Raw genomic sequence first — 57,671 nt, 5'->3', positions numbered from 1 at the left:
CCCCGTCGTGGTCGTCGCCGTCAACGGCGACACGGACGAGGTCACCGCACGGGCGCTGCCTTCGGCGATGGCCCGCGCAGGAGCGCTGCTGATCGTCTGCGGCGACCCGCAGCGGATCAACACCGTTCTCGGCGCCGGCGTCTGACCGTTCCGGCTCGCAGCAGCCCGTCGGCCCCCGAGGCCGTCGGGCTCGCCTGCGTTCCGGCACGGCCACGGCCCTGCTTCCGCGCACGGCTCCTGGGTCTTCTACGGCTCTCACCTTCTCGAGCGGCCGTATTCCGCGAACGGCCGGTGCCTTGGCCGTCTTGCGTTCCCGTGCGGCGTGAGGTGATCAGCGGGCCGCCGTGTGCCGGTGGGCCTCCGGTGCGCCGCCGCCGGTGCTCCGCGGCGCCGGCCGGCCCTGTGCGACGACCGCGGCCGTACGTGGCGCGTCCGGGCGTGGCGCCGTGGTGCGGCGCGCCGCGGCGAAGCCGGCTCCGGGATGGCGGGCCTCCGCGCGCCGCTTGTCCTTGGACGACGACCTGGGCCGGCGCCCGCCCCGGCCTTCGCCCAGTACTTGCCAGCGGTCGGGGGTCAGCGCGATGTACGCACCGCAGCGGAGACCGTGCAGCGTGCAGGCGTCGCGCAGTCCCCACATCCACGCCCCGTCGGTCTCCGTCCAACGGGGTTCCCCGTCACGGCAGTAGAGCAGCACGGCCGTCCGGACCGGGGCGCGCAACCGGAGGTCGTGCGGGATCACCCGGCGCAGATGCGCCAGCAGGGCATTACGGAACTCCCAGCCGTCAGGGGCGGCAGCGGGCTCGGTGAAGGACGCGCTGGCCGTCACCCGATCCTGCGGATCGAGCACCGCCACGATGGCCGTCGCCGCCCCCGGGCGATGACGCTCGTGCAGTCCGGCGACGACCTCACGGGGGTTGCGCAGCAGGGGGATACCGGCCGAGGCCCACTCGGCGGGCTCCAGCATCCGGCCCAGCCGGGCGGCCGGGTCGCTGGACGAGAGCGGCGAAAGGCGTGGGTGCGGGACGAAGTCGAAGGTCACGGTCCTCCCTTCGTCCACGCGTCAGCGCATCGGGCGGTGTCCTGGTGTCCGAGCACCAGGGCATGACCGAGCGTGACCGCGGAACGGCCGGAACGGGGAAGCATCTCCAATTCTTGCGGTCGTACAGGGATGCGGGCAACGAGCAATTCCCTCAGGAGACTGGAATCGCGCCATGTGTGACGAAAGTTCCCTGCTGTCGCACCCGTGCGTCGGCCCCGACCCGAGTCGTCCGGATCCCCGGGGCTACGGTTCCACCGGGCGGCCGCTGCCCATGCCCGGGCCCATCACCTACGCCTGCACGGCGAGGGCCAGCGGAAACACCCCCTCGGCTCCGGCCCGGCGCAGCAGACGGGCAGCCACCGCCAGCGTCCAGCCGGTATCGGCGTAGTCGTCCACCAGGAGCACCGGACCACCCACGGACGCAAGGCTCTGCGCCAGCTGCGGCGGTACGCCGAGTGAGCCGTGGAGCGCGCGCAGCCGCTGGGCGCTGTTGCTGCGCGGAATCCTGGTGCCGGCACCGTCCTCCTCCGAGGCGACCACGCCCAGGAACGGCATCCGGCCGACCGCCGCGATCCGCTCGGCGAGCGAGCGGATCAGCTGCGGCCTGGTACGCGAGGAGAGACAGACCACTCCCACCGGGCGGGCCGGTGCATCCGGCCCACCGGACGCCCAACCGCCGGGCCCCTTCGCCCAGTCGGCGAGGACCGTGACCACCGCGGAGGCCACCTCGTCCGGAATCGGACCGTCCGGTGCCTGCGCCGCGAGCATCGGGCGCAGGCGATTGCCCCAGCCGATGTCGGAGAGCCGGCCCAGCGCCCGGCCGGTCGCGGCCAGCTCGTCCGCCGGAATGCGCCCCTTGAGGTCGAGGCCGACGGCCGGCAGCCCCGTCGGCCACATCCGCCGCGGCTCCACCTCCACGCCCGGACGCCCCAGCTCACCGCGCGCGGCGTCCAGCGAAGCCGCCGACACCTCGGCGGTGAACCGCGCCCCGGCGCAGTTGTCGCACCGGCCGCAGGCGGCCGCCGCCTCGTCGTCCAACTGCCGCCGCAGGAACTCCATCCGGCAGCCGGTCGTGGTCGCGTACTCGCGCATGGCCTGCTGCTCGGCCTCGCGCTGCCGCGTCACCCACGCATAGCGCTCCGCGTCGTACGCCCACGGCCGGCCCGTGGAGATCCAGCCGCCCTTGACGCGCTGCACGGCGCCGTCCACGTCGAGCACCTTGAGCATGATCTCCAGGCGTGAGCGGCGCAGTTCGACCCGCGGCTCCAGGGCCGGCAGCGACACCGGCCGGTCGGCGGCGGCCAGCACGTCGAGGGTCTGGCGCACCTGTTCCTCGGGGGGAAACGCCAGTGAGGCGAAGTACTTCCAGATCGCCTCGTCCTCCCGGCCGGGCAGCAGCAGCACCTCGGCGTGCTCGACCCCACGGCCGGCCCGGCCCACCTGCTGGTAGTACGCGATCGGCGAGGACGGTGAGCCCAGATGCACCACGAAACCCAGATCGGGCTTGTCGAAGCCCATGCCCAGCGCGGAGGTGGCGACCAGCGCCTTGACACGGTTGGCCAGCAGATCGTCCTCGGCCTGCTGGCGGTCGGCGTTCTCGGTCTTGCCCGTGTACGACGTGACCGTGTGCCCGCGGTGACGCAGGAAGGCGGTGACTTCTTCGGCGGCGGCGACGGTGAGGGTGTAGATGATCCCCGAGCCCGGAAGCTCGTGCAGATGGTCCGCGAGCCACGCCAGCCGGTGTGCGGCGTCCGGCAGCGGCAGCACGCCCAGACTCAGGCTCTCCCGGTCGAGCGGACCGCGCAGTACCAGCGCCTCGGCCGTGCCCTCACCCGTCCCGAGTTGCTCGGCGACATCAGCGGTCACCCGCGCATTCGCCGTCGCGGTGGTGGCGAGCACGGGCACACCCGGGGGAAGATCGGCGAGCATCGTGCGCAGCCGCCGGTAGTCGGGGCGGAAGTCGTGGCCCCAGTCGGAGATGCAGTGTGCCTCGTCGACCACCAGCAGCCCCGTCGCCGCGGCGAGCTTGGGCAGGACCTGATCACGGAAATCGGGGTTGTTGAGCCGCTCCGGACTCACCAGCAGGACGTCCACCTCGCCCGCCGCCACCTCGGCCTGAACGGTGTCCCATTCCTCGGTGTTGGCCGAATTGATCGTGCGCGCGCGGATCCCGGCCCGGGCGGCCGCCTCCACCTGATTGCGCATCAGGGCGAGCAGCGGAGAGACGATCACGGTCGGTCCGCTGCCGCGCTCGCGCAGCAACGCGGTCGCGACGAAATAGACCGCCGACTTGCCCCAGCCCGTGCGCTGCACGACCAGCGCGCGACGACGCTCGGCGACCAGGGCCTCGATCGCCCGCCACTGGTCCTCGCGCAGCCGGGCCGTACCGCCGGGGTCGCCGACGAGCCGGGTCAGGACGGCATCGGCTGCGGCACGCAGATCTTCGTTGCTCATGCCCCCATGCAACCCGATGCCACTGACAATGCGCGAACCCCCGCCCGAGCCTGTGGATAACTCGTCACCCAGAGTTATCCACAGGGGTCGCGGCGCAGCGGCAGATCGCGAGATCTTCGAGCCATGAATCCGCAGAGCGAACCGCGCAAGCGCAGCACCGACCCCAACTCCCCGACGTCTCCGGCGACTTCCGAGACGCCGCCGACCCCTTCCGACGCACCCACCCCTCCGAACCCTCCGACCTCCTCGACTCCGACCCCTTCAACCTCCTCGACCCCGTCCACGCCATCCACCCGTCCCACCTCTGCCACCCCTCCGACGTCCTCGACACGCTCCCACCCGCCGACCTCTCCCCCTTCCTCGGTCCCGGGCCCGCGTCCCTCTCCCGAGTCCTCCCACACGCCGGTCGAACCCCGGCCCACCAACCCTGACGCCACCGAGACCTCCCACCACGCCGGCGCAACCGACTCCCCGCACCTCTCCGTACCGACACCTGCCGAGGTGCTTCCGGCGCCGGCCGCGGAGTCCCAGGTCACGCTGCGGAGCCCGGCGGAGCTGGCCGACGCGCTGCCGTATTTGATGGGTTTCTATCCGGACGACAGCGTGGTGCTGGTTGCGTTGCACGGTGAGCGCGGACGGTTCGGCGGCCGGGTCCGGCTCGGCATTCCGGCGGACCGGACCCAGTGGTCCGACGTCGCCGACCAGCTCGCCGAATGTCTGGTCTCGGCCGGTCAGGACGGGTCCCCGCGACCCACGGCGATCATCGTCTACCTCTGTCAGGAACCCGCGGCGGGCGAGAACGGCCGGGACGTCAGGGACCGGCTCCAGCCGTTCGCCCAGCGGCTGCGCACGGCCTGCGGAGCGCTCGATGTCCCCGTCCTCGAAGCCCTCTGCCTCTCCAACGGGCGCTTCTGGTCCTACTGCTGCCCCGACTTCCGGTGCTGCCCCGCGGACGGCACCCCGATGGTGATGCCGGGCACGTCAGTGATGGCCGCGGCGGCGGCCTACGCCGGAATGCAGGTGCGCGGTTCCCTCAAGGAGATGGAGGCCAGGCTGCGGCCCCGCACGGGGCGGCGAGCCGTCGAACAGGAGAAGGCCCTGGACGCGGCGGCCCGGGCACTGGTCCCCCGGATGCTCCGCCCGGACGGTGCGGCGGTCGTACGGAAGGACACCCTCGATCTGGCCGCCGCGATGATCCACCGCTTCCGCCAGGACACCCCCGTGGGCAGCAATCGGGCCCGGGATGCCTGCGACGACGCGCTGATCACCAACGCCGAGGCGGCCGGCCTCATCCTCGGACTCCAGGACCGGGTCACCCGTGACCGGGCGGCCGAGTGGATGGACGGCACGGCCGCCGCCCCCGCCCTTCGTCTGTGGCGGGCCCTCGCCCGGCGCTGCGCCGGAAGCTATGCCGAGCACGCCACGGCACCGCTCACCCTCGCCGGATGGGTCAGCTGGTCCACGGAGGACGGCCCCTCGGCGCGGGTGGCCCTCGGGTGCGCCCTCTCGCTGGACCCCGACTACACCTTCGCCCAGCTCCTGCACCGCGCGATCAACGAGGGGCTCGACCCGGAACCACTGCGCCGCTGCCTGCGCGAGCAAAACCAGGAGGCGATGAGCGCCGCAGCCTGCGCACCCGGCTCCGGTACGAAGCAATCCCCGTCCGCCAAGCGCCCGGCGCGCGGCCGGACCGCGCCCGCCGGCCGCCCTCGGGGGCCCCGCGGCGGTACCGGTCCCGGGGCGCGTACCACCGGGGGACGTGGCGGGCGGCGGAGCGGTCATGACGACCGGAGCCGGCGGTGACCGCCCGGTCGTTGTGCGGCCGGCGTGACCTGGGCGCCGGCCGGACCGTTCACCTGTATGGCGCAGGCCGTACGAAGCCCCGACGTCACCAGGGAGTGCAGAGCGTGCCAGGCATCGTCCCCACTACCCAACCGGCCCGCCGGCCGTCCCAAGAGCGGCGTTCGGTGCCGCCCCGGCCTCCGCAACCGCAGCCCGTCCACTCCTCGCTGGTCTGTGTGGCACTGCCGGCCCTCGCGGTGTCCCCCGCGTCGGGGCAGCTGACCGGCCAGGGCATGGACGGCTTCTACCGGGACGGCAGGCGGGTCCTGTCCCACTGCGAGTTGCGGGTCGCAGGCGGTGAACCGCTGGTCGTCCAGGGCCGGATGACCGCCGCCGACCGCGCCCGGTTCGTCGGCACGATCCGCAGAACCGGTGAGCGGGGCCCGGACCCGGACATCCGGATGGAGCGGCTGCGGACGGCCGACGGCACCGAGCGGATCACCTTCCTCAGCAGCGCGACCCGGCCCGTCAGGCTGCCGGTGGAGATCCATCTGCAGACCGACCTGGCAGAGCTCGGAGCCGTCGCCGTCGGCCTCCCGGGCCCCGAGCTGCGCGCCGCCGTCCACGGCTCCGGTCTCCGTTGGTCAGGGCGGGGAGCGCACGCGGTGGTGACCGCCGACCCGCCGCCCGAGGACGCCCTGGCCTCGGCCGGTCTGCTGCGCTGGGAACTCGAACTCCCGGCCGGCGGCCGCCGCACCATCGAGCTGCGTGTCGCGCTGGAGCAGACCGCCGGACCGGGCAGCGGACCCGCCGGGCACCGTCCCGCCGGGAACGCCCGCATCCCCGGCCCGCGGAGCGGCACCTTCGCGCCGCGCACCCGCGCGGACCGGCCACCCCGCCCCTGGTCGGACGCCCGGCTGGAGTGCGACGACCACCGGGCCGACGCCCTCATGGCGGCCGGCCTGGACGATCTGTACGGCCTGGCGATGCGGGATCCGGCCGCGCCCGCTGATGTCTGTCTCGCGGGCGGGTTCCCCTGGCGCTGCGGGCTGGCACCGGCCGAGGCGCTGTGGGCCGCCAGAATGCTGCTGCCCTTGGGCACCCGGCTTGCCGCGGGCACCCTGCGCGCGCTGGCCCGCAGCCAACAGGCCGCACCGGGGCCGGATTTCGGCCGAATTCCGGGAGCCCTGCGGGACGCGGGACCGCACGCCCCGCCCAGTTGCACGGGTATCGAGGCGACCCTGCTGTTCCCCGCCGTGCTCGCGGAGGCGCGCCGTTGGGGACTGCCCGAGACGGAGACCGAACGGCTGCTGCCCGCCGCGGAACGGTGTCTGAGGTGGCTGCGGATCGTCTCCGACCCGGTGGGCCGCGCCCGCAGCGGCTACATCCCCGATCCGGCCCCCGACGGGCCGTACCGCTGCGAGACCCAGGCCCACGCCCATCGGGCCGCCCTGCTGGGCGCGGATCTCCTCGACGCCTGCGGATCCGCCGACGCCGCGGTACTGCGCGAGTGGGCCGCGGAACTGCGTGCCCGGTTCCGCAGGGACTTCTGGCTGGAGGACCGGGCCGGCGGACGCCCCGCCGCGCTGCTCACCGCCGATGGCCGGCCCGTTCCGTACCTGGGTTCCGCCGCCGCCCATCTCCTCGACACCGGACTGCTCGGCGGTGGCGCGCTCGCCCCGGGTCTGCTGGACGCGGCCCAGACGGACCAGCTGGCCAGGCTGCTGAGCGGGCCGGCCATGGACTCCGGGTGGGGGCTGCGCGGACTGGGTGCCAAGGAGAGCGGCTACAACCCGTTCGGCCACCGCAGCGGCGCGGTGCGCGTCCACGAAACGGCGATCGCCGCCGCCGGACTGGCCGCGGCCGGCCACGAGCGGGCCGCCGCGGCCCTGACCCGGGGCGTCCTGGACGCCGCGGCGAGCTTCGGGAACCGCCTCCCGGAGATGTACGCGGGGGAGCAGCGCACGGCCGACGGAGCCCCCGTGCCACACCCGGCGGCCTGCCGCCCGGCAGCGGTGTCGGCCGCCGGCGCGGTGCACATACTGATCGCCCTCGCCGGCCTGCGGCCCGATGTCCCGGCCGGCACGGTGTCCGTGCGGCCGCTCGGTACGGCCCCGCTCGGCGCGATGCAGTTCACCGGGCTGAGCGTCGCCGAGCAGCCTTTCGCCGTACGGATCAGCAGACTCGGCATGGGCATGGTGGAAGCGGCTGCGGACGGCCTGCAACTGGGCTCGTGAGGTACTGCGGGCCTGTTTATCGTCAGGCGGACGACTATGATCACGCCATGCCTCCCTACGACCCGTCGGCCTTCCCGCCGTTCGCTGTCACCGTCGACCTGGTCGTGCTCACCGTGCGCCGCCACGCCCTCTGCGCGCTGGCCGTCCGCCGCGGTGAGCCGCCGTTCCAGGGCCGCTGGGCGCTGCCCGGCGGATTCGTCCGGGCCGACGAGGACCTCGAGGCAGCGGCCGCCCGGGAGCTGGCAGAGGAGACCGGTCTGCATGCCCAGACCCCGGCCGGACCTCCGCCCGTGTACGGCGCCCACCTGGAACAGCTCGCCACGTACGGCGATCCGAAGCGGGATCCCCGGATGCGGGTCGTGAGCGTTGCGCATCTGGTCCTCGCGCCGGACCTGCCGGCTCCCACAGCCGGTGGTGACGCCCATAGTGCCCGCTGGGCACCGGTCGAGACCCTGCTGGAGCCGGACGACGCCCATGCCCGCGAGGGCGAGCTGGCGGCCCCGCTCGCCTTCGACCATGCCCAGATCCTCGCCGACGGGGTGGAGCGGGCCCGCTCGAAGATCGAGTACTCCTCGCTCGCCACGGCCTTCTGCCCGCCGGAGTTCACGGTGGGGGAGCTTCGCCGGGTCTACGAGGCCGTGTGGGGGGTGGCCCTGGACCCCCGGAACTTCCACCGGAAGGTGACCGGCACCCCAGGATTCCTCGTGCCCACGGGCGGCACCACGACGCGTCAGGGCGGCCGCCCCGCGCAGCTCTTCCGGGCCGGCGGTGCGACGCTGCTCAACCCACCGATGCTGCGCCCCGAGGTCTGAGTACGGCCTGTGCCTCGTCGGCCGCGTATCCGGTGGGGACGACAACGGGCGGCTGTTCTCTCCTGTGCCCCGCACACCGCGGAAACCGACACGATTGAACAATTACGAGAAAATAGGACATATTCCGATACCTTGTCCGGGTGGGTCCACTCGTCCCGCTGATGGCCGACGTCCGGCCGCGCGCCCGTCTACGGCCCGCCTCCCGCGGTGTCGAGGTGGCTGCGGCCGTCGGGTGCCGGTGACGCCCCGACCCGCTTGGACGCCGCTGGCACCGTCCGCATCGTCGGCGTCGCCGCCGGGCGAGCGCCCCCGATGTCGCCACCCCGGGTGAAATCCTCAACTCGTCTGTCGCGTAACCCCCGTGGTGCGGAGAGCCTCGTGAGTCGAGGTGCGGAACGGGTCGTCATCCGGTGTGGTGGATGCCCGTTGATGCCGCTGTTCCGCATGTGAAATTCCCTGATTTCACGGAGTGGTTGTGAGGTGGCCGTCAAGTGGCGGTCCGGAATCGACCGCGCCATATCGGTCGTGAGAAGCGGTTCGGCTCAATCCGTAGGCACCGCGCCGTCGTTGCAAGCCATGGGCCCTGGCCTGCGGCGATGTCGCCACGGAGGGCTGCGGCTCTCCGTTCCGGTCGAGTAAGGCGCCTGTTTTGACGCCCTGTTGTTGCGCATGCTGTCCGTAACTCGCCCTGGGCAGCGCATTTCCTTCCGATAAAGCGTCAATTCAGAGATGGGGGGCGATCACCCTTTCGTGTGCTTTTCACCAAAGACCTCAAGGGTGTTCAGGGTGTCGCCGACAAAGGATGCGTGAGTACCCTTGCGCACACCATGATGACCGCGGCTCGCCCCGGCGACACCGGCCTCGCAGGCCCGGGCGAGCTTGACCGCTACCCCTACGCCAACGCCGCCAACGCCGCGAACACCGGCAACACGGCCGGCCCGGAGCGTGCCGAGCGCGTTCCGCAGGTCTGGGACGGCTCCGAGGCCGAGATCGGCCGGGTCGGCCGGCGCGCGGCCGGCAGTCGCGGCCGCGGCCTGCACGGCCAACTCGTCCAGCAGCTGGGCCAGATGATCGTCTCCGGCGATCTCGGCGCCGACCGTCCGCTCGTCCCCGAGGAGATCGGCCAGCGCTTCGAGGTCTCCCGCACCGTCGTCCGCGAGTCACTGCGCGTCCTCGAGGCCAAGGGGCTCGTGAGCGCGCGCCCCAACGTGGGCACCCGGGTGCGTCCGGTCAGCGACTGGAACCTCCTCGACCCCGACATCATCGAGTGGCGCGCCTACGGGCCGCAGCGTGACGACCAGCGCCGGGAGCTGTGCGAGCTGCGCTGGACGATCGAGCCGCTGGCCGCCCGGCTCGCCGCCGGGCACGGCCGGGAGGACATCCAGCAGCGGCTGGCCGACATGGTCGAGATCATGGGCCACTCCGCGGCCCAGGGCGACATCATGACCTTCGGTCGTGCCGACGCAGAGTTCCACTCCCTGCTGCTCCAGCTCGCCGGCAACCGCATGCTGGAGCACCTCTCCGGCATCGTCTCCTCCGCCCTGCACGTCTCCGGCGGACCCGCCGGCGGCTGCGAGCGGCCGGTCGAGACGTCCGTGGGCCAGCACATGAGGGTGGTCGACGCCATCGGCTCCGGCGACGCCACGGCGGCCGAATCCGCGATGCGCCAGCTCCTCGCCGCCCATGGCGAGGCGGTCGGCCAGGGCTCCGGGACGCCCGTGGACCACGTCGTCCCCGCGCCCCGCGAGCACTGAAGGCCCGTACCCGACCGCGTACGGAACGTAGGCGCCGCGCGGCCCCGTGCCCTGCGTACCCCTCGGGCTGGGCACGCCGTACGCGGCGGAGGCGCACACGCTCGCCGGATCCGGGGCGTCGACCGGATCCGGCGGCAGATCTCGGGAGGATTGCATGTCATATGACAGGGAATGGGTCGTTATGGGGTGTGACTCGGGCCACGCAGATTGGGCGTAACGCTCTCCCGGGAAGCGCGATGACTTAAGAGGTGATAGCCGAGGAGGGAATACGAGCGGCGTTCGTGACGCTGTTCAACTCCCCGGTTGCCCCTGCGCCGTCGGTCCATCCCCACCGGCGGTCGTCGGCTCCGATCCACACTGGACGGGGTCGGAAGCCGTTTCCATCGTTCCGAGAGGTTGTTCGTGTCGGCCAGCACATCCCGTACGCTCCCGCCGGAGATCGCCGAGTCCGAGTCTGTGATGGCGCTCATCGAGCGGGGAAAGGCAGATGGGCAGATCGCCGGCGATGACGTGCGTCGGGCCTTCGAGGCTGACCAGATTCCGCCAACCCAGTGGAAGAACGTTCTGCGCAGCCTCAACCAGATCCTCGACGAGGAGGGTGTGACGCTGATGGTCAGTGCCGCAGAGGCGCCCAAGCGCACCCGCAAGAGCGTCGCAGCGAAGAGTCCGGCGAAGCGCACCGCCACCAAGACCGTCGCGGCCAAGACCGCCACGGTCAAGAAGACCACCGCCGCCGCCACCGCCCCCGCGGGGGACCCGGCCGGTGAGTCCGAGTCCGCGCCTGCGAAGAAGGCAGCGGCGAAGAAGGCGACCGCCAAGAAGACGGTCGCGAAGAAGACCACGGCCAAGAAGGCCACCGCGAAGAAGACCGCGGCCAAGAAGGACGTCGACGAGCTGCTCGACGACGAGGTGACCGAGGAGACCCCGGCGCCCGGCAAGGGCGAGGGCCCCGAGGGCGCCGACACTCCGGAGAACGCCGGCTTCGTCCTCTCCGACGACGACGAGGACGACGCTCCCGCCCAGCAGGTCGCCGCGGCCGGCGCCACTGCCGACCCGGTCAAGGACTACCTCAAGCAGATCGGTAAGGTCCCGCTCCTCAACGCCGAGCAGGAGGTCGAGCTCGCCAAGCGCATCGAGGCGGGCCTGTTCGCCGAGGACAAGCTGGCGAACTCCGACAAGCTCGCGCCGAAGCTCAAGCGTGAGCTGGAGATCATCGCCGAGGACGGCCGCCGGGCGAAGAACCACCTCCTGGAGGCCAACCTCCGTCTGGTGGTCTCCCTGGCCAAGCGCTACACCGGCCGCGGCATGCTCTTCCTGGACCTGATCCAGGAGGGCAACCTGGGTCTGATCCGTGCGGTCGAGAAGTTCGACTACACCAAGGGCTACAAGTTCTCGACCTACGCGACGTGGTGGATCCGCCAGGCCATCACCCGCGCCATGGCCGACCAGGCCCGTACGATCCGTATCCCCGTCCACATGGTCGAGGTCATCAACAAGCTGGCCCGTGTCCAGCGCCAGATGCTCCAGGACCTGGGCCGCGAGCCCACCCCGGAGGAGCTGGCCAAGGAACTCGACATGACCCCCGAGAAGGTCATCGAGGTCCAGAAGTACGGCCGCGAGCCGATCTCGCTGCACACCCCCCTGGGTGAGGACGGCGACAGCGAGTTCGGTGACCTGATCGAGGACTCCGAGGCTGTCGTGCCCGCCGATGCAGTGAGTTTCACGCTCCTGCAGGAGCAGCTGCACTCGGTTCTGGACACACTCTCGGAGCGGGAGGCCGGCGTCGTGTCCATGCGCTTCGGTCTCACCGACGGCCAGCCGAAGACGCTGGACGAGATCGGCAAGGTCTACGGCGTCACGCGTGAGCGGATCCGTCAGATCGAGTCGAAGACGATGTCGAAGCTGCGTCACCCGTCGCGCTCCCAGGTGCTGCGGGACTACCTCGACTAGTCCAACCGCCCGGCCCGTACAGCGCCGTGAGCCCGGTCTCTCCAATGGGGGAGGGGCCGGGCTCGCCGCCGTCCGGGTGCGCGGCGCAGCCGTTTGGGTCACTCTGGGTGGGCGACCGCTGTCCCACAGTCAGGAGTCCGTATGCGTCCGACCGCAGGCGCCGTTCTCGGAGCCCTCGCACTGGTCCTCACCCTGCCCGTGCCGGCGGCCGCGGACGAGTCGGTGATCGGCGGGAAGCCCACCCAGCTGTCCCAGAGTCCCTGGGCGGTGGCGCTGGCCTCCCACGAGCGTTTCGGGGCCCAGCGCTCCGGTCAGTTCTGCGGTGGGGTGCTGGTGGGGCACTCCACGGTCGTGACGGCCGCGCACTGCCTGAGCAAGGAGGTGCTGGGCGTCCCCTGGCGGCAGGTCCGGGACCTGCGCATCGTGATCGGTCGCGACAACCTCACCGGCGGCGGCGGTCAGGAGGTCAAGCCGGCGAAGGTCTGGGTGAACCCCCGCTATGACAGCTGGACCAACGAGGGCGACATGGCCGTCCTCACGCTCCCGAAGCCGGTACCGAACCGGCCCATCCCGATAGCGGGACGGAAGGACCCGGGCTATCGGCCGGGCAGCCGGGCCACGGTCTACGGCTGGGGAGACACCACGGGCGAGGGCAGCTATGCGTCACGGCTGCGCTCGGCGCACGTCAACGTGCTGCGCGACGCGGTCTGCGCGCGGGCCTATCCGGGCACCGCGGACGGTACGTACCGGTCCCGCTCCATGCTGTGCGCGGGGGAACCGGACGGCGGGCGGGACGCCTGCCAGGGCGACAGCGGCGGACCGCTGGTCGTCCGCGGACGTCTCGTGGGGCTGGTGTCCTGGGGGACCGGCTGTGGCCAGGCGGGGAGCCCGGGGGTCTACACGCGGGCGTCGGCGCTGCTTCCGGCCGTATCGGCGCACGGTGCGGGCTGAGCCGCCGCGGGGAGCCGGCAGGGCGAGCGGGGCGCGCGCACGAGTGCGGGCGGCCCCCCGGTGGTGCCGGGTGACCGCCCGCCGCACGGCGCAAGGCCGCTGCTCGCTCGTCGTGGATGCGAAGTGTCAGCGTTCCTCATCGGACGCGGACGCCGGAGAAGCGTTCAGCCGCTCCGTCTCGTCCTGTATTTCCGCGGCGATCTTCTTGAGTTCTGGCTCGAACTTGCGACCGTGGTGGGCGCAGAAGAGCAGTTCTCCGCCGGACATCAGGACGACGCGCAGGTATGCCTGGGCGCCGCAGCGGTCGCAGCGGTCAGCGGCCGTCAGCGGGCTCGCGGGTGTCAGAACAGTAGTCACGTCGCCTCTTCTCTAGCTCGACGAGCTGTCGTACCAGGGTCAACATCCAACCAGGCCGAAAACGTTCCCGCTCGTGCCTTTTCCTCGAAAAAATTCTTCGAGGGGGCCGGGTGCTGCCGGGTGGCGGCGAATGAGCCGTATTGCTTGGTGGTCTGATTCACGTTGGGTGCTGGGTCTGTCCCCCCGGCTGGCTTGCCGGTTGTTGATGAGGACGTGCCCGGAGCCTAAATGGTTCATGCCTCGAAGGGAACGTGATGTGCACGTCACTCGGACGTCACCCCAACGAGCGATCGAACGCACGAGCGAAATTCTACTACCATGAGCATGCTTACGGGTGGCGTCACATCGGCTCTACCAGGCCTCGGTACCCTCTGACGGGCGACACCGCCACAACCGAGTCCGCGGAATGCGGACTGCCAGAAATTCAGCGAGGAGCGAACCGCGTGACCGCCGAGATGTCCGTGCCGTCCACCGCAGTGCTGACCGGGGCAGACCGGGACGGTTCTAACTACACCGCGCGGCATCTGCTCGTCCTGGAGGGCCTCGAAGCGGTCCGCAAGCGCCCCGGCATGTACATCGGCTCCACGGACAGCCGCGGTCTGATGCACTGCCTCTGGGAGATCATCGACAACTCCGTCGACGAGGCGCTCGGCGGCTACTGCGACCACATCGAGGTGGTCCTCCACGACGACGGGTCCGTGGAGGTGCGCGACAACGGCCGCGGCATCCCCGTGGACGTCGAGCCCAAGACCGGGCTGAGCGGCGTCGAGGTCGTGATGACCAAGCTGCACGCCGGCGGAAAGTTCGGCGGCGGCTCGTACGCGGCCTCCGGCGGTCTGCACGGCGTCGGCGCCTCGGTCGTCAACGCCCTCTCCGCCCGCCTCGACGTCGAGGTCGACCGCAACAGCAAGACGCACTCGATCAGCTTCCGCCGCGGCGTGCCCGGCTTCTTCACCGAATCGGGCCCGGACGCCCCGTTCGACCCGGCCAACGGCCTGCACAAGGGCAAGCGGATCCCCAAGACGAAGACCGGCACCCGGGTCCGTTACTGGGCCGACCGGCAGATCTTCCTCAAGGACGCCAAGCTCTCCCTGGAGACGCTGTACGCCCGCGCCCGCCAGACGGCCTTCCTCGTTCCGGGCCTCACCCTGGTCGTCCGCGACGAGCGCGGCCTCGACAGCGCCGGCAAGACCGAGGAGACCTTCCACTACGACGGCGGCATCAGCGAGTTCTGCGAGTACCTGGCGCAGGACAAGGCGGTGTGCGACGTCCTGCGGCTGACCGGACAGGGCACGTTCAAGGAGACCGTGCCGGTCCTGGACGACCGCGGCCACATGACACCCACCGAGGTCACCCGCGAACTGGGCGTGGACATCGCGCTGCGCTGGGGCACCGGCTACGACGCCACCCTCCGGTCGTTCGTCAACATCATCGCCACCCCCAAGGGCGGCACCCACGTCTCCGGCTTCGAGCGCGCGGTCACCAAGACGGTCAACGAGGTCCTGCGGTCGAGCAAGCTGCTCCGCGTCGCCGAGGACGACGTCGTCAAGGACGACGCCATGGAGGGCCTGACCGCGGTCGTGACCGTCCGCCTCGCCGAGCCGCAGTTCGAGGGCCAGACCAAGGAGGTGCTCGGCACCTCCGCCGCCTCCCGGATCGTCGCCCAGGTGGTGAGCCGGGAGCTGAAGGCGTTCCTGACGTCCACGAAGCGGGACGCCAAGCAGCAGGCGCGCGCCATCCTGGAGAAGGTCGTCGCCGCGGCCCGCACCCGCATCGCCGCGCGCCAGCACAAGGAGGCGCAGCGGCGGAAGACGGCGCTGGAGTCCTCCTCTCTGCCGGCGAAGCTCGCGGACTGCCGCAGCGACGACGTCGACCGCAGCGAGCTGTTCATCGTCGAGGGCGACTCCGCGCTGGGCACCGCCAAGCTGGCCCGGAATTCGGAGTTCCAGGCCCTGCTGCCGATCCGCGGCAAGATCCTCAACGTCCAGAAGTCGTCGGTCTCGGACATGCTCAAGAACGTCGAGTGCGGCGCCATCATCCAGGTCATAGGAGCCGGTTCCGGCCGCACCTTCGACATCGACGCGGCCCGCTACGGCAAGGTCATCTTCCTGGCCGACGCGGATGTCGACGGCGCCCACATCCGCATCCTGCTGCTGACCCTCTTCCAGCGGTACATGCGGCCGATGGTCGAGCAGGGCCGGGTCTTCGCCGCCGTGCCGCCGCTGCACCGCATCGAGCTGACCAACCCCAAGAAGGGGCAGGACAAGTACATCTACACCTACTCGGACAACGAGCTGCGCCAGACCCTGCTGGAGCTCCAGCGCAAGAACGTCCGCTACAAGGACAGCATCCAGCGCTACAAGGGCCTGGGTGAGATGGACGCCGACCAGCTCGCCGAGACGACCATGGACCCGCGCCACCGCACCCTGCGCCGGATCAACATCAGCGACCTGGAGGCGGCGGAGAAGACCTTCGACCTCCTGATGGGCAACGAGGTCGCCCCTCGCAAGGAGTTCATCACCAACTCCGCGGCCACTCTGGACCGTTCCCGGATCGACACCTGAGCGCTCCCTGAGCCTGGGCGGGCGTCTCTCCACCCCAGGGTGGAGCGGCGCCCGCCGCGCTTTCCACCCGCTCCCCACCCTGGCGCCGATCCGCGCGGCCGCCACTCTCCGTAGCGTCGGGGACGTCGGAAATCCCGTCTCCCGGAGGCTCAGGTCATGAGCGGCCTGCTCAACATCGTGGCGATCGTCGCGGCTGTCGTATTCGTGTTCATCAAGCAGTTCAGTGCCCAGCGGATCACGTCCGAGGGCAGGAAGTGGTGGCTGATCCCCGCCGTCCTGGCATTCCTGGCGCTGCGCGAGCCCGGCCTCCTGGACCCCGCGCACCGGACCGTCTCCGCCGCCCTGCTGGCCGTGGGGCTCCTGATAGGGCTGGCCTGCGGTGCGGGCTGGGCCTGGACGACGCGCATCTGGACGGACGCGGACGGGGTGGTGTGGACCAAGGGCAGTTGGGCGGCGGCCGGGGTCTGGCTCTGCGCCATGGTGCTGCGCGGCGGCCTGATGGCCCTCGCCGCGACCCTGGGCGTCCATCAGGGCAGCCCGGCGATCATGCTCTCGGTCGCCGTGATGCTGCTGACCCGGACCGGGGTCACCACCTGGCGGGCCCGGAGCGTCCAGCGGACGTACGGTGTCCCTGTCGCCGGCTGAGGCCCCGGCGCGTCCCGTATCGCCGTCCACCGATCGAGGACCGTACGTGCTGCCCCCTTCCTTGACGAGCTGGCCCCTGCGGGAGTCGCTGGCACGTGACGGCATGAGCGGCGCCCGGTTGTGGATCGGCCGGTCGGTGCGTGTCCTGGTCGTCGCGGGGCTGACGTGGTCCACCGTGGCCGGGCCGCACTTCCGGGGCTGGGCACTGGTGGCGGCGCTCGCGGGCGTCGCCGCCACGCTCTTGGCGTTCCGCGCCTTCTTCCGCGTGACGCGCGACCGCCTTCTCGGGCCGTCCGTCGGCCTGCTGTTCGTTCTGGAGGCCGCGGCCTTCGGCTTCTCCTTCGCCGGCGCCCGGACGCCGGCGATCGTCCTGTGGTGCGCCTGCGCCATCACCGCGATGGAGCGGCTGCCGTTGGCCGTCGGCGTGCTGTGCTCGTCGGCCGCGCTCGCCGCGTACGCCGTGATGAACACCGACGGCTGGCTGACGACCACCACGACCACCGCGGGCCTGGCCCTCGCCGGCTACGTCATCCGCCTCGACGCCGAGGCGCGCGGCAATGCCCAGCGGCTGCTGGCCCAGGAACGGGCGGCCCGCAAGGCCGAGGCGGAGTCGGCGGCACTGGCCGAACGGGGGCGGATCGCGCGGGAGATCCACGACGTCCTCGCCCACAGCCTCAGCGCCCAGTTGGTGCATCTGGAGGCGGTGCGGCAGCTGATCCAGCGCAGTCCCGACCTGGAGGCGGACCGCGCACAGCTCCTGGAGCGGGTGGTGGCGTGCCGCGGGATGGCCCGGGAAGGCCTTGACGGCACCCGTGAGGCGCTTTCCGCCCTCCGCGGGGAGCTGATCCCGGTCGAGGACTTCCTGTGCCGTCTGACGGCCGCTGAGGGCGCTCGGCTGGACGTGACGGGCGCGCCCCGCGTGCTGCCGGCCGAGGCGGGCCTCGCGGTCCGCCGGGTCGCCCAGGAGGCGCTCACGAACGTGCGCAAGCACGCCCCGGGGGCGCGGGTGAGCGTGCGGCTGGACTACGGGGCCGACGACGTGGGGCTGGAGGTGCGGGACGACGGGGGCCGCGGGCGGGCCCCGGAACTCTCCGCACTCTCCGCGAGCGGTTCCGGGTACGGTCTGCTCGGGATGCGGGAGCGCGCCGAACTCCTCGGCAGAACGCTGGAGTCCGGCCCTGATGAGGAGGGTTTCGTGGTGCGGTTGCGGGTGCCCGCATGACGGCACGTACGGTGACGCGGGTCGTGGTCGCCGATGACCAGACGGTGGTGCGCGAGGGAATCGTGATGCTGCTGGGGCTGCTGCCGGGGATTGAGGTCGTCGGTTCGGCGGCGGACGGCGAGGAGGCGGTCCAACTGGTCGCCCGGTACGCCCCGGACGTCGTCCTGATGGACCTGCGCATGCCGCGCTGCGACGGGGTCGAGGCCACCCGCCGGATCCGCGCGGAGCACCCCGGCACCCAGGTCGTGGTGCTCACCACCTATGCCGACGACGACTCGCTCTTCCCCGCCCTGCAGGCCGGCGCCCGCGGCTATTTGACCAAGGACGCGGACGGTGACGAGATCGTGCGCGCCATTGACGACGTGCTCTCCGGTGAGGCCGGCCTGTCGCCGAAGATCCAGCGCCGCCTCCTGGAGCGCTTCACCGGGCCCGCGTGCACCGAGCCGCAGCCGCCGGCGGAGCCCCCGGACGGGCTGACCGCACGCGAGGTGGAGGTGTTGCGACTGGTCGCCGAGGGGTTGTCGAACCCGGAGATCGCCCGCGCCCTGCACGTCTCCACGGCGACCGTGAAGACCCACATCAACAACCTCTTCGCCAAGGCGGGGCTGCGCGACCGGGCCCAGGCCATCCACTACGCGTACCGCAGCGGGCTCGCACAGCCGCCCGGGTAGTTCCCGGTGGTCCATCACCTGATGGGGTGAAGGGGCGGCAAGCGAGCGTCCGGGATCTTCCTTTCTGTCCACCCTTGGGCGGCACGGACAACCAACCCGTGCACCAAGGAGAGTTCGGTGAACAAGCAGGACGGCCGCTCGGCCGGTGAGCCCGGGGCCGTACGGCTCGACGACCCCTGGTACGACGCCCTCGCCCCCGGGTGGGCAGAACCGGCCGGTGCGCCGGACGCGGTGGCTTACGAAGGGGAGGCCGAGGAGCCGCTGACCGTAGGGGGCCCACGGGGCGGCAGGATTCCCCCGGACGAGATCTATCTGGCGGTGCACCGGAGTGGGGCGTTCCAGGAGGTGCGCCGCCGTTACCGGAGCTTCGTCGTCCCCGCCACCCTTGCCTTCCTGATCTGGTACCTCGCCTATGTGGTGGCGGCGATCGCCGCGCCGGGTCTCATGGCCCGCCAGCTCGTCGGTGCCTTCAACGTCGCGATGGCCGCCGGTCTCGGCCAGTTCGCCACAACGTTTCTGCTCGCCTGGGCCTACATGCGGCACGCGCGGCTCCGACGGGACCGCGCCGCACTGGAGATCCGCTGGGAAACCCAGGAACTGACCGGGGGGAACGCGCGGTGACCGGCGGCCACGAGACCCTCGGCCTGACTCTGGTCAGCGCCTTCATCGCGCTCACTCTGGCGATCACCCTCTGGGCGGGACGCCGCAGACGTGGCTCGGCGGAGGAGTTCTACGCGGGCGGGAGGCTCTTCTCCCCCATGGAAAATGGTTTCGCCCTCGCGGGTGACTACCTGTCCGCCGCGTCCTTCCTCGGCGTCACCGGGCTGATCGCCCTCTTCGGCTACGACGGTCTGCTGTATTCGGTCGGCTTCCTCGTCGCCTGGCTGCTCGTGCTCTTCCTGGTGGCCGAACTCGTACGGAACTGTGGGCGGTTCACCCTCGCCGACGTCGTCGCCGCACGGATGCGGGAACGCCCTGTCCGGGTCGCGGTCGGCGCGGCGTCCGTCACCGTGTCCGTGCTCTACCTGGTGGCGCAGATGGTCGGTGCCGGCAGTCTGGTGGCGCTGCTGCTCGGCGGCGCCGGACCGCAGGCCCGTGCCTGGCTGGTGATCGGCGTGGGCGCCCTGATGGTGGTGTACGTCGCCTTCGGCGGTATGCGGGCCACCACCTGGATCCAGGTGGTCAAAGCGGTGCTCCTCATGGGCGGTGCGACGGCCCTGACCGTCCTGGTGGTGATCCGTTTTCACGGGGACCTCGGTGCGCTGCTGAACACCGCCGCCGAACGCAGCGGCCACGGACGGGCGTTCCTCGCCCCGGGGCTCAAATACGGCGGCGGCTGGACCGCGCGGCTGGACTTCCTCAGCCTCGGACTGGCCCTCGTCCTGGGCACGGCGGGGCTGCCGCACATCCTGTCGCGGTTCTACACCGTGCCCACGGCGCGGGCCGCCCGTCGTTCCGTCGGCTGGTCCATCGGGCTGATCGGCGGCTTCTACCTGATGACCATCGTGCTCGGCTTCGGAGCCGCCGCCGTGGTGGGCAGCGATGCGGTCCGGGCCTCCAACCCGGCGGGCAACACTGCCGTTCCGCTGCTCGCCGTGGACCTGGGAGGCGGAGCGGGTTCCACCGGAGGAACCGTTCTCTTCGCCGTGGTGGCCGCGGTCGCCTTCGCCACCATCCTGGCCGTGGTCGCCGGCATCACCCTCGCCTCGTCGGCCTCCGTGGCCCACGACCTGTACGCCTCGCTGCGCCGGCCGCGCGGCACCGTACGGGACGCACAGCGCCGCGAGGTGGCCGTGGCACGCCTCGCCGCGGTCGGGGTAGGAGCCGCCGCCATCGCACTGGCGCTGCTCGCCCAGGACCTGAACATCGCCTTCCTGGTGGGCCTGGCCTTCGCGGTCGCCGCCTCGGCCAATGTGCCGGCCCTGCTCTACGCCCTGTTCTGGCGCCGCTTCACGACGCGGGGTGCCGTTTGGTCCGTCTATGGCGGGCTGGTCCCCGCGCTCACCCTGGTGGTGCTCTCACCCGTGGTCTCCGGAGGCCCGGAATCTTTCTTTCCCCACCTGGACTTCGCCGTCTTCCCGCTGTCCAACCCGGGGGCGGTCTCGATCCCCTTGGGCTTCCTGATGGGCTGGCTGGGAACGCTGCTCTCCCCGGAGGCCGCCGATCCGGCCCGGCACGCGGAGGCGGAGGTGCGGGCACTCACGGGGGCGGGGGCGGCCTAGCTTCCGCCGCGGGTCAGACCCATTCGTAGCGGTGTTCCGGCCGGCCCGTCTCGCCGTACCGGAGGGTGAGGCGGACCCGGCCGGCGCGTTCCAGGAGCTTCAGATAGCGCTGGGCGGTCTGCCGGCTCAGTCCGGCCCGGTGGGCGACGTCCTGGGCCGAGAGCGGGGTGTCCGCGGAGCGCAGCACCGAGCGCACCCGGTCGGCGGTGGCGGTGGAGTGCCCCTTGGGCAGCTCGGCGGAGCCGGCATTCGCGGCGCCCAACACGCCGAAGAGCCGGTCCACTTCGGACTGCTCGGCCTGCCCGCCGCCGGCGAAGGTGCGGTGCAGTGCCGCATAACCCTCCAGCTTGGAGCGCAGGCCCGCGAAGGTGAACGGCTTGACCAGGTACTGGAGCGCGCCGTGCCGCATCGCGGCCTGTACGGTCGCGATGTCGCGGGCCGCCGTCACCATGATCACGTCGGTGAACAGGCCACGACGCCGTAGTTCGCCGACCAGTTGGAGGCCGGTCCGGTCGGGCAGGTAGTGGTCCAGCAGGATGAGCTCTACGGGGTGCGTCTCCAGGGCGGCCAGGGCCTCCGCCGCCGTATGTGCGACGCAACTGACCCGGAAACCCTGCACCTTGGCCACATACGCGGCGTTGATCCGTGCGACCTGCGCATCGTCGTCCACGACCAGCACGTCGATCATCGGCCGGCCTCCGTGGCGTCCTCGGCGCGGCGCGCGCCCTGGGGGTCGCCGACTGCCCCGGCCGGTTCCTCGGAGAGCGCGTCGGGGACCGTGACGGTGAACACGGCGCCGCCTCCTGGGCGTTCCTCCACCACGGCGCGGCCCCCGTAACGCTCGGCGAGCCGGCGGACCAGCGCGAGTCCGATGCCGCGCTGCCCGTGGGCGGGCGGCTCCTTGGTGGTCCAGCCCTCGGTGAAGATCTCGGCGCGACGCTCCTCGGGGACGCCCGGCCCGTTGTCGGCGACGCGCACGACGGCGGTCCGTCCCTCGGCCCGCACCTCCACCTCCACCTGGGCGTCGGGCGCACCGGCAGTGGCGTCCAGGGCGTTGTCGACGAGGTTGCCGAGGACGGTGACCAGGCTGTGCGGGTCGATCAGGCGGTCGGGCAGCCGGGTGCCGGACGCGATCCGCAGGGACACGCCCCGTTCGGTGGCGACGGTGGCCTTGCCCACCAGGAGGGCGGCCAGCAGCGGATCGTGGATGCGCTCGGTGACCTGTTCCGCGGTGGCCCGGTGGACGCCCACGGCGCGGGTCACGAACTCCACGGCCTCCTCGTGCAGCCCCAGTTCGAGCAGGCCGAGGAGGGTGTGCAGCCGGTTGGCGTGCTCGTGGTCCTGGGCCCGGAGGGCGTCGATGAGACCGCGGGTGCCGTCGAGTTCGCGGCCCAGCCGCTCCAGCTCCGTGCGGTCGCGCAGGGTGACCACCGCCCCGCCGTCGTCGGTCGGCATACGGTTCGCCACCAGCACCCGGTGCCCGCTGACCGCCAGCAGGTCAGCACCCGAGACGCGGCCGGCCAGCACATCGGTCGTCCGGCCCGGGGGAAGGGCGGCGTCCAGGGGGCGGCCGGTGTCCTCGGCGCGCAGATCGAGGAGGCGCTGCGCCTCGTCGTTCATCAGGCGGATCCGACCCTGTCCGTCGAGCGCGAGGAAGCCCTCCCGGATGCCGTGCAGCATCGCCTCTCGCTCGGCGAGCAGCGCGGAGATGTCGGAAAAGGCCAGGTCATGGGTGCGGCGCTGGAGACGGCGGGAGACGAGATAGGCGGCCAGTGCGCCGACGGCGAGCGCGCCGCCCGCGTAAGCGAGCAGTTGCGGCACGGTGGACAGCAGCCGCTCCCGCACGCTCTCGTACGCGATGCCGACCGAGACCGCGCCGACGACCTTGCCGTTCTCGTCCCGCAGCGGGACCTTGCCGCGCGCGGAGCGGCCGAGGGTGCCCTCGTCGATCTGCATGACCTCACGGCCGGAGAGCGCGGCGCTGGGATCGGTGGAGACATGGCGCCCGATCTCGTCCGGGTCGGTGTGGGACCAGCGCACCCCGCGCTTGTCCATGATCACGACGTACTCGGCGCCGGTGGCCGCGCGGATGCGTTCCGCCTCGTTCTGGACGGGCCCGTGGCGGCTCGGGCGGGACGCCTCCAGCGCGTCGTCGAGGCGCGGTTCGGCGGCGGTGGTCTGCGCGATCGCGAGCGCACGGCGCATCGCCTGATCGTCCAGCTGGGCGCTGAGCGGGGCGAGGAACAGCCCGGTCGCCAGCGCGGTGACCCCCGTGGCGATGGCCAGCTGCATCAGCAGGACCTGGGAGAAGACGCGCCGCGGCCAGCCCAGCCGGGGGCGCGTCAGGCGCGGTCCGGTCGTGGTGCGTGCTGTGGCCGTGCCGCCCGGGCCGGTCGCTCCGGGCGGGGTGGAGGGGCCGGCGGGAAACGGTGCGGGACCCGAGGGCTCTGCGGCGCTCGGGCGCGGAACCGACGCTTCCTTCTCGCCCATACGCACGAACAGTAAGCGGGCCGACCGCCGGGCCGGTAATCCCTGCGGCCAGGAATTCGGAGGGTGTCCGGGTGGCCACGCGCGGCGCGCCGGCCGGGCCGCGACGGGAGCGGCGGAGCGGCCTATGGACGGCCAAGGGTGGGTTCGCGGGAGTTATCCACAGGGCTTTCGGTCGCGGAGCGTGAGTGCTTATTCTCGCAGAGTCGTCACGGAGGGTGACGGTGGCGGTGCCGGATCGCCACGGCCCGTGTCGCATCCGTGAATTCGTGAAGGAGTCAGGCCAGTTCTGCGGTGGTGAGCGAGGTGACCGCCATCCGCGCCGGAGGAAGGAGGGGTGCGCCGCAGCTGGCGGGCGTGGGAGCGCCGTCGGTGCGCTGTTCGACGGTCACCTGCCAGGCCCGGCCGTCCGTGTGCGCGACCGTGACGGCCCAGGACGGCCCCGCACTGCCGGCTGACGTGGCGGCGGGTGTGGACGGAAGAGCTTCGACCCGTACGACGTCGAGGGCGTCCGCGCGGTCCTCACGGATCCGGGCCCGGACCGCGAGGTCGGCCGCCTGGGCGGGGCGGCCCCAGGCCGAACGGCCACGGCAGTGGCCCAAGGCGATCCGCCCGCCGCGCGCCGCCTCCACGGCGGACTTGACCAGATGCGCCGAGGCACGGCCGTAGGCGTAACCGTAAGGAAGGAGAAAAAGGGTGGGGGAGAAGCGATGGCCGCCCAGGTGGGTGACCTCCCAGGTGTCGATTCCGGCGGCGGTGAGTTCCGCGGCCAGTGGCCGTCCGAGAAGGGCGCAGCAGCGGTCCCGCTTGCCGTTGGTGCAGACGAGGACCAGCGGGTCGCCGGAATGCGGTTCCCAGATGTCGTGGTGTTCGCCCGCGCCGAGGGCGGCGAAGTCCAGCCCGAGGGCGGCGCCGGGATCGGTGACGGTGGTCGTCCGGAGCCAGGAGCGCCCCGGCGCGGTGTGCGCGAGGAAGAGCCGGCGGCGGGAGACGCCGTGGCGGTCGGCGTGGCGGCCCGGCCGCCGGATCAGGGCGATGCGTACGCCCGTCCCGTCCGCCGCGGCGTCCAGGGCCCGGCCGAGTTCCGGGTCGAGGTGGCTGTCTGTGAGCGCCTTGGCTCCCCAGGGACCGGTCTGCTCGATGAGCAGCCAGGTGCGGGCGGTGGCCGAGGTCCCGGCGAGCGGTTCGGCCGCGTTGAGGGAGGCAGAGGCGCAGGTACTCACGAAGGCGAGCCTAACCTCATGGTTCAGACGCCAGGCACGCCGGACCGCTCGCTCGCCTGCGCGGGAGGAACGGGCGAGGCGAAATGCCGTCGCGCCGTGGCGGCAACGCGGGTCCGTTCATGGATCGCCGGTGGGGGAACGACCGGCCATTCGCTCTTCGGCGCGGCAGGAACGCCGGATCGCCCAGGGCCGCTCAGGGCGGACGAGTGAGGTGGCTCGGGGTTCTTCAGGGCGAGTGAGTGAGGCGGCTTGGGGCTGCTCGGGGCGGGTGAGCGAGACAGCTCAAGGCCGCTCACGGCAGGCGCGCAGGATGGCTGCGGCCTGTTTACGACTGATGCGCACGACCGCTGGTGCCGGCTCTTGGCGGACGCGCAGGGCGGCTTCGGCTTCGGTCCGCTCACGGCAGTGGCTGCGGGGGACGTGGGCCGTGGTATTGGCCGCTGGGGCGCATGCGCAGGGGGTGCTCGTCGAATTCCTCCAGGGCGTGCGCGATCCAGCCGGCGGTGCGTGCGAGGGCGAAGACGGTTTCACCCGCCTCGGGAGGCATGCCCGCCGCGACGGTCAGCACGGCGAGTGCCAGGTCGACGTTGGCGTGCAGCTCCGTGTGGCGGGCGGTGGTGGTGACGACCTCGCGGGCGGCCTGGAGGGCGGGTGCGGCCTGCGGTACGTCCGCCAGCAGCGCGAAGAGGACGCCGGCGCGCGGGTCCTCACCCGGGTAGAGGCGGTGGCCCAGGCCCGGTACCCGGCGGCCGGCCCGCAGATGATCAGCCACGACGGCGGCCGCGCTGCCCCGGTCCAGGACCTCCAGCAGCGTCCGGTGTGCCAGCCCGCTCGCGGCGCCGTGCAGCGGACCGTCCAGGGCCCCCAGGCCCGCCGAGACGATCGCGTACGGATGGGCGCGGGCGGAGGCCGCGACCCGGACCGCGAGCGTGGAGGCGGCCAGGTCGTGGTCGATGAGCAGGACCAGCGTGGCGTCCAGGACGCGCAGCGATGCGGGGTCGGCCGGCTCCGCGGTCAGCCGGGACCAGAGCCGGGGCGCGAGCGGTGCGGTGGCGGAGGGTTCTTCGCCGAGGGCCGGGAGGGCATCGACGAGGGTCGGGATGAGGCTGCGGGCGGTGCCGAGGACGGCGTCCTCGGAGAGGTCGAACCGCAGCGGGTCGGCGGCCGCGGCGGCGATCACCGCGACCCGCAGCCGATCCATCGGCCCGCTGTGCGGCGGCAGCGCCCGTACGGCGCGGCGGGCCGCGGCCCGGGCGTCCTGCGGGGCGGTGAAGCGGATGCCGCGGCGCAGCACGCCGGTCCACAGCCACTCCGCGACCTCCTCGTAGCTGTAGTGGGTGGCGAGCTCCGCGGTGTCCACGCCACGGAAGTAGCAGTGGTCGCGGTCGATCAGGGTGATGCCGGTGCGGATCCCCAACTGGGCGCCGGCGATGGAGGGTTCGCGGCGGCCGCTGCGGCGGGCCAGCGCGTCGACCTCCTTCGGGTCGAAGGTGCTGCCGCGGCTGCCCGGTTCCCGGTGGCTGGTCAGCTGACCGCGGCTGACGTACGCATAGACCGTCTCCGGCTTCACGCCGAGCCGGTCGGCCGCCTCCCGCGTGCTCAGCCGTCGCTCGCCGGTGTCCTGCGCCGTGTCGTGATCCGCCATGGGATCACCGTATCCAGCCCGTCCGTTCCCGGACTCATCCATGTCCAGGCCCCTGCCGCATTGACCCTCCACATGACGGCTACATTGATCCAATCAATATTGACGAGTATTGAGTCAAGCATAGATAGTCGAATCAATATTTGGGGAGGAAGAGCGAGGAGAATTGCCATGCCGATCGCCGAGGCGAACGCACCCATCGAGGCACCCCGCGGACTCGCGGGCGTCATCGTCACCGAGACCCAACTCGGCGACGTCCGGGGGCGCGAGGGCTTCTACCACTACCGCCAGTACTCCGCCGTCGAGCTGGCTCGGACCCGCACGTTCGAGGACGTCTGGTACCTGATGTTCCACGGGGCGCTGCCCGATGCGGCCCAGTTGGCGGCCTTCAAGGCCGAGACCGCCGCGCTGCGGCCGCTGCCCTCGGCGGTGCGCGACGCACTGCCCGCCCTGGCTCGGGCCGGTGCGCTCGCGGGCCCGCTCGCCGGGCTGCGGACCGCGCTCTCGCTGCTCGGCGCGAGCGCCGGATTCCGGCCGCTGTACGACATCGACGCCGACCGTCGGCGGGCCGACGCGCTCGCCACCGTCGCCGCCGTACCGACCCTGCTCACCGCGCTGTACCGGCTCGGCCAGGGGCAGCAGCCCGTGGAGCCGCGACCGGATCTGGGGCACGCCGCCAACTACCTCTACATGCTCACCGGCGAGGAACCGGACGCCCGCCGGGTCCGGGCGATAGAGGCCTATCTGATCTCCACGATCGACCACGGTTTCAACGCCTCGACGTTCACCGCCCGGGTCATCACCTCCACCGGTGCCGACCTCGCGGCCTGCCTCGTCGGAGCCGTCGGCGCGCTCTCCGGCCCGCTGCACGGCGGAGCGCCCAGCCGGGCATTGGACACGCTCGACGCGATCGGTACACCGGACCGGATCGACTCATGGATCCGCGAACGGGTCCTGCGCGGCGAACGGATCATGGGGTTCGGCCATCCCGTCTACCGCACGGAGGACCCGCGCTCACGGATGCTCCGGGGGATCGCCGAGGAGTTCGGCGGGCCGCTGGTGGAGTTCGCCGTCCAGGTGGAGGCGCGCGCCGAGGCACTCCTGGCCGAGCTCAAGCCGGGCCGCGAGCTGCACATCAACGTGGAGTTCTACGCGGGCGTCGTCATGGAGCTGTGCGGACTGCCGCGCGAGATGTTCACGCCCACCTTCTGCGCGGCCCGGGTCGTCGGCTGGAGCGCCAACGTCCTGGAGCAGGCGGAGGATTCGAAGATCATCCGTCCCGCTGCCCGGTACGTCGGCCCGCCCCCGCCGCAGCCGTTGCCGGAGGTGGTGCCCAGCTAGTCGGCACCACGAGGTCCTGGGCAGCGGCGGGAGGACGGCGCGATGAGGTCGGCGCCGCAGGGCTGGCACGGGGCGGCGGCGCCGGACCTTGGCACCGGGGCCCGGCCCCTTGCCTCGGCCGGCCCCTTGCCTCGGCCCGGCCTCTTGCCTCGGCATGGGCCCCCGACACCCTGCCTTGGCACGGGACCCGGCACGGAGCTGGGCACCGGCCTCGGCCCCCTGCCTTGGCACGGGACTGGGCACCGGCCTCGGCACCGGCCCCTGGCCCCTGCCTCGGGATGGGACCCGGCACGAAGCTCGGCCCCGGATCCGGCGCCGGCCAAACCTGCCTCGGCACGGCACCCGGCACGGAGTTCGGCACCGACCCCGGCACCCTGCCTCGGCACGGGAGCCGGCACCGATCCCGGCAACGTGCCTCGCTACCGGGCCGCGGTGCGGGGCCCGGGCGGCGGGCCAGGGTTCCGATGCGTGGTGCCTGAGCAGGCCGATGAGCCTGGCCAAGCCCATGCGTCTGACGAGGTCCCGGCCCGGCGTCGGCCGGTTGGCCGCGCGCTCCCCCCCCCCCCGCGCCGGACGAGATGCTCGGTCCGAGCGGCTATGGGGAGGGCGTATGGCCGGTCCGTTAGGATCGACGGCTCGTCCGCCGCCGGGCCGTGCCGCCCGCCACCCGCACCATGGAGGCGCCTTCTGGCCACGCAACAGATCCCGGTCGTCGTGCTCGCAGGGTTCCTCGGTTCGGGTAAGACGACACTGCTCAACCACTTGCTCCGAGCCGGTGACGGGACCCGTATCGGCGCGATCGTCAATGATTTCGGCAGCATCGAGATCGACGCCATGACCGTCGCCGGGCAGGTGGACTCGATGGTCTCGCTCGGCAACGGCTGTCTGTGCTGTGCGGTCGACACCAGTGAACTGGACACGTATCTGGAGCGGCTGGCCCGTCCGTCCGCCCGTATCGACGTGATCGTCATCGAGGCGAGCGGGCTGGCCGAGCCGCAGGAACTCATCCGGATGATCCTCGCCAGCGACAACGACCGGATCGTCTACGGCGGGCTGATCGAGGTCGTGGACGCCGCCGAGTTCGAGTCCACGCGGGCCCGCCATCCCGAGCTGGACCGGCACGTCGGCATCGCCGACATCGTGGTGCTCAACAAGGCCGACCGGATCGACGACGCGGCGCGCCGAACGCTCCGGGACGCCCTCGCGGACCTGGCGCCCGGCCGGCCGGTGATCTGTACGGCGTACGGACGGGTCGACCCCGAGCTGTTCTTCGACCGCGGGGTGGGGGAGGACCACGACGCGGCCGTGCGCCAGTTGTCCTTCGAAGACCTGCTGCGCGAGGCCGCGGCCAACGGTGAGCACCCCCAAAACCTCCGCGAGAACGCCCACCACGACCCCAACGACCGCTCTGAGAAAGGCCGCTGCGACGACGGCGACGGCCACCGTGACCCCGACAGCCTCTGCGGCCACGACGCCTGTGGAGCGCACGGTGCCCACGACCACGCCGGGCACCTCCATGCCGCCTACCAGAGCGTCGAGTTCAGCTCGGCGGAGCCGATGCACCCGCGTCGGCTCATGGCCTTCCTCGACAGTCGGCCGGCCGGGCTCTACCGCATCAAGGGCTTCGTCCACTTCGACATCCCCGAGAACCGGCAGAAGTTCACCGTGCATGCCGTCGGCGACTTCCTGCGCTTCTACCCCGAGCCCTGGCCGAGGGGCGAGGAGCGGACCACCCAGCTCGTCCTCATCGGCAGCGGCATCGACGCCCCGGCGCTCCGCAAGGAGCTGGACAACTGCCGGGAGACCGGGCCGCCGGAGGCCGATGTGAACAGCATGTGGGGCGTGCTGCGGTACGTGGCCTCCCGTGAGGGAGATGAATTGGGGGACGTGGCGAAGGACGAGTCGGGGGACGAATAGACGAGCGGGGGAAACGCGTAACGCCGTCGGGCCGGTTCCGCACCGGCCCGACGGCGTCCACTGCCTCTCACCCGACGGCGTCCGCTTCCTCTCACCCGACGAGGTCGAGTCGCCCTCACCCGACGGCGTCAACGCTCCCGTCGGCAGAGAGGCGGAGCCTCGCTTTCAGATGCCCGCCTACACCGGTCCCGCCAGCGCCGCCACCGGCTTCGTCAGGGCCACTCCCGAGCCGTCCCGGCGCGGGTCCGGTTCCGGCAGCGGCACCGGCGCGCCCTTGGCGTCCGCCGCCCGCACCGGCGCCGGTCCGGCCCATGCCTGGATCAGGCAGTCCTCGCCCTTCAGGAACCGCTGGCAGCGCACCCCGCCGGTCGCCCGGCCCTTGCGCGGGTACTGGTCGAACGGTGTGATCTTGGCCGTGGCGACCGAGTCGTCCAGGGTGCCGTGTGAGCCGGCGACGGTGAAGACCATGGCGTCGGCCGCCGGATCGACCGCCGCGAACGAGATCACCTTGGCGCCCTCGCCCAGCTTGACCCCGGCCATGCCGCCCGCGGGCCGGCCCTGCGGCCGTACCTGCGACGCCGGGTAGCGCAGCAGCTGCGCCTCGGTGGTGATGAAGACCAGGTCCTCCTCACCGGTGCGCAGCTCGACCGCGCCCACGATGCGGTCGCCCTCCTTGAGGGTGATGACCTCCAACTCCTCCTTGTGGGCGGGGTAGTCGGGCACCACCCGCTTGACCACGCCCTGTTCCGTACCGAGCGCCAGGCCCGGCGAGGACTCGTCCAAGGTGGTGAGGCAGACCAGATCCTCGCCGTCCTGGAGCGTCAGGAACTCCGAGAGCGGGGCGCCGCCCGCGAGGCTCGGCGCCGCCGCGGTCTCCGGGAGCTGCGGCAGATCGATCACCGGGAGCCGCAGCAGCCGGCCCAGGGACGTCACCACACCCACCTCGCCGCGGGTCGTCGCCGGCACCGCCGAGACGATCACATCGTGCTTGACCCGCTTGGCGTCGACGTCGAACGGCACCTCGCCGGTGACCGTACGCGCCAGCAGGCCCGTCGAGGACAGCAGCACCCGGCACGGGTCGTCGGCGACCTCCAGCGGCACCGCGCCGACCGTGGTGCCCGCCGACTCCAGCAGGACCGTGCGCCGGTCCGTGCCGTACTTCTTCGCGACCGCGGCCAGCTCGCCGGAGACCAGCTTGCGCAGCTCGGCGTCCGACTCCAGGATCCGGGTCAGCTTCTCGATCTCCTCCTGCAACCGGTCCCGCTCCGACTCCAGCTCGATCCGGTCGAACTTGGTCAGCCGGCGCAGCGGGGTGTCGAGGATGTACTGGGTCTGGACGTCGCTCAGCGAGAAGCGCTCGATCAGCCGCTCCTTGGCCTGCGCGCTGTTCTCGCTGGAGCGGATCAGGCGGATCACCTCGTCGATGTCCACCAAGGCCGTCAGCAGGCCCTCGACCAGGTGCAGCCGGTCGCGGCGCTTGCTGCGGCGGAACTCGCTGCGGCGGCGCACGACCTCGAAGCGGTGGTCGACGTAGACCTCCAGCAGCTCCTTCAGGCCCAGCGTCAGCGGCTGGCCGTCCACCAGCGCGACGTTGTTGATGCCGAAGGACTCCTCCATCGGCGTCAGCTTGTAGAGCTGCTCCAGGACGGCCTCGGGGTTGAAGCCGTTCTTGACCTCGATCACCAGGCGCAGGCCGTGCTCACGGTCGGTGAGGTCCTTGACGTCCGCGATGCCCTGGAGCTTCTTCGAGCCGACCAGGTCCTTGATCTTGGAGATGACCTTTTCCGGGCCGACGGTGAAGGGGAGTTCGGTGACGACCAGGCCCTTGCGGCGCGCGGTGACGTTCTCCACCGTGACCGTGGCACGGATCTTGAACGTGCCGCGGCCCTTCTCGTAGGCGTCCCGGATGCCGCTCAGACCCACGATCCGGCCGCCGGTCGGCAGGTCCGGGCCCGGCACGAAGCGCATCAGCGTCTCGAGGTCCGCGTTCGGGTGCTTGATCAGATGGCGGGCCGCGGCGATGACCTCGCCGAGGTTGTGCGGCGGCATGTTCGTCGCCATACCGACGGCGATGCCGGAGGTGCCGTTCACGAGGAGGTTCGGATACGCGGCGGGGAGGGCGACCGGCTCCCGCTCCTGGCCGTCGTAGTTCGGCGAGAAGTCGACGGTGTCCTCGTCGATCGACTCGGTCATCAGGGACGTCGCGGACGCCATCCGGCATTCCGTGTACCGCATCGCGGCCGGCGGGTCGTCGTTGCCCAGCGAGCCGAAGTTGCCGTGGCCGTCGACCAGCGGCAGCCGCATCGAGAACGGCTGCGCCATGCGGACCAGCGCGTCGTAGATGGACGCGTCGCCGTGCGGGTGGAGCTTACCCATCACCTCGCCGACGACCCGGGCGCACTTCACATAGCCGCGGTCGGGGCGCAGGCCCATCTCGTTCATCTGGTAGAGGATGCGGCGGTGCACGGGCTTGAGGCCGTCGCGGGCGTCCGGCAGGGCGCGCGAGTAGATGACCGAATACGCGTACTCGAGGAAGGAACCCTGCATCTCGTCGACGACGTCGATGTCGAGGATCCTCTCCTCGAAGTCGTCCGGCGGCGGGGTCTTCGTGCTGCGGCGGGCCATCGCGGCTGCGGCTCCTTCTGCTGCGTCTACTGCCGAGGTCGGGGACGGCGCCGGGGCGTCGTCGGTCAATCAGCCGGGTCGATCAGCTGGGGGATCAACCGGCGAGTATCTCTGAGTCTGACGCGGACCATTGTGGACCGCCCCACTGACAACGCCGACCGCGACTCCCCCTTCCGCCCCCGCGGCGGCCCGGTGGCGGCCTCCACGACGGCCCGGCGGCGGCCCCATGACGGCTTTTGCGCGGGCCCTCGTTCGGGGGCGGTCCTGCGGGAACTTCGCCAGATGCCGACGCGGTTGCATACAGTGACAGAACTTCCTCGCAAGCGATCGAAGGGACGTACATGCCCATGGGTCACACGGCCACAGAACAAGCCGGCTCCGGCGGCCTGACAGCGACCGAGCACCGGCTGGCCAACGGCCTGCGCGTGGTGCTCTCCGAAGACCACCTGACCCCGGTCGCAGCGGTCTGCCTCTGGTACGACGTCGGCTCCCGCCACGAGGTCAAGGGCCGTACGGGCCTGGCTCACCTCTTCGAGCACCTGATGTTCCAGGGCTCCGCGCAGGTGAAGGGGAACGGCCACTTCGAGCTGGTGCAGGGCGCCGGCGGTTCGCTCAACGGCACCACGAGCTTCGAGCGCACCAACTACTTCGAGACCATGCCCGCCCACGAGCTGGAGCTGGCGCTCTGGCTGGAGGCGGACCGCATGGGTTCGCTGCTGACCGCGCTCGACGAGGAGTCCCTGGAGAACCAGCGCGACGTCGTCAAGAACGAGCGCCGCCAGCGCTACGACAACGTCCCCTACGGCACGGCCTTCGAGAAGCTGACGGCCATGGCGTACCCCGAGGGCCACCCGTACCACCACACCCCCATCGGGTCGATGGCCGATCTGGACGCCGCCTCCCTGGAGGACGCCCGGGCGTTCTTCCGTACGTACTACGCGCCCAACAACGCCGTCCTGTCGGTCGTCGGCGACATCGACCCGGCCCGGACGCTGGCCTGGATCGAGAAGTACTTCGGCTCGATCCCCTCCCACGACGGCAAGCAGCCGCCCCGGGACGGCACCCTGCCCGACGTGATCGGCAGCGAGCTGCGCGAGGTCGTCGAGGAGGAGGTGCCCTCCCGTGCCCTGATGGCGGCCTACCGCCTGCCGCACGACGGCACCCGTGAGGCGGACGCCGCCGACCTCGCGCTGACCGTCCTGGGCGGCGGCGAGTCCTCCCGCCTGTACAACCGCCTGGTGCGCCGCGACCGCAGCGCCGTCGCCGCCGGCTTCGGTCTGCTGCGGCTGGCCGGTGCCCCCTCCCTGGGCTGGCTGGACGTGAAGACGTCCGCCGGGGTGGAGGTGCCCGCCATCGAGCGCGCGGTCGACGAGGAGCTGGCGCGGTTCGCCGCCGAGGGGCCCACCCCGGAGGAGATGGAGCGGGCGCAGGCCCAGCTGGAGCGCGAGTGGCTGGACCGCCTGGCGACGGTCAGCGGCCGCGCCGACGAACTGTGCCGCTTCGCCGTCCTGTTCGGCGACCCGCAGCTCGCGCTGACCGCCGTGCAGCGGGTCCTGGACATCACCCCCGAGGAGGTGCAGGCGGTCGCCAAGGCCCGGCTGCGCCCCGACAACCGCGCGGTGCTCGTCTACGAGCCCACCGAGCCGGCCGGCAACGCCGAGGAAGGGGAGACGGAGCAGTGAGCGACGCCACCCGTCAGGATTCCGCAGGGAGCACCATGCAGTTCCACCCGCAGCCCCAGAGCGGCGCGCCCAAGCCGTGGGCCTTCCCGGCCCCCGAGCGCAGCCAACTGCCCAACGGCCTCACCCTCCTGACCAGCCACCGCCCCGGCCAGCAGGTCGTCGCGGTCGAGATCAACCTCGTCGCCCCGCTGGACGCCGAGCCCGAGGGCCTGGACGGCGTCGCCACGATCATGGCGCGCGCCCTGTCCGAGGGCACCGACAAATACGACGCGGAGGGCTTCGCCGCCGAGCTGGAGCGCTGCGGCGCCACGCTGGACGCGCACGCCGACCACCCCGGCGTACGCGTCTCCCTGGAGGTCCCGGCGTCCCGGCTGACCCGCGCGCTGGGCCTGCTCGCCGACGCGCTGCGCGCCCCCGCCTTCCCGGAGAGCGAGATCGAGCGGCTGGTCCGCAACCGCCTCGACGAGATCCCGCACGAGCTCGCCAACCCGGCCCGCCGCGCGGCGATGGCGCTCTCCAAGGAGCTGTTCCCGGCCACCGCGCGGATCTCCCGCCCCCGCCAGGGCACCGAGGAGACCGTCGCGCGGATCGACGCCGCGGCCGTGCGCGCCTTCTACGACGCGCACGTCCGGCCCGCCACGGCCACCGCCGTGATCGTCGGTGACTTCACCGACATCGACCTGGCCGCGGCGCTGGCCGACACCCTCGGCGCCTGGAGCGGTTCGACCGCCGAGCCGGTCAGGGCCACCCCGATCGCCGCCGACGACACCGGCCGCGTGGTGATCGTGGACCGTCCCGGCGCGGTCCAGACGCAGCTGCTCATCGGCCGGATCGGCGCCGACCGGCACGACCGCGTGTGGCCGGCCCAGGTGCTCGGCACGTACTGCCTGGGCGGCACCCTCACCTCCCGGCTGGACCGCGTCCTGCGCGAGGAGAAGGGCTACACCTACGGGGTGCGCGCCTTCGGCCAGGTATTGCGCTCCACGGCTCCCACGTCCCCCGAGGGCACCACCGGCGCGGCATTGCTCGCCATCAGCGGCTCGGTGGACACCGCCTCCACCGGGCCCGCGCTGGAGGACCTCTGGAAGGTGCTGCGGACCCTCGCGGCAGAGGGGCTGACGGACGAGGAGCGGGACGTCGCGGTGCAGAACCTCGTCGGGGTGGCGCCGCTCAAGTACGAGACCGCGGCGGCCGTCGCGGGCACCCTCGCCGACCAGGTGGAGCAGCAGCTCCCGGACGACTTCCAGGCGCAGTTGTACCTCCGGCTCGCGGAGACCGGCACGGTCGAGGCGACCGCCGCCGCCGTCAACGCCTTCCCGGTGGACCGCCTGGTGACCGTCCTGGTGGGCGACGCCGCGCAGATCACCGAGCCCGTCAAGGCGCTGGGCATCGGAGAGGTGACGGTCGTCAGCGGCTAGTTCTTCGTTGGCGCATGACGGTGCGTCACGTTCTGACCGGCTCCCGTGGTGTTCGCTCACCACGGGAGCCGTCGTATGTCCGGGGGAGTCCCTCGGAGGCGGCCGGAGCCAGCCGGAGTCCGCCGTATGTCCGGTTTGCGAGGGCTCGTTGGGTCGGAACTTGTGGCATCCCGCACAAAAACGCGGTTCCGTTTGGCTCCGCAAAGTGGCCCCGATTAGCGTCGGTCCGGCTGTTCGTCACAACTCCGCCACAACAGTGGCACCGGACAGTCATCGCCGAGTCCCCGTACGGCGCGAGCCAGGGGAGCCGGGGACCCACGTCCCTGGGGTGAATCGGGCCCCTCTCCGGAGGAGCCCGTAGGAGACCTTCCTGCTCCGAACCCGTCAGCTAACCCGGTAGGCGAGAGGGAAGGAAAGGACAAGCCAGCACATGGCGTTCACCCGAGCCACCGGGAAGCACCGCCGGGCCAGCCGCAGCGCCCGGACGACCCGCAACCTCGCCGGCATAGCCACCCTCGCCACCACCGGCGTCGTCGCCTCCCTGGCCTCGCCCGCGATGGCCGCCACCGACGAGGCACGCACCCAGGACACCGGTCTCACCCAGGCCGTCGTGCTCGGTGACGAACTCGCCCACCGCCTGGAGGTCCAGGCCGACGCCCAGCAGGCCGCCGCCGAGGTCGCCGCCGTGAAGGCGAAGGCCGAGGCCGAGGCCAAGAAGCGCGCGGCGGAGGCCGAGCGGCACGCCGAGGCGGCCAGGAAGAAGGCCAAGGCGGAGCGCGAGGCCAAGGAACGGGCCGCCCGGGACGCCGAGCGCAAGCGCCTGAACGCCTTCGTCGCCCCCGTCGCGGACTCCTACGTCTCCACCGGCTACCAGGCCTCCAGCAGCCTGTGGTCGTCCGGCACCCACACCGGCATCGACTTCCACGCCGCCACCGGGACCTCCGTCCACGCGGTCGGCGCGGGCACCGTCGTCGAGGCCGGCTGGGGCGGCGCGTACGGCAACAACATCGTGATCAAGATGCACGACGGCACCTACACCCAGTACGGCCACCTGTCGTCGATCGGCGTCTCGGTCGGCCAGACCGTCACCCCCGGCCAGCAGATCGGCCTCTCCGGAGCCACCGGCAACGTCACCGGCCCGCACCTGCACTTCGAGGCCCGCACCGGCCCGGACTACGGCTCCGACATCGACCCGATCGCCTATCTGCGGTCGCACGGCGTCAACGTCTGAGCCGGCGCCGGACCGGTCCGCCCCACGCCCGCGGTGCACGCCTGGGCATGCCCCGCGCCCGCTGGCCAAAAAATATCGCCGAATACGCGGAGTCCGTCGGAAAAGCCGCGCCGGTCGAATAGAGTCTCGGAAAAGCCGCCGACCGGCGGCGTTTTCCGGGGATTACGGCGGAGGCACGATCGATGCGAGGCCATATTTCCGCGCATGCGGTGTGCACGGCGATTCGCGAGGACATCGTCTCCGGTGCGCTGGCGCCGGGGAGCCGGCTGATCGAGGAGATCCTGGCGGCGCGCTACGGCGTTTCCAGAGTGCCGGTCCGCGAAGCGCTGCGCACCCTGCAGTCGGAGGGCTTCGTCACCACCCGCCACCACGCGGGCGCCTGTGTCGCCGAACCCACCGAGCAGGAGGCCGCCGACCTGCTCGACATCCGCGCCCTGCTGGAGCCGCTGGGCGCGGCCCGCGCGGCCGCCCGGCGCACCCCCGCCCATCTGAAGGTGCTGCGCGGTCTGGTACGGCTGGGCCGCGAGCGGGCCCGCCACGGCAGCCCCGCCGACCTGCGCCAACTCGACGGCTGGTTCCACGAGACGCTGGCCCAGGCGGCCGGCAGCCCCAGCCTCACCGCCCTGCTGACCCAGCTGCGCCGCAAGATCGAGTGGATGTATGCGATGGAGCCGCTGCCGCGGGCCGGTGAGGCCTGGGACGACCACGGCGCGGTGCTGGACGCGGTGGCCCGGGGCGACGCGGAACGGGCCCGCGCCCTGATGGCGGCGCACATCGAGCGGTCGCTCCCGGTGTACCGGCTGCGGCGCATCGCGGCACCCGACGTGAGCGATACGAAACGGCCCGTCAACACAGCGCGCGCCCGTTCTTAACAAGCGGGCCGTATACAAAGGGGTGCGTGATTTCCGGGGCGGCGAGAGGAGCCGCCTTTGATTGATGGTGCCGGCTTTTGATTCTGGGTACCGGCGTGTGCCTGCTTTTCGGTGGGCGCATGACCCCGCAGGCTTTCCTGCGCATGCCTTTCCCGGTTATCGGTCCCAGGCAATGATTATTCTGCGGCAGTGGCACGGCATTTGCGTGCGGCGGGGCAGGGCATTCCCCCGGAACGGCACTTGTCCGCAACGGCATTTTGTCAAAACCGTATTTCTCCGGCATGCAGAACGGCCCCGCCGCGGCACCTTTTCAGGTCACCGTGGCGGGGCCGTCGTGCGAAGGGGCGTCCCGGTGGACTCAGACGGTCTCGGGGAGCTCTTCGAGACCCTCGGCGACGAGCTTGGCCAGGCGGTCGAGCGCTTCCTCGGCGCCCTCGGCGTCCGAGGCCAGCACGATCTCCTCGCCGCCCTGGGCGCCCAGGCCCAGGACCGCGAGCATGGAGGCCGCGTTGACCGGGTTGCCATCGGCCTTGGCGATCGTCATCGGGACGCCGGCGGCGGTGGCCGCCCGGACGAAGATCGATGCGGGGCGGGCGTGCAGGCCCTCGGCCCAACCGACATTGACGCGGCGCTCAGCCATGGTGTTGCCCTTCAAAGTCGTGACTGTTGTCTAGACCATTCTCTCACGCTGCCGGGACTGGTCCCAGCCTCCCCCGACCTCGACATTACGCGCGCCGGGCCGGTTGTCGGTGGCCGGTCGTACGCTGTCCGCATGCAGAAGCCGCCGGACCACGCATACCCGACCCACTGGGAAGCCGACGTGGTGCTGCGCGACGGCGGCACGGCGCGGATCCGCCCCATCACCCCCGACGACGCCGAGCGGCTGGTCTCCTTCTACGAACAGGTCTCGGACGAGTCCAAGTACTACCGCTTCTTCGCGCCCTACCCGCGCCTGTCCGATCGCGATGTGCACCGCTTCACCCACCACGACTACGTCGACCGGGTCGGGCTCGCGGCCACGGTCGGCGGCGAGTTCATCGCCACCGTCCGCTACGACCGGATCAACGACCAGGGGCTGCCCGCCAAGAGCCCCGAGGACGACCAGGCCGAGGTCGCCTTCCTGGTGCAGGACGCCCATCAGGGGCGCGGGGTGGCCTCCGCCCTTCTGGAGCACGTCGCGGCCGTCGCCCGTGAGCGCGGCATCCGGCGGTTCGCCGCCGAGGTGCTGCCCGCCAACACCAAAATGATCAAGGTCTTCACGGACGCCGGGTACACCCAGAAGCGCACCTTCGAAGACGGCGTGGTGCGGCTGGAGTTCGACCTCGAACCGACCGAGCAGTCCATGGCCGTGATGCGCAGCCGCGAGCAGCGCGCCGAGGCCCGCTCCGTCCAGCGGCTGCTCGCCCCCGGCTCGGTCGCCGTCATCGGCACCGGCCGCGCCCCCGGCGGCATCGGCCGCACGGCCCTGCGGCACATCCTCGACGCCGGCTTCACCGGCCGGCTGCACGCGGTCAACCACGCCTTCCCGGACGACCTGCGGCGGCTCGACCCCGAAGGTGTGCCGGCGGTCCGCGCGCTCCGGGAGATCCCCGACCCGGTCGACCTCGCGGTCATCGCCGTCCCCGCGGAGCGCGTCCCCGAAGTGATCCGCGACTGCGGCGAACACCGCGTCCAGGGCGTGCTGATCCTCTCCTCCGGTTACGCCGAGGCGGGCCCCGAGGGCAGGGAGCGGCAGCGCGCCGTGCTCCACCAGGCCCGCTCGTACGGCATGCGGCTCATCGGGCCGAACGCCTTCGGTCTGATCAACACCTCCGCCGACGTCCGGCTGAACGCCTCCCTCGCCCCGCAGATGCCCGGCGCCGGCCACATCGGCCTGTTCACCCAGTCCGGCGCCATCGGCATCGCCCTGCTCAGCGGACTGCACGCCCGCGGCCCCGGGGACGGTGGGATCGCCGGCATCTCCGCCTTCGTCTCGGCCGGCAACCGCGCCGACGTCTCCGGCAACGACCTCCTCCAGTACTGGTACGAGGACCCGGACACCGACGTCGTGATCCTCTACCTGGAGACCATCGGCAACCCCCGCAAGTTCGCCCGGCTGGCCCGCCGCACCGCCGCCGTCAAGCCGGTCGTGGTCGCCCGGGGCGCCCGGCACAACGGCACCGCCCCGCCCGGCCACGCCGTGCCCACCGTCCGCGTCCCCGACAGCACGGTCGCCGCCCTGATGCGCCAGGCCGGGGTGATCCGCGTCGACACCGTCACCGAGCTCATCGACGCCGGGCTGTTGCTGGCCTCCCAGCCGCTGCCGGCCGGCCCGCGCATCGCCATCCTCGGCAACTCCGAGTCCCTGGCCCTGCTCGCCTACGACGCTTGCCTGACCGAGCGGTTGCGGCCGCTGCGCCCCCGGGTGCTGCCCTCCGCCGCGACACCGGACGACTTCCGCGCCGCGCTCGACGAGACGCTCTCCAGCGACGGCTGCGACGCGGTGATCGTCACGGCCATTCCCTGGGTGGGGGAGGAGGACGGCGCCGCCCCGGGCGCGAGCGAGGGCACCGCGCTCGCCGCGGCCCTGCGCACGGCCGCCGCGGCCCACCCGGAGAAGCCGGTCACGGTCGTCCACCTCGCCATGGACGCCCTGGCGGAGACCCTCGCCGCCCCGCCGCCCCTCCCGGACCCGGCGTCCCCGGCGGCGGACCGGCCCGCCCCACCGGCCGCCGCTGAATCCGACCCGCCGACGACGACCGCCCCCTCCTCGCCGACGACGGCAGCCCCCGCCCCACCACCCCGGCCCCCGTACCCGCCCGCCCGACCGCCGTTCCCCCCGGGCCCGCCGCCGGGAGCCCCCGGGCTCCGGACGCCCCCGGTCCTGGCCACCGAAACCGCCGCCCCGGCCCGTCGCCGTATCGCCCCCCTGCGCATCCCCGCCTACCCCGCCGCCGAGCGGGCCGTACGGGCGCTCGCCGAGGCGGTCCGCTACGCCGCCTGGCGCCGGGAGGCGGCCGATCCCGGCCGGGTGCCCGAGTACGACGACATCCAGGAGGCCGCCGCCGGTGCCGACATCGAGCGGCTCCTCGACCGGCTCACCGCCGACGTCCCCAGCGGCCGCTCGGTACGGGTGCCGGACGACGACGCCGCGGCCCTGCTCGCCCGCTACGGCATCCACACCCGCCCCGTGCTGCCCGCCCCCGACCCCGACGCGGCCGTGCGCGCCGCCGAGCGCCTCGGCTACCCGGTGGCCCTCAAGACCACCGCGCCCCACCTGCGGCACCGCGCCGACCTCGGCGGAGTCCGGCTGGACATCGCCGGCGAAACGGAACTCCGCCGCGTCTACGCCGAATTGACCGATTTCCTCGGCTCGCCCGAAGAGCTCCGGCCGGTCGTCCAGTCCATGGTGCCGCGCGGTGTCGACACGGTCATCCGCGCCGCCATCGACCCGGCCGCCGGCGCCGTGCTCTCCTTCGGCCTGGCCGGCGCCCCCTCCCAGCTGCTCGGCGACATCGCCCACCGTCTCATCCCCGCCACCGACCGTGAGGTCGCCGAGCAGATCCGCTCGATCCGCGCCGCCCCGCTGCTCTTCGGCTGGCGCGGCTCCCAGCCGGTGGACACCGCCGCCCTCGCCGAGCTGCTGCTCCGGGTCTCCCGGCTCGTCGACGACCACCCCGAGGTGGTCGGGGTGGAGCTCGAACCGGTCGTCGTCGCCCCGCGCGGCCTGTCCGTCCTGGGCACCGCCGTCCGCCTGGCCCGCCCGCCCGCCACCACCGACCTGGGCCCCCGCCGCCTGCCCGCCTACTGAGCCGCCCGGACCGCACGGACCCTGCCCCCACGGGGGCTGTGGTGTCCGTCGAGCCCCGTAGGATGGACCCCATGGCTAAGACCGGTACGACGACCCAGGGGCTGCGCGCGGCGATCGAGCGCAGTGGCTATTACCCGACGCTCGTGGCCGAGGCGGTGCAGGCCGCGGTCGGTGGTGAGCCGGTGGTGTCGTACCTCGTCCATCAGGAGACGACCTTCGACGCCAACGAGGTCCGCCGCCACGTCACCGTCCTCGTCCTGACCGGCACCCGCTTCATCGTCAGCCACACCGACGAGCAGGCCGCCGACGCCACCTCCCCCTCGCCGTACGCCACCACCTCCACCGAGTCCGTCAAGCTCGGCCGGATCTCCTCCGTGGTGCTCAGCCGCGTGGTCGCCAACCCGGAGTCCTACACCCCCGGCCAGCTGCCCCGCGAGGTCGTGCTCACCATCGGCTGGGGTGCGGTGGCCCGGCTGGACCTGGAGCCCGCCGCCTGCGGCGACCCCAACTGCGAGGCGGACCACGGCTACACCGGCTCCTCCACCGCCGATGACCTCTCGCTGCGGGTCAGCGAGGCCGGCGACGGCCCCGACTCGGTGCGCGAGACGCTCGCCTTCGCCCAGGCGCTCTCCGAGGCCACCGCGGCCACCACCACCCCCCGCTGATGGTCGACGTCGCCCCCGCCTGGCCGGAACCCGAACCGCTCGACCCGCTGGGCGCACCCGTCCCGCAGTACGGCACCGGCTCGCTCGCCGATCTGCTGCCCACCATCGCCGCCGGCCTCGGCATGGCCGAGCTCGCCACCGGCATGGACCTCGCACCCGCCGACCGGGCCTGCGTCTTCCTGATCGACGGCCTCGGCTGGGACCTGCTCCGCGCGCACCCGGAGGAGGCGCCGTTCCTCACCTCCCTCCTCGGGTCGTCGTTCAACGGCAGCGGCCGCCCGCTCACCGCCGGCTTCCCCTCGACGACCGCGACCTCGCTCGCCTCGGTGGGCACGGGCCTGCCGCCCGGCGCCCACGGCCTGCCCGGCTACACCTGCCAGGACCCGGCCACCGGTGAGCTGATGAACCAGCTGCGCTGGTACCCGTGGACCGACCCGTACGCCTGGCAGCCCCACCCGACGGTCTTCCAGCTCGCGGACGCCGCGGGCATCCACACCTGCCAGGTCTCCGCGCCGGACTTCCAGCACACCCCGCTGACCAAGATCGCGCTCAGCGGCGGCAGCTTCCACGGCCGGCTCTCCGGCGAGGAGCGGATGGACCTGGCCGCCGAGCAGCTGGCCGCCGCCGACCGCTCGCTGGTCTACACGTACTACTCCGAGGTCGACGGCAAGGGCCACCGCTACGGCGTCAACTCCGATGCCTGGCGCGGGCAGTTGATGTACGTCGACCGGCTGGCCCAGCGGCTGGCCGAGCAGCTGCCGCCGCGCAGCGCGCTCTACATCACCGCCGACCACGGCATGATCGACATCCCGTTCGGCCCGGAGTCCCGGATCGACTTCGACGAGGACTGGGAACTCCGCGCCGGCGTCCGCCTGTTGGGCGGCGAGGGCCGGGCCCGGCACGTCTACGCCCATCCGGGCGCGGCCGCCGATGTGCTCGCCGTGTGGCGCGAGGTGGTCGGCGACCAGATGTGGGTCGCGAGTCGCGAAGAGGCCATCGCCGCCGGGTGGTTCGGGCCGTACGTCGACGACCGGGTGCGCGACCGGATCGGCGACGTGGTCGCGGCCGCCCACGCCGACATGGTGATCATCGCGACCGAACGGGAGCCCCGGGAGTCGGAGATGGTCGGGATGCACGGGTCGATGACCTCCATGGAGCAGCTGGTGCCGCTCCTGGAAGTCCGCACCTGACCGCAGCCCGCCCGCGACCCCACCCCTCACCCTCCTTGCGCCCTCCGCCCGTTGGCCCCGCGCGGGCCGTGCCCGCCCCTGGGCGGGCGACGACTCCGACCCGAAAGGCCCTCCCCCGAGCCATGTCCGAATTGGTATTTTTCTCCGGAACGATGGATTGCGGGAAGAGCACCCTGGCGCTGCAGATCGGCCACAACCGCGCCGCACGGGGCCTGGAAGGGGTCATCTTCACCCGTGACGACCGGGCCGGCGAGGGCCGGCTCTCCTCGCGGCTGGGCCTGGTCACCGACGCCGTCGAGGTCGAGGAGGGCATGGACCTCTACGCCTACCTCGTCGCGCAGATATCCCGCGGCGGCCGGGCGGATTACGTGATCGTGGACGAGGCCCAGTTCCTCGCCCCCGGCCAGATCGACCAGCTGGCCCGCATCGTCGACGACCTCGACCTGGACGTCTTCGCGTTCGGCATCACGACCGACTTCCGTACCCGACTCTTCCCCGGCTCCCAGCGCCTGATCGAACTAGCCGACCGCATCGAGGCGTTGCAGGTCGAGGCGCTGTGCTGGTGCGGCGCCCGGGCCACGCACAACGCCCGTACGGTGGACGGCGCGATGGTCGTCGAGGGCGCCCAGGTCGTGGTCGGCGATGTCCGCCAGACCGCGGAAGTGGGCTACGAGGTGCTCTGCCGCCGCCACCACCTGCGCCGGATGACCAGCGCCACGGCCCGTGCGGGCGCACTCTCCCCGGACGTCCTGCCGGTCGCCCCGACGCCGCAGGACGCGACGGGCTGACTCTTCGCCGCGGCGGCCCTGCCAGACTCGTCCCATGAACAGCGATCTTCTCCCGGGCAAACTTCTCCCCGGCAAAGTCGTCCTGGTCACGGGGGCGAGCAGTGGCATCGGCGCCGCGGCGGCGCGGGTGTTCTCCGACGAGGGGGCGACGGTCGTCCTGGTCGCCCGCCGCGAGGAACGGCTCGCCGAACTGGCCGGCGCCTTACGGGCCGAGGGCGCCGAGGCCGCGTACGTCGTCGCCGACGTGTCCGTGGCCGAGGATGCCGCCCGGGCGGTGGACTTCGCCGTCACGACGTACGGCCGGCTGGACGCGGCGTTCAACAACGCGGGCATCGGCGGCGACCGCACCCCGCTCCACCTGATGTCCGACGACGTGTACGACACCATCATGGACACCAATGTGCGCGGCGTGTGGAACTGCCTGCGCCACGAGATAGCCGCGATGCTCCCGCAGGGCGCCGGCACCATCGTCAACAACAGCAGCGTGGCCGGTCTGATCGCGATCCCGGCCGCCGCCCCCTACATCGCCTCCAAGCACGCGGTGGTGGGGCTCACCCGGGCCGCGGCGGACGAATACGCCCCCCAGGGCATCAGGGTGAACGCGGTGGCGCCCGGCACCACCCGCAGCGAGATCACCACCGACTGGTTCGCCCGCAACCCCGGCCTGGAGGAGCTGGCCAACTCCGCGACGCCGCAAGGACGTACCGCGGCTCCGGAGGAGATCGCGGCGGCCGCGGCATGGCTGCTCAGCGACCGCTGCCCGTTCCTGACCGGGACGGTGCTGCCGGTGGACGGCGGATTGGTCAACCGGTGAGCCGGCGAGCCACCCGCGCCCTCAGCAGGGCGCTCCGCTCAGCCCCGCGCGGAAGGCGGTCCGGCCTCCCTGGGTGCCGGTGACGAGGACGGTGAGGCGGCCCGAGGGGGTGCGGGGCAGTAACTGCGCCTCGATCCAGCACGGTTCGTCGAACTCGACGTAGCGTTCGTAGGTGCTGATGACCGTCTCCGGGGTGAAGCGGGCCGGTGCGACGGTGGCGTGGGTGGCCTGATAGGCGGCTTCGAGCAGGGCGAGGCCCGGGACGTGATCGACGGGGTGGTCGAACAGCAGCGTGTTGCCGGTGTCGTTGCGCAGTTGCCAGCGGCGCGGGCGGGCACCGGGGGCGAGCATCACCTCGGCCGCTCCGCACCGGCCCACCAGCTCCGGGCGGACCGGGGCGGGGAGCGGCCAGGAGCCCCAGCCGACGCCGAGGTGCTCGCCGCGCAGCCGCCGGTACACCGCCGGCGAGGACCAGGCGAACTCCGCCTCCGCCTGTGCGACGGTCACGTCGCCCTGGTGGAGGCGAACCGCCATGCCCAGGGCGTTGACGCAGCGGCCGCTGCGGCGGGCCTGTGAGACGGCGACCTCGATACCGAGTTCCGTGGGCCCGCGGTCCGAAACACGGAATTTCGGATTCGTCGTGAAATTCAGGTTATGCAGAATCATGTGGTGGCTCAGAGGGACGCCGTATTCCGCGTGAGCGATCGTCAGCCCGCTTTGCCGGAAGGTTTGCGCCAGCACTCTCGGATCGCACCGCCCCTCGTCTGGGGCGGCCGGCCACCGGCCGGTGAGCGAGAATGCGCCGGGACCGCAACGGTTCCAGCCAGTGATGAATACCCGTTCTGCATCCCGGAGATGGGCATATTCCCGCGGAACTCCCGTGGTCACGGCGGTACTTGTGCCGCTCTGAGCATCGAGAACGCGGAGGGTGGGGCCCGGAGACCCTCGGTCGTGGGGCAACGTGTGTATGCGGATGGCGGCTTCGGGCATGGGGGTCCCCTGTATGCGACGCATGTGAAGGAAGTTGCGCGCTGATAAAATACCGGGTCCGCGGTCTTTTTCTGTGCTGCGGTAAAGACTGCGGCAAACACCTGGTCACGGGAGACGCGAGTTGGCGAAACAGGAACGGGCGATCCGCACACGCAAGGCCTGCCTGGTGGCCGCCGCGGAGATTTTCAACGAGTACGGCTACGAAGCCGCCACCATCGCCGCCATCATCGAGCGGGCCAAGCTCACCCGGGGCGCGCTGTACTTCCACTTCACGTCCAAGGAGGAGCTCGCCCGCGGTGTGCTGGACGAAGCGGTGACCACCGAGGGGCTGGTGCCGCAGGTGCTCAAGCTCCAGGAGTGGGTGGACATCTCACTGCTGCTGGCTCACCGCCTGCCCCGGGAGCCCCTGTTGAGTGCGTCGATCCGGCTGTCCGTCGACTCCAAGGCGCGCAGCCTGTTCGGCACCCGCTGGCCCGACTGGATCGTGCTGGGCCGGGAGCTGCTCATCGAGGCCCGGGGGAGGGGCGAACTGCTGCCGCACGTCGACCCGACCGACACGGCCCGGCTGTTCGTCGGTGCCTGGACCGGCGTGCAGCTCGTCGCGGAGGCCGTGCCGAACGCTCCCGACCTGTCCACCGAGATCTCCCGGCTCCTGGAGCTCTTCCTGCCCAACGTCGCCGTTCCCGGGGTGCTGGCGAGGCTGGACACCTCGCCGTTCCGCGCCGAGCGGCTCTTCGAGGCCGGGAAGGCGTCGGCGGTCTCCTGAGTCGGATGCCGGGAGTGAGGCGCCGAGGTGGCGCGGCCAAAGAGACCGCCCGGTATTTTTCTTTACCGCCCCGCTCAGCGCTGCTGGACGATCGTGAACACCGCGCCCTCGCTGTCGGCGACGGTGGCCGCCCGGCCGTGGGCGGAGTCGTGGGCCGGGTCCAGTACCTGGCCGCCCAGTTCGGTGACGCGGCGGGCCGCGGCGTCCGTGTCGGGGACCGCGAAGTACGTCATCCAATGGGGGCCGCGCTCGCGGAGCGGGGTGTTGCCGACGCCGTGGATGCCGGCCACCGGGTGGCCCTTGAGCCGCAGCATCAGATAGTCGGAGCCGGAGCCGGTCCCCGGGTCGGTGCCGTCGGCGGGAACCGGCTCGGCCTCGAAGCCGAAGACGTGCTCGTAGAACGGGCTGACGGTGCCGGTCTCCTGGGTGACCAGCTCGTTCCACACCGGGGTGCCGGGCTCGCCGGTGACCGCGGTGCCCATCATCGTCCGGCCCTGCCAGATCCCGAAGATCGCCCCCTGCGGGTCGGAGGCGATCGCCATCCGGCCCGCGTCGTGGTCCGCGTCCAGCGGGCCGACGCCCACCGTCCCGCCGCAGCAACGCACCTGTTCGGCGGTCACATCCGCGTCGTCGGTGGCCAGATAGGTGGTCCAGGCGACCGGCAGATGGCGGTCGGGCGCCAGCTCACCGACCCCGGCGACCTCCCGGCCGTCGAGGAAGGCCCGCGCGTACGGACCGAAGTGCTGCGGCCCCGGGCGGAACTCCCAGCCGAACAGCGCGCCGTAGAACTCCTGCGTCGCGGAAAGGCTGTGGGCCAGGAGGCTCACCCAGCAGGGCGCGCCGGGCATCCGCCGAGTCGCTGCCTCGGTCGTCATCGTCACTCTCCTCGGAGCATCGGGGGCTGACCATGGGGGTACGGGCGGGGGTCCCGAGCAGATGCTCGCACCCTGTGTCCTGGTGTGCGCCCCGGCCGCGCCGTCCATGGCGCGTTCGCAAAGGAGAATGCCCGTTTTGACGTTTCGAGTCCGTTTCGGAGTGGTCAATGCAGAACCTAACTCCGTCATACGGAGGGTGCGCACCCGCCTTCTGTACGTAGTCGCCGCTACGCAAGGATGAGTCCCATGAATGTCATCATCACCGCTACCGAACTCGCGAGCGAGCTGGCGCGGTCCACTCCTCCCGTGGTCCTGGACGTCCGCTACCAGCTCGGGGGCCCGCCCGGCCGCCCCGAGTACGAGGCCGGCCATGTGCCCGGCGCGGTCTACGTCGACCTCGACGCCGAGCTGGCCGCACCGCCCGGCCCGGCCGGTCGGCACCCGCTCCCCGATCTCGGCGTCTTCGCCAAGGCGATGCAGGCCGCCGGGGTCCGCGCGGACCGCCCGGTGGTCGTTTACGACGGCGGACAGGGCTGGGCGGCCGCCCGCGCGTGGTGGCTGCTGCGCTGGAGCGGCCACCAGGACGTACGGGTGCTGGACGGCGGGCTGGCCGCCTGGCGGGCCGCGGGCGGCGAGCTGAGCCGCGCCCAACCCGCGCCGGAACCGGGCGACTTCACGCCGGTACCGGGCGCGCTGCCGCTGCTGACCGCGGACGAGGCGGCCGCTCTGGCCCGCCGCGGTGTCCTGCTGGACGCCCGGGCCGGCGAGCGCTACCGGGGCGAGGTGGAGCCGCTCGACCGGGTCGCCGGCCACATCCCGGGCGCGGTGTCCGCGCCGACGACCGAGAACGTCGCCGAGGGCGGCACGGTCTTCCGGGACCGGGCCGAGCTGGCCGAGCGGTTCGCAGCGCTGGGCGCCACCCCTGACGCCGAAGTGGGCGTCTACTGCGGCTCCGGGGTCTCCGCGGCGCACCAGGTGCTCGCACTGGCGCATGCCGGCATCCCCGCGGCGCTGTACGTCGGTTCCTGGAGCGAATGGTCCGCCGACCCGTCCCGACCGGTGGCCACCGGCCCGCAGCCCGGCTGAGCCCCGTCACGGGCCGTCCACGGCCCCGTACACGGCCGTCCGCCCGGCCCCTGAGCGGGACCGGGCGGACGGACGGGGTCACGGACGGGCGGCCGCTACTCCGGCTTCTTCCGCCGGGTGCCGAAGACGATCTCGTCCCAGCTGGGCACCGCGGCCCGGCGGCCGGGCCGGACGCCGTCCGCCTCGGCCTGCCGGTCCGTCGTCCCGGTCAGCCGGTCGCGGTGGCCGGCCACCGCCCGCGGCATCAGCACATCGGCGTACGCGGAACCCGCGCCCGCGCTCGCCGCCGGGGCCGGCGGCTCCTCGACCTCGGCCTCGGACTCCTCGTCGGCCTGCGGTGCCTTGGCGCTCTCCGGCACGACCATGTCGCCGCGGAAACTCGGCACCGCCTCCAGCAGGCTGGTCAGCGAATCCCGCTCCCGCTCGCCGGTGGCCTCCTCCGCACTCCGGGCGTCGTCCTCGCCGCCGGCCTGGGCACCGCGCTCCGCGCGCTCGGAGTGCCGGTCCAGCGTGCGGTCCAGCGGCCGGTCGCGCGGCAGCCGGGCGATCCGCGGCACGAACGGGAAGCTCGGCTCGGGCGTGTCGTCGGTCTCGCCGATCAGCGCCCGGGCCTCGTCGTCCACGGCCTGGACGAGCCGGCGCGGCGGGTCGTAGGTCCAGCTCGCCGAGTGCGGTTCGGTGGCGACCCGGTAGACCAGCAGCACCTCCCAGGTGCCGTCGTCCCGGCGCCAGGAGTCCCACTGGACGCTGTCCTTGTCGGCGCCGCGCAGCAGCAGCCGCTCCGCGACCGCCTCGCCGAGCTGCGGGCCGGTGTTCTCACCGGGCCGGCGCACCGGCGTCTTGCGGGCACGTTCGGCCATGAACGCGCGCTCGGCCAGCACCGGGCCCTCGAAGCGGCGCACCCGGTCGACGGGGATGCCGGCCAGCTGTGCGACCTCTTCGGCGGAGGCACCGGCTCTTATACGGGCCTGGATGTCCCGCGGCCGCAGATGGCTCTCGACCTCGATCTCGATCTGGCCCAGCCGCGCACGGTCGTTGCGGACGGCGGCGCGCAGGCGCTCGTCGATCGGAAGCGTGTACTCGGTGCTGTCCGCAGCTTTGAGCACCAGCCGTGTGCCGTCGTTGGAGACGGCCACGACACGCAGTTCGGGCATGGGGACCTCCCGGGTGGTGCCTGCCGACGTCACGTGCGTCGCTGCTTCCGCTAGTCGAGTGTGGCCTGCCCGGGTGCAGCCTGCCACAACATTGCCGAGTTGCCCGGCGTGTCGAGGTTTGGCCCTCAAACGCCGTTATGACACGGTTACCAGTTCGCAACGCTCAGTGACCATGCCGCTTGCCCTGTCGCCGATCACCCGTGCCGAGCGGCGGCGCCCCGGGGTTGAGTGCCGCCATCTGGCCCCTCCCGTGGGTTCCGGGCAGCCGGACGGGAACCGGGGCCAGGGTTGGTCACAGTACTCCATTCGGACCACCGAGGTGGACCGCCGCGCCGCCGAACTTCTGGGGGAACGGTGGCAGTCGGTCACCTTGTCGATCTCTCGACCTGACGCACGGGTGGCGAGTTTCACATATTCCCCAGATTCGGAACCTTTGACTCCGCCAATTGGTCATTTCTCCGTGCAAGATGGATCGAAGGGGCTATCAAAGGTTGGAGATGGACGAAGAAACCGAAACTGGCACGAAGAAGAAGGAGAAGCGGATAGACCTGAGCGTCGCTCAGGTGGCCGGCAGTGCACTCGCCGCGGCCGTCGCCGCGTATCTCGCCGGTCAACTCGGTGTGTACGGAACCATCATCGGCGCGGGTCTGGTCAGTGTCGTGGCCACGACCGGCGGGTCGATATTCCAGCACCTCTTCCGGCGTACCGGCGAGCAGATCAAGGAGGCTTCGGTCAGCACCCGGCCGAGGCCGCGCCGCTCCTCCTCCCGTATCCGATCCACCACCCGCCAGGCCGGTCAGCCCGACCCCACGATGGTGCTGCCCACCTTCGACAAGGAGGGCACGGAGGACCCCGTCACCTCCGTCGCCGCCACGACCTCCGGGCCCGACGCGGCCCGTACGCAGGTGATCCCCCGGGCCGAGACGGCCCGCCGGCGCGATCCCGCGAACGCCCATCCCCTCGACCGGACCCACATGGTGCCGCGCCTGGACGAGCGCACCGTGTCGCCGGGTCGGCGGACCGCTTACCCGGGTGCCGCTCCCACCGCGCCGGCCCCGGCCAGGCCGCCCGTCGGCCGGCCCGAGGAGGTCAGCGCCACCACGTACGGCACTCGGCTGCGCGGCTGGAAGCGGCCGGCGCTCGGTGCGCTCGCGGTGTTCGCCCTCGCCATGGGCGGGGTCACCGCCACGGAGCTGCTGACCGGGCAGACCGCGGGCGGCCAGCAGGGCACCACGCTCGGCAACCTCACCCACACCCAGAGCACCGGCCGGCACCAGCCCGTCACCCCGCGGTCGCCCGGCCCGGGTGACACCCCGGGGGACGGCGGCCGGCACGGCAGCGGCAGCGGTGCGACCCCGGACCCGGGGAGGTCTGGCGACACCGGCAACGGCCGGGGCACCGACCACGGCACCCCGTCGCCGAGCCCCAGCCCGTCCGACGGCGGCAAGAGCTCGCCGGAGCCGGAGAACCCGCCGTCCACGACCCCGTCCCCGAGCGGTTCGGCCGACAGCGGCGACACCGGAAGCGGCGACGCGACCGGTGGCGACCAGGGGAGTCAGCAGAGCGGGCCGGAGGCCGAGGCGGGGGCGCCCGAACCGGGAGCTTCCTGAAACCGGGTGCTCCCGCCCGCGTCGGGTGTCCGGGTCAGTCCCCGAGCACCCGGCGCAGGTAGGCGTTGGCGAACCGGCGGTCCGGGTCCAGCCGGTCCCGGACCGCGGTGAACTCGCCGAACCGCGGGTAGACGTCGGCGAGGTACGCCGCGTCACGGGTGTGCAGCTTGCCCCAGTGCGGGCGGCCCCCGTGCGCGGTCATGATCCGCTCGGCGGCCGCGAAGTACGCCTCGTGGGGCGTGCCGCGGTACATGTGCACGGCGACGTAGACGGTGTCCCGGCCGGAGGCGGTGGACAGCGGGAGGTCGTCGGCCGGCGCGGTGCGCACCTCCACCGGGAAGCTGATCCGGAAGTCCGAGCGCTCCACCAGCGCCTTCAGCTCGCCCAGCGCCGCGACCGCGGCCGCCCGGGGCAGTGCGTACTCCATCTCCACGAACCGCACCCGTCGCGGCGAGGTGAACACCTTGTAGGGGATGTCGGTGTACGTACGGGCCGACAGGGCGCGGCTGGAGATCCTGGCGATGCCCGGTATGGCGGCCGGCACCGCGCGCCCGACGGCGCAGGCGACCTGGAAGACGCCGTTGGAGAGCAGCTCGTCCTCGACCCAGCCGCTGATCCGGCCGGGCGGCGCCGCGGGGCCCTGGCTGCGGTTGTTGCGCTTGGTGTTGCAGTTGCCGGTGTGCGGGAACCAGTAGAACTCGAAGTGCTCGTTCTCGGCGGCCAGTTCGTCGAACCGGCCGGTCACCTCGTCGAACGGCATCGGCTCCTCACGGGCGGTCAGCAGGAACTCCGGCTCCACCGCGAAGGTGAGCTCGCTGATCACGCCGAGCGCGCCCAGGCCCAGCCGGGCCGCGGCGAAGACGTCCGGGTTCTGCCCGGCGGAACAGGTCAGCACCGAGCCGTCGGCGGTGACCAGCTCCAGGGCGGTGACCTGGGCGGCCAGTGACGCCGAGTCCCGGCCGGTGCCGTGGGTGCCGGTGCTGACCGCCCCGGAGACGGTCTGCTCCATGATGTCGCCCATGTTGGTCAGCGACAGCCCGTGTGCGGACAGCGTCTCGTTGAGGTGCTTGAGGGGCGTTCCGGCGGCCACCGTGACCGTGCCGGCCGCGCGATCGACCGCACGGACACCGGTCAGCCGCTCGGGGCGGACCAGCAGCCCGTCGGTGGCGGCCGCCGGGGTGAAGGAGTGGCCCGTACCGGCCGCCTTGACCGTCAGCCCGTCCGCGGCGGCGGCGCGGACCGCGGCCGCCAGCTCCTCGGTGCTCGCCGGGGCCACGCTCCGGGCGGGGCGGGTGGTGACGTTGCCCGCCCAGTTGCGCCACGGGGCGGCGGTGGAGCCGCGCCCTCGCGAGCCGTCGACGGCGTTGCTGACTGCCATGGTGACGTCCCCTCCCTCCACGCGGGCCGGCCGGTCGGCCGCCGTGGGTGTGAGCGCATGATGTCAGTCACGCCGGGCTCCTCCACAGGGGCTGAGCGGAATTGCACGATCAAGGAATCGGCCGTAATCACCCGGCTCCCGGACATCTCGTACCGCCGGTAACCCCCGGGGTCGTGCGACTCACCCGACGGGCTGCCCGTCCTGCCGTTCCGCGGCCGCCGGGCCGCCCTCCGGCAGACCCGCCGCGACCGGGCCCGGCGCCGCGGCCGCCGGCTGCCGGGGGCGGAGCCGGCGGTAGCCCGCGAACGCCACCAGCGCGGCCAGTACGCCCGACGCCCCCGGCACCAGATAGCCGCGCTCGGCACCCGCGGCGTCCACCACCCAGCCGGCCGTCGACGAACCCAGGGCGACCCCCACGGCCAGACCGGTGCTGGTCCACGTCATGCCCTCGGTCAGCTTCGACCGCGGAACGTGCTCCTCGACCAGCGCCATCGTCGTCACCATCGTCGGGGCGATGGACAGCCCCGCCACGAACAGCGCGACGGCCAGCAGCGGCAGCGAACCCACCAGCTGCAGCGGCACCATGCTCACCGCCATCGCGCACACCCCGATCACCCAGCGGCGCGACGGATGGCCCTTCAGGTGCAGCAGCCCGAAGATGGCGCCCGCCACGCACGAGCCGAGCGCATACACGGCCAGCACCAGACTGGCCGCCGTCTTGTGCCCGGCCTCCTCCGCGAACGCCACCGTCACCACGTCGATCGCCCCGAAGATCGCGCCGGTCGCCACGAACGTCCCCACCAGCACCTGGAGCCCCCGCGAACGCATCGCCGAGCCGCTGGCCTGCTGCTCCCCCCGATGCGGCACCGGCTCCGTCGCCCGCTGCGCCGTCAGCCAGAACACCCCGGCCGCCAGGAAGCACCCCGCCAGCAGCGGCCCGGCCTCCGGGAACCACGCGGTGGACAGCCCGATCGACAGGATCGGCCCGACGATGAAGCACATCTCGTCGACGATCGACTCCCACGAGTACGCGGTGTGCAACTCCCGCGGAGAGCCCCGGTACAGCTCCGCCCAGCGCGCCCGGACCATCGACCCGACGCTCGGCACGCACCCCGCACACGCCGAGAAGACGAACAGCACCCAGTCCGGCCACCGCTGCTGGGCACTGAGCAGCAGACCCGCGACCGCGGCGAGCGACACCAGCGTGGCCGGACGCAGCACCCGGCGCTGGCCGTGCCGGTCCACCAGCCGGGAGATCTGCGGGCCGAGCACCGCCGCGGACAGCGCGAGGGTCGCCGACAGTGCGCCCGCCAGGCCGTACCGCCCGGTCAGCTGGGAGACCATCGTGACCACACCGATGCTCATCATCGACAGCGGCATCCGGCCCAGCAGCCCGGCGGCGGAAAAGGACTTGGTGCCGGGGCGGCCGAAGAGGGCGCGGTAGGGACTGGGCAACGGGGGCGCTCCGCCGGATGAGGACCGAAGATCGGTAAGGAATGTATGTGGCCGATACAGCTTACGGTCGGGGCCGAGTCCCACGCCTCCGGTTTTTCGGACCGATCCCGCCGCGCCCGCCGGCCGTCCGCGTACCGGGACCTGGCCGCCGCACCCGGGGGAGGGGTGGCAGGATCGATGCCATGCCCGAACAGCGCGACCCCCGCCCCTACGACGCCCTGCTGCTGCTCTCCTTCGGCGGCCCCGAAGGCCCCGAGGACGTCGTCCCGTTCCTGGAGAACGTCACCCGCGGCCGCGGCATCCCCCGCGAGCGCCTCAAGGAGGTGGGGCAGCACTACTTCCTGTTCGGCGGCGTCAGCCCGATCAACGCCCAGAACCGCGAACTGCTCGACGCGCTGCGCAAGGACTTCGCCGAGAACGGCCTGGAACTGCCGGTCTACTGGGGCAACCGCAACTGGGCGCCCTACCTGACCGACACCCTGCGCCAGATGGTGGGCGAGGGCCACCGCCGCATCGCCGTACTGGCGACCAGCGCCTACGCCTCGTACTCGGGCTGCCGCCAGTACCGCGAGAACCTCGCCGACGCGCTCGCCGCTCTCCAGGCCGAGGGACTGCCGGTCCCCGAGGTCGACAAGCTGCGGCACTACTTCAACCACCCCGGCTTCGTCCGGCCGATGGTCGACGGCGTGCTCGCCTCCCTCGCCGCGCTGCCCGAGGGCGTCCGCGACGGCGCCCACCTCGCCTTCACCACGCACTCCATCCCCACCGCCGCCGCGGACACCTCCGGCACCCCGGGGGACCACACCGAGGACGGCGAGGGCGGCGCGTACGTGGCCCAGCACCTGGACGTGGCACGGGTGATCGCCGACACGGTCCGCGCGGAGACCGGGGTGGACCACCCCTGGCAGCTCGTCTACCAGTCCCGCAGCGGCGCCCCGCACATCCCCTGGCTGGAGCCCGACATCTGCGACCACCTGGAGGAGCGGCACGCCGCCGGCGTCCCGGCCGTGGTCATGGCTCCCATCGGCTTCGTCTCGGACCATATGGAGGTCAAGTACGACCTCGACACCGAGGCCACCGCCAAGGCCGCCGAACTGGGGCTGCCGGTCGCCCGGTCCGCGACCGTGGGCGCCGATCCCCGGTTCGCCGCCGCCGTCCGCGAGCTCCTCCTGGAGCGCGCCGCCACCGAACGCGGTCGCACCCCCGAGCGCTGCGCCCTGGGCTCCCTGGGTCCCTCCCACGACCTGTGCCCGGTCGGCTGCTGCCCGGCCCGCACCCCGCGTCCGGCCGCGGCCGGCGCCGACTGGCGGGGCCCGGTCGCCGGCGGCCCCGCGTAACCCCGTACCCCGCGGCGGCGGACGCCCGGCGGCTGCCCCGCGTGCCGTACGCCGCCCGACCGCTGCCCGACCGCCGCTCGTCCCAGCAAGGAGCACCGTGCCCGACCCGACGCAGACCGACGCGCTGTACGACGACCTTCTGGAGCTGGCCCTGGAGGCCGCCCGCCGCGCCGGGACGCTGCTGCGCGACGGCCGGCCCGCCGACCTGGGTGTGGCCGCCACGAAGAGCAGCCCGATCGACGTCGTCACCGAGATGGACCTCGCCTCCGAGAAGCTGATCACCGGCTTCCTCGGGGAGCACCGCCCCGACGACGGCTTCCTGGGGGAGGAGGGCGCGAGCATCGAGGGCACCAGCGGCATCCGCTGGGTCATCGACCCCGTCGACGGCACCGTCAACTACCTCTACGACCTGCCCTCCTGGGCGGTGTCCATCGCCGCCGAGAAGGACGGCGAGGTGGTCGTCGGGGTGGTCGCCGCCCCGATGCGCGGCGAGACCTGCCACGCGGTCCTGGGCCGGGGCGCGTACAACAACGGCGAGCCGGTCCGGCACCGGCCCGCGCCGCCGCTCTCCCAGGCGCTGCTCGGCACCGGCTTCGCCTACCTGGCCGACCGCCGCGCCGCCCAGGCCGAGGTGGTGCGCACCCTGCTGCCGCAGGTCCGCGACATCCGGCGGGGCGGGTCGGCCGCCATCGACCTGTGCGACGTGGCCTGCGGCCGGCTGGACGCCTACTACGAGCGCGGGCTGAACCCCTGGGATTTCGCGGCCGGTGCGCTGATCGCCCGGGAGGCCGGGGCCCGCACCGGCGGCCGCCCCGGACAGCCGGCCTCCCACGAGCTGACCCTCGCCGCCTCCCCTGAGCTCTTCGCGCAGCTCCAGCCGCTGCTGGACGAGCTGGGCGCCTGGCACGACTGAGCCGCGCCCGTGCCACCCTCCGGGCACGACCGCGCCCCGGCACCCTGTCCTGGGTGCCGGGGCGCGATCCCCGTACGCCGGCGTGATCAGGCGTTGCTGACCGCTCCGTAACGCACACCGTGCTCGTTCGCCAGCCGCTGGAGGTCCTCGAGCTCGGCCTGCTCGACCTCGACGAGGAAGTCATCGCCCGCGCGGCGGGCCCGGTCCAGATCGGCTTCGGTGTTCTCTATGCGCTGCAAAATGCCTGCGGTGAACGCGTCCATGTGCGCCCCCTCGTCGTGGGTCGGTGGCACGGGGGTGTGCCGACGGTGGGTCGATCACGGCGTGGTCCCTGTGGAATGGATCAGTTCAATGGCATGTGGGTCGCCAACGACAGGGCGTGATCGCGGGTGTGCAGTCGTCCTCCCCACCCGCAACCTCAGGGAAACCTCAACCCGCCCAGGAATCCTGCCGAGCGGGCCCCCAGCGCCCGGGCCCCAGGCCCCGCCCCTCCCGCCTTACTGCCGGTTTATGGCTCTTCGGGGCAGGATGGAAGGGCTCCGAGTGATTGTTGTGCCCGCCCGATCGGGCCGTGAGGAAGGACTAGCGACGTGCGTGTTCTCGTCGTCGAGGACGAGCAGCTGCTCGCCGATGCGGTGGCCACCGGACTACGCCGGGAGGCCATGGCCGTCGACGTGGTCTACGACGGCGCTGCCGCCCTGGAACGGATCGCGGTCAACGACTACGACGTCGTCGTGCTCGACCGCGACCTCCCGGTCGTCCACGGCGACGACGTCTGTCGCAAGATCGTCGAGCTGGGGATGCCCACCCGCGTCCTGATGCTCACCGCCTCCGGAGACGTCAGTGACCGCGTCGAGGGCCTGGAGATCGGCGCGGACGACTACCTCCCCAAGCCGTTCGCCTTCACCGAGCTGACCGCCCGGGTGCGCGCCCTGGGGCGCCGGACGACCGTCGCACTGCCGCCCGTCCTGGAGCGTGCCGGGATCAAGCTCGACCCCAACCGCCGCGAGGTCTTCCGTGACGGCAAGGAGGTCCAGCTCGCTCCGAAGGAATTCGCGGTGCTGGAGGTGCTGATGCGCAGCGAGGGCACCGTCGTCTCGGCCGAACAGCTCCTGGAGAAGGCCTGGGACGAGAACACCGACCCGTTCACCAACGTCGTGCGGGTCACGGTCATGACGCTGCGCCGCAAGCTCGGCGAGCCCGCGGTGATCGTCACCGTCCCCGGCTCGGGATACCGGATCTGACCGGCGATGCCTTCCCTGCCCTCGTTCTCCAAGCCGGCCGCCCCGCCGCCGCCCATTCCGCCCAAACCCGCCTGGGACCCCCGCCCGCCGGTCAACGTCCGGCCCTTCCCGTGGCTCCGGCCGACGATCCGGATACGGCTGACGCTGCTGTACGGCGGGATGTTCCTGATGGCCGGCATCGTGCTGCTGACCATCATCTACATGCTCGCCGCGGACGCCCTGCACGACGGCAGCGCGCTGCCGCTGAAGATCCTCGGCGGGAAGTTCGAGTCCACCAGCGACATCTGCGACCTGCCCACCCAGACGTCCGGACCGCTGCTCCAGCAGGCCGTCGAGCAGTGCCTCCAGCACCAGCGCGCGCTGGCGCTCAACAGCCTGCTGAACCGTTCGTTGCTGGCGTTGCTGGGGCTGACGGTGGTGGCATTCGCGTTCGGTTATGCGATGGCGGGGCGGGTGTTGTCGCCGTTGGGGCGGATCACGCGGACCGCGCAGCGGGTGGCCGGGTCGGATCTGCACCG

Annotated in this window: 45 protein-coding genes, 1 pseudogene and 1 riboswitch (1 of these 47 running past the window's edge); of the genes and pseudogenes, 31 read left to right on the top strand and 15 right to left on the bottom strand. The window is 72.3% G+C overall.

What is annotated here, in order from left to right; translation table 11 throughout:
• Positions 1-145 carry the final stretch of a hypothetical protein gene (locus ACZ7MX_RS36085; RefSeq protein WP_472138470.1) on the top strand. 503 nt of this gene lie to the left of the window's left edge, so 145 of the gene's 648 nt are visible here — the last part of the coding sequence; its start codon lies beyond the left edge, outside the window; it ends in the stop codon at positions 143-145.
• 186 nt (positions 146-331) lie between these two features.
• Here the strand turns inward: ACZ7MX_RS36085 and ACZ7MX_RS36080 are convergent, their stop codons facing one another.
• Both ACZ7MX_RS36080 and ACZ7MX_RS36075 read right to left on the bottom strand, forming a co-directional pair.
• Entirely contained in the window at positions 332-1,039 is a 708-nt protein-coding gene (locus ACZ7MX_RS36080) for a hypothetical protein (RefSeq protein ID WP_472138468.1), read from the bottom strand.
• Positions 1,040-1,327: 288 nt separating this feature from the next.
• Positions 1,328-3,493: a RecQ family ATP-dependent DNA helicase gene (locus ACZ7MX_RS36075; protein ID WP_472138466.1), complete on the bottom strand. Its 2,166-nt coding sequence runs from the start codon at positions 3,491-3,493 to the stop codon at positions 1,328-1,330.
• 501 nt (positions 3,494-3,994) lie between these two features.
• Between ACZ7MX_RS36075 and ACZ7MX_RS36070 the strand changes: the two genes are divergently transcribed.
• The 6 genes from ACZ7MX_RS36070 (at position 3,995) to ACZ7MX_RS36045 (ending at position 12,979) form a co-directional block, all read left to right on the top strand.
• Positions 3,995-5,296, top strand: coding sequence for a DUF4192 domain-containing protein (locus ACZ7MX_RS36070; RefSeq protein ID WP_472138464.1), 1,302 nt, complete (start codon positions 3,995-3,997; stop codon positions 5,294-5,296).
• A gap of 215 nt (positions 5,297-5,511) precedes the next feature.
• Complete coding sequence (locus tag ACZ7MX_RS36065) at positions 5,512-7,512, top strand: glycogen debranching N-terminal domain-containing protein (protein WP_472138463.1); 2,001 nt, start codon at positions 5,512-5,514, stop codon at positions 7,510-7,512.
• A 47-nt stretch (positions 7,513-7,559) separates the two neighbouring features.
• A complete protein-coding gene (locus tag ACZ7MX_RS36060) occupies positions 7,560-8,324 on the top strand; it encodes an NUDIX hydrolase (protein WP_472138461.1) in 765 nt (254 codons plus the stop codon).
• A gap of 752 nt (positions 8,325-9,076) precedes the next feature.
• Positions 9,077-10,078 (top strand): FadR/GntR family transcriptional regulator, encoded by a 1,002-nt coding sequence (locus ACZ7MX_RS36055; protein WP_472138460.1) that lies wholly within the window; start codon positions 9,077-9,079, stop codon positions 10,076-10,078.
• A 402-nt stretch (positions 10,079-10,480) separates the two neighbouring features.
• Positions 10,481-12,028 carry an RNA polymerase sigma factor gene (locus ACZ7MX_RS36050; protein WP_472138459.1) on the top strand — a complete coding sequence of 516 codons (1,548 nt, stop codon included), beginning with the start codon at positions 10,481-10,483 and terminating at the stop codon, positions 12,026-12,028.
• 141 nt (positions 12,029-12,169) lie between these two features.
• Positions 12,170-12,979, top strand: a complete 810-nt coding sequence (locus ACZ7MX_RS36045) for a S1 family peptidase (RefSeq protein WP_472138457.1) — start codon at positions 12,170-12,172, stop codon at positions 12,977-12,979.
• A 126-nt stretch (positions 12,980-13,105) separates the two neighbouring features.
• Here ACZ7MX_RS36045 and ACZ7MX_RS36040 read toward each other — a convergent pair whose 3' ends face one another.
• A complete protein-coding gene (locus tag ACZ7MX_RS36040; protein ID WP_030412880.1) occupies positions 13,106-13,336 on the bottom strand; it encodes a DUF7455 domain-containing protein in 231 nt (76 codons plus the stop codon).
• Between the two features lie 443 nt (positions 13,337-13,779).
• Here ACZ7MX_RS36040 and ACZ7MX_RS36035 point away from each other — a divergent pair, with 443 nt between their 5' ends.
• From ACZ7MX_RS36035 to ACZ7MX_RS36010, 6 genes are all read left to right on the top strand, one after another.
• Complete coding sequence (locus tag ACZ7MX_RS36035; protein ID WP_472138454.1) at positions 13,780-15,900, top strand: DNA gyrase/topoisomerase IV subunit B; 2,121 nt, start codon at positions 13,780-13,782, stop codon at positions 15,898-15,900.
• A 156-nt stretch (positions 15,901-16,056) separates the two neighbouring features.
• On the top strand, positions 16,057-16,545 hold the full coding sequence (locus ACZ7MX_RS36030) for a DUF1453 domain-containing protein (RefSeq protein WP_472138453.1): 489 nt from the start codon (positions 16,057-16,059) through the stop codon (positions 16,543-16,545).
• 103 nt (positions 16,546-16,648) lie between these two features.
• Positions 16,649-17,767 (top strand): sensor histidine kinase, encoded by a 1,119-nt coding sequence (locus ACZ7MX_RS36025; protein WP_472138569.1) that lies wholly within the window; start codon positions 16,649-16,651, stop codon positions 17,765-17,767.
• Positions 17,764-18,438: a response regulator transcription factor gene (locus tag ACZ7MX_RS36020; RefSeq protein WP_472138451.1), complete on the top strand. Its 675-nt coding sequence runs from the start codon at positions 17,764-17,766 to the stop codon at positions 18,436-18,438. Before ACZ7MX_RS36025 ends, ACZ7MX_RS36020 begins: the two co-directional genes overlap by 4 nt.
• Before the next feature lie 117 nt (positions 18,439-18,555).
• On the top strand, positions 18,556-19,059 hold the full coding sequence (locus tag ACZ7MX_RS36015) for a DUF485 domain-containing protein (protein ID WP_472138450.1): 504 nt from the start codon (positions 18,556-18,558) through the stop codon (positions 19,057-19,059).
• A complete protein-coding gene (locus ACZ7MX_RS36010) occupies positions 19,056-20,660 on the top strand; it encodes a solute symporter family protein (RefSeq protein WP_472138449.1) in 1,605 nt (534 codons plus the stop codon). The genes ACZ7MX_RS36015 and ACZ7MX_RS36010 overlap by 4 nt, the downstream gene beginning before the upstream one ends.
• Before the next feature lie 13 nt (positions 20,661-20,673).
• Here the strand turns inward: ACZ7MX_RS36010 and ACZ7MX_RS36005 are convergent, their stop codons facing one another.
• The 4 genes from ACZ7MX_RS36005 to ACZ7MX_RS35990 form a co-directional block, all read right to left on the bottom strand.
• Positions 20,674-21,348, bottom strand: coding sequence for a DUF7342 family protein (locus ACZ7MX_RS36005; protein ID WP_472138447.1), 675 nt, complete (start codon positions 21,346-21,348; stop codon positions 20,674-20,676).
• Positions 21,345-22,952: an ATP-binding protein gene (locus ACZ7MX_RS36000; protein WP_472138568.1), complete on the bottom strand. Its 1,608-nt coding sequence runs from the start codon at positions 22,950-22,952 to the stop codon at positions 21,345-21,347. The genes ACZ7MX_RS36005 and ACZ7MX_RS36000 overlap by 4 nt, the downstream gene beginning before the upstream one ends.
• A gap of 473 nt (positions 22,953-23,425) precedes the next feature.
• Positions 23,426-24,370, bottom strand: coding sequence for a sucrase ferredoxin (locus ACZ7MX_RS35995; protein ID WP_472138446.1), 945 nt, complete (start codon positions 24,368-24,370; stop codon positions 23,426-23,428).
• Between the two features lie 397 nt (positions 24,371-24,767).
• Complete coding sequence (locus ACZ7MX_RS35990; protein WP_472138444.1) at positions 24,768-26,015, bottom strand: citrate/2-methylcitrate synthase; 1,248 nt, start codon at positions 26,013-26,015, stop codon at positions 24,768-24,770.
• Positions 26,016-26,183: 168 nt separating this feature from the next.
• Between ACZ7MX_RS35990 and ACZ7MX_RS35985 the strand changes: the two genes are divergently transcribed.
• Positions 26,184-27,353, top strand: a complete 1,170-nt coding sequence (locus ACZ7MX_RS35985; protein ID WP_472138442.1) for a citrate synthase/methylcitrate synthase — start codon at positions 26,184-26,186, stop codon at positions 27,351-27,353.
• Positions 27,354-28,040: 687 nt separating this feature from the next.
• Complete coding sequence (locus tag ACZ7MX_RS35980) at positions 28,041-29,270, top strand: CobW family GTP-binding protein (RefSeq protein ID WP_472138567.1); 1,230 nt, start codon at positions 28,041-28,043, stop codon at positions 29,268-29,270.
• Between the two features lie 177 nt (positions 29,271-29,447).
• Here ACZ7MX_RS35980 and ACZ7MX_RS35975 read toward each other — a convergent pair whose 3' ends face one another.
• A complete protein-coding gene (locus ACZ7MX_RS35975) occupies positions 29,448-31,895 on the bottom strand; it encodes a DNA gyrase/topoisomerase IV subunit A (protein WP_472138440.1) in 2,448 nt (815 codons plus the stop codon).
• Between the two features lie 347 nt (positions 31,896-32,242).
• On the opposite strand from ACZ7MX_RS35975, the gene ACZ7MX_RS35970 reads away from it, so the two are divergent.
• The 4 genes from ACZ7MX_RS35970 to ACZ7MX_RS35955 all read left to right on the top strand — a co-directional run bounded on the left by ACZ7MX_RS35970 (position 32,243) and on the right by ACZ7MX_RS35955 (position 37,098).
• Complete coding sequence (locus ACZ7MX_RS35970; protein WP_472138565.1) at positions 32,243-33,577, top strand: M16 family metallopeptidase; 1,335 nt, start codon at positions 32,243-32,245, stop codon at positions 33,575-33,577.
• A 35-nt stretch (positions 33,578-33,612) separates the two neighbouring features.
• Entirely contained in the window at positions 33,613-34,995 is a 1,383-nt protein-coding gene (locus tag ACZ7MX_RS35965; RefSeq protein ID WP_472138564.1) for a M16 family metallopeptidase, read from the top strand.
• A 264-nt stretch (positions 34,996-35,259) separates the two neighbouring features.
• A riboswitch (cyclic di-AMP (ydaO/yuaA leader) is annotated at positions 35,260-35,413 on the top strand.
• Positions 35,414-35,425: 12 nt separating this feature from the next.
• Positions 35,426-36,226, top strand: a complete 801-nt coding sequence (locus ACZ7MX_RS35960; RefSeq protein WP_472138438.1) for a M23 family metallopeptidase — start codon at positions 35,426-35,428, stop codon at positions 36,224-36,226.
• 182 nt (positions 36,227-36,408) lie between these two features.
• Positions 36,409-37,098 (top strand): GntR family transcriptional regulator, encoded by a 690-nt coding sequence (locus ACZ7MX_RS35955; protein ID WP_472138436.1) that lies wholly within the window; start codon positions 36,409-36,411, stop codon positions 37,096-37,098.
• A 358-nt stretch (positions 37,099-37,456) separates the two neighbouring features.
• On the opposite strand, the gene ACZ7MX_RS35950 is transcribed toward ACZ7MX_RS35955, so the two are convergent.
• Entirely contained in the window at positions 37,457-37,738 is a 282-nt protein-coding gene (locus ACZ7MX_RS35950) for an HPr family phosphocarrier protein (protein ID WP_030799053.1), read from the bottom strand.
• A 132-nt stretch (positions 37,739-37,870) separates the two neighbouring features.
• On the opposite strand from ACZ7MX_RS35950, the gene ACZ7MX_RS35945 reads away from it, so the two are divergent.
• From ACZ7MX_RS35945 to ACZ7MX_RS35925, 5 genes are all read left to right on the top strand, one after another.
• Positions 37,871-40,888: a bifunctional acetate--CoA ligase family protein/GNAT family N-acetyltransferase gene (locus ACZ7MX_RS35945; RefSeq protein WP_472138434.1), complete on the top strand. Its 3,018-nt coding sequence runs from the start codon at positions 37,871-37,873 to the stop codon at positions 40,886-40,888.
• Positions 40,889-40,959: 71 nt separating this feature from the next.
• On the top strand, positions 40,960-41,553 hold the full coding sequence (locus ACZ7MX_RS35940; protein WP_030417303.1) for a DUF5998 family protein: 594 nt from the start codon (positions 40,960-40,962) through the stop codon (positions 41,551-41,553).
• A complete protein-coding gene (locus ACZ7MX_RS35935; protein WP_472138432.1) occupies positions 41,553-42,743 on the top strand; it encodes an alkaline phosphatase family protein in 1,191 nt (396 codons plus the stop codon). The genes ACZ7MX_RS35940 and ACZ7MX_RS35935 overlap by 1 nt, the downstream gene beginning before the upstream one ends.
• Before the next feature lie 122 nt (positions 42,744-42,865).
• Positions 42,866-43,531: a thymidine kinase gene (locus tag ACZ7MX_RS35930; protein WP_472138430.1), complete on the top strand. Its 666-nt coding sequence runs from the start codon at positions 42,866-42,868 to the stop codon at positions 43,529-43,531.
• 34 nt (positions 43,532-43,565) lie between these two features.
• Positions 43,566-44,345, top strand: a complete 780-nt coding sequence (locus ACZ7MX_RS35925) for a glucose 1-dehydrogenase (RefSeq protein WP_472138429.1) — start codon at positions 43,566-43,568, stop codon at positions 44,343-44,345.
• Between the two features lie 21 nt (positions 44,346-44,366).
• Here ACZ7MX_RS35925 and ACZ7MX_RS35920 read toward each other — a convergent pair whose 3' ends face one another.
• Positions 44,367-45,335, bottom strand: a complete 969-nt coding sequence (locus tag ACZ7MX_RS35920) for a ScbA/BarX family gamma-butyrolactone biosynthesis protein (protein WP_472138427.1) — start codon at positions 45,333-45,335, stop codon at positions 44,367-44,369.
• Positions 45,336-45,456: 121 nt separating this feature from the next.
• Between ACZ7MX_RS35920 and ACZ7MX_RS35915 the strand changes: the two genes are divergently transcribed.
• The gene (locus tag ACZ7MX_RS35915; protein WP_030799099.1) at positions 45,457-46,101 is read left to right on the top strand and encodes a ScbR family autoregulator-binding transcription factor; all 645 of its coding nucleotides are present in this window, start codon (positions 45,457-45,459) and stop codon (positions 46,099-46,101) included.
• Positions 46,102-46,175: 74 nt separating this feature from the next.
• On the opposite strand, the gene ACZ7MX_RS35910 is transcribed toward ACZ7MX_RS35915, so the two are convergent.
• Positions 46,176-46,976 carry a VOC family protein gene (locus tag ACZ7MX_RS35910; RefSeq protein WP_472138425.1) on the bottom strand — a complete coding sequence of 267 codons (801 nt, stop codon included), beginning with the start codon at positions 46,974-46,976 and terminating at the stop codon, positions 46,176-46,178.
• A gap of 246 nt (positions 46,977-47,222) precedes the next feature.
• On the opposite strand from ACZ7MX_RS35910, the gene ACZ7MX_RS35905 reads away from it, so the two are divergent.
• Entirely contained in the window at positions 47,223-48,062 is an 840-nt protein-coding gene (locus ACZ7MX_RS35905) for a sulfurtransferase (RefSeq protein WP_472138423.1), read from the top strand.
• A 95-nt stretch (positions 48,063-48,157) separates the two neighbouring features.
• On the opposite strand, the gene sepH is transcribed toward ACZ7MX_RS35905, so the two are convergent.
• A complete protein-coding gene (gene sepH, locus ACZ7MX_RS35900) occupies positions 48,158-49,216 on the bottom strand; it encodes a septation protein SepH (protein WP_472138421.1) in 1,059 nt (352 codons plus the stop codon).
• Positions 49,217-49,713: 497 nt separating this feature from the next.
• Between sepH and ACZ7MX_RS35895 the strand changes: the two genes are divergently transcribed.
• The gene (locus ACZ7MX_RS35895) at positions 49,714-50,826 is read left to right on the top strand and encodes a hypothetical protein (RefSeq protein WP_472138420.1); all 1,113 of its coding nucleotides are present in this window, start codon (positions 49,714-49,716) and stop codon (positions 50,824-50,826) included.
• 34 nt (positions 50,827-50,860) lie between these two features.
• Here ACZ7MX_RS35895 and ACZ7MX_RS35890 read toward each other — a convergent pair whose 3' ends face one another.
• Together ACZ7MX_RS35890 and ACZ7MX_RS35885 are read right to left on the bottom strand one after the other, a co-directional pair.
• The gene (locus ACZ7MX_RS35890; protein ID WP_472138418.1) at positions 50,861-52,204 is read right to left on the bottom strand and encodes a D-arabinono-1,4-lactone oxidase; all 1,344 of its coding nucleotides are present in this window, start codon (positions 52,202-52,204) and stop codon (positions 50,861-50,863) included.
• 180 nt (positions 52,205-52,384) lie between these two features.
• A complete protein-coding gene (locus tag ACZ7MX_RS35885; protein ID WP_472138416.1) occupies positions 52,385-53,659 on the bottom strand; it encodes an MFS transporter in 1,275 nt (424 codons plus the stop codon).
• Positions 53,660-53,841: 182 nt separating this feature from the next.
• On the opposite strand from ACZ7MX_RS35885, the gene ACZ7MX_RS35880 reads away from it, so the two are divergent.
• A complete protein-coding gene (locus ACZ7MX_RS35880) occupies positions 53,842-54,996 on the top strand; it encodes a ferrochelatase (protein ID WP_472138415.1) in 1,155 nt (384 codons plus the stop codon).
• A 97-nt stretch (positions 54,997-55,093) separates the two neighbouring features.
• A complete protein-coding gene (locus ACZ7MX_RS35875) occupies positions 55,094-55,909 on the top strand; it encodes an inositol monophosphatase family protein (RefSeq protein WP_472138413.1) in 816 nt (271 codons plus the stop codon).
• A gap of 86 nt (positions 55,910-55,995) precedes the next feature.
• On the opposite strand, the gene ACZ7MX_RS35870 is transcribed toward ACZ7MX_RS35875, so the two are convergent.
• Positions 55,996-56,172: a hypothetical protein gene (locus ACZ7MX_RS35870; protein ID WP_199812429.1), complete on the bottom strand. Its 177-nt coding sequence runs from the start codon at positions 56,170-56,172 to the stop codon at positions 55,996-55,998.
• A gap of 327 nt (positions 56,173-56,499) precedes the next feature.
• Between ACZ7MX_RS35870 and ACZ7MX_RS35865 the strand changes: the two genes are divergently transcribed.
• On the top strand, positions 56,500-57,153 hold the full coding sequence (locus ACZ7MX_RS35865) for a response regulator transcription factor (RefSeq protein ID WP_006602630.1): 654 nt from the start codon (positions 56,500-56,502) through the stop codon (positions 57,151-57,153).
• Positions 57,154-57,159: 6 nt separating this feature from the next.
• Positions 57,160-57,671, top strand: a pseudogene (locus ACZ7MX_RS35860) (two-component sensor histidine kinase); the annotation flags it as partial.

Source organism: Streptomyces sp. NPDC107765, assembly GCF_055657085.1.
This window is presented reverse-complemented; position numbering and strand designations above follow the sequence as displayed.

Bases quoted from the DNA above. Each gene is read 5' to 3' on its own strand.
- ACZ7MX_RS36060 (WP_472138461.1), top strand. From the start codon at position 7,560: ATGCCTCCCTACGACCCGTCGGCCTTCCCGCCGTTCGCTGTCACCGTC.
- ACZ7MX_RS35975 (WP_472138440.1), bottom strand. From the start codon at position 31,895: ATGGCCCGCCGCAGCACGAAGACCCCGCCGCCGGACGACTTCGAGGAG.
- ACZ7MX_RS35935 (WP_472138432.1), top strand. From the start codon at position 41,553: ATGGTCGACGTCGCCCCCGCCTGGCCGGAACCCGAACCGCTCGACCCG.
- ACZ7MX_RS35940 (WP_030417303.1), top strand. From the start codon at position 40,960: ATGGCTAAGACCGGTACGACGACCCAGGGGCTGCGCGCGGCGATCGAG.
- ACZ7MX_RS35955 (WP_472138436.1), top strand. From the start codon at position 36,409: ATGCGAGGCCATATTTCCGCGCATGCGGTGTGCACGGCGATTCGCGAG.
- ACZ7MX_RS35945 (WP_472138434.1), top strand. From the start codon at position 37,871: ATGCAGAAGCCGCCGGACCACGCATACCCGACCCACTGGGAAGCCGAC.
- ACZ7MX_RS35905 (WP_472138423.1), top strand. From the start codon at position 47,223: ATGAATGTCATCATCACCGCTACCGAACTCGCGAGCGAGCTGGCGCGG.
- ACZ7MX_RS36075 (WP_472138466.1), bottom strand. From the start codon at position 3,493: ATGAGCAACGAAGATCTGCGTGCCGCAGCCGATGCCGTCCTGACCCGG.
- ACZ7MX_RS35910 (WP_472138425.1), bottom strand. From the start codon at position 46,976: ATGACGACCGAGGCAGCGACTCGGCGGATGCCCGGCGCGCCCTGCTGG.
- ACZ7MX_RS35990 (WP_472138444.1), bottom strand. From the start codon at position 26,015: ATGGCGGATCACGACACGGCGCAGGACACCGGCGAGCGACGGCTGAGC.
- ACZ7MX_RS35880 (WP_472138415.1), top strand. From the start codon at position 53,842: ATGCCCGAACAGCGCGACCCCCGCCCCTACGACGCCCTGCTGCTGCTC.
- ACZ7MX_RS35965 (WP_472138564.1), top strand. From the start codon at position 33,613: ATGCAGTTCCACCCGCAGCCCCAGAGCGGCGCGCCCAAGCCGTGGGCC.
- ACZ7MX_RS35985 (WP_472138442.1), top strand. From the start codon at position 26,184: ATGCCGATCGCCGAGGCGAACGCACCCATCGAGGCACCCCGCGGACTC.
- ACZ7MX_RS36005 (WP_472138447.1), bottom strand. From the start codon at position 21,348: ATGATCGACGTGCTGGTCGTGGACGACGATGCGCAGGTCGCACGGATC.
- ACZ7MX_RS35960 (WP_472138438.1), top strand. From the start codon at position 35,426: ATGGCGTTCACCCGAGCCACCGGGAAGCACCGCCGGGCCAGCCGCAGC.
- ACZ7MX_RS35920 (WP_472138427.1), bottom strand. From the start codon at position 45,335: ATGCCCGAAGCCGCCATCCGCATACACACGTTGCCCCACGACCGAGGG.
- ACZ7MX_RS36000 (WP_472138568.1), bottom strand. From the start codon at position 22,952: ATGCAGCTGGCCATCGCCACGGGGGTCACCGCGCTGGCGACCGGGCTG.
- ACZ7MX_RS36030 (WP_472138453.1), top strand. From the start codon at position 16,057: ATGAGCGGCCTGCTCAACATCGTGGCGATCGTCGCGGCTGTCGTATTC.
- ACZ7MX_RS35895 (WP_472138420.1), top strand. From the start codon at position 49,714: ATGGACGAAGAAACCGAAACTGGCACGAAGAAGAAGGAGAAGCGGATA.
- ACZ7MX_RS36045 (WP_472138457.1), top strand. From the start codon at position 12,170: ATGCGTCCGACCGCAGGCGCCGTTCTCGGAGCCCTCGCACTGGTCCTC.
- ACZ7MX_RS36020 (WP_472138451.1), top strand. From the start codon at position 17,764: ATGACGGCACGTACGGTGACGCGGGTCGTGGTCGCCGATGACCAGACG.
- ACZ7MX_RS35950 (WP_030799053.1), bottom strand. From the start codon at position 37,738: ATGGCTGAGCGCCGCGTCAATGTCGGTTGGGCCGAGGGCCTGCACGCC.
- sepH (WP_472138421.1), bottom strand. From the start codon at position 49,216: ATGCCCGAACTGCGTGTCGTGGCCGTCTCCAACGACGGCACACGGCTG.
- ACZ7MX_RS35890 (WP_472138418.1), bottom strand. From the start codon at position 52,204: ATGGCAGTCAGCAACGCCGTCGACGGCTCGCGAGGGCGCGGCTCCACC.
- ACZ7MX_RS35970 (WP_472138565.1), top strand. From the start codon at position 32,243: ATGGGTCACACGGCCACAGAACAAGCCGGCTCCGGCGGCCTGACAGCG.
- ACZ7MX_RS35930 (WP_472138430.1), top strand. From the start codon at position 42,866: ATGTCCGAATTGGTATTTTTCTCCGGAACGATGGATTGCGGGAAGAGC.
- ACZ7MX_RS36025 (WP_472138569.1), top strand. From the start codon at position 16,649: ATGAGCGGCGCCCGGTTGTGGATCGGCCGGTCGGTGCGTGTCCTGGTC.
- ACZ7MX_RS35925 (WP_472138429.1), top strand. From the start codon at position 43,566: ATGAACAGCGATCTTCTCCCGGGCAAACTTCTCCCCGGCAAAGTCGTC.
- ACZ7MX_RS35870 (WP_199812429.1), bottom strand. From the start codon at position 56,172: ATGGACGCGTTCACCGCAGGCATTTTGCAGCGCATAGAGAACACCGAA.